Raw genomic sequence first — 57,671 nt, 5'->3', positions numbered from 1 at the left:
TCGGCTTGTGCTTGCCGTGCTTGGGGTTGCCGACTCGGGACACGTTTGCCTCGATCTTCGGAGAAATGCCGATTGAAGACATGCGAGTAGCGCCTTTCGACGGAGGGGATGGGCGCCGACTGCCGTATTTGCAGAAGGGCTGCTGGCTCGAGGCTCGACTGAGACGAGTATTTCGATCGAGGTGTCTCAGTGGAACGGGTGCAACTCTCTCGATACAGAGTCCATACAACGGACAAATCCCCTACCTGCTCCGATAGAGTGCGTCGCTATGAACTCGAAGGCGGAAGCCGGTACGCACAATCAGGTCGACCCCGCCCGGATCGAGTCGCGTGGTCAGTTTGCTGAGACGCTCACTGCACTGCGGAACGCAGCCGGACTGACGGTCCGCGAAGCCGTAGAGCGTTCGGGTGGTTTGCACGGAACCGTCAGCGGATGGTTTGCCGGCCAACACCTGCCGACGCCGGCGAGTACCCCGATGTTTTTTGCGCTCCTCGAGGCCTGCGGCGTCGATTCCGAGGATGAGCGAGAGCGCTGGATCAGTGCGGTGCAACGAGTGAGACAGCTGACGGCCAGACGACGCGGCGACGCCACCGTTCCGTATCGAGGTCTCGAGTCGTTCCGGCAGGAGGACGCCGAGTGGTTCTTCGGTCGAGACGAACTCACTGCCAACTTGGTCGAACGGGTGGCGTCGGCGATACGAGGTGAAGGTCGCCGTCAGTTCATGGTGATCGGTGCTTCCGGATCGGGTAAGTCGTCGTTGCTGCGGGCCGGGCTCGCCCCCAAGGTTGCCGAGGGCGATTCACGGTTCGACGGCTGGCGGGTGGAAACCCTGCAGCCGGGTACAGGAGGAATCCCGTCGTCGATTTCCGACGAACCAACTGTCTTGATCCTCGACCAGTTCGAGGAACTGTGGACGCAGTGCGACGGTGATCGGCGCGAGGAAATACTGCGGACTCTCGCGGACCTCGGTGAGAACACCATCGCAGTCATCGGAATGCGCGCCGACTTCTACGGGCTCGCGGCGGAGGAACCACTTTTGGTGCCGCTGCTCGACGATTCGCCGATGGTGGTCGGGCCACTGACCGACGAACAATTGCGCGAGGTGATCGTCGAGCCGGCGGTCAAGGCCGGGATGACCGTGCAGAGCGAGTTGGTTCAGGTTCTGGTCGGCGAGCTGACACCACGCGGCTCGCGCACGGCGAGCGACCCCGGAGCTTTGCCTTTGCTGTCACACGCACTGTTGGGGACCTGGCAACGGTCGACGCGTAAAACTCTGACCGTCTCGGATTACTACGCCACCGACGGGATCGCCGGAGCCGTCCAGCAAAGCGCGGAGGAAGTGTACGGCGAGCTCACAGAGAGGCAGCAGCAGTTGGCGCGCAGGATCTTCCTGCGATTGGTCAACGTCGACGAAGTGACGCAGACGCGTCGGCGGGCACCGCGCACCGAACTCTTCCTCGGTGACGACGTCGACGACGTGAATACCGTCATCGACCGGTTCGCCTTACGCCGCCTTCTCACCGTCGACGAGGAGACCGTCGAGGTTTCGCACGAGGTCTTGCTGTCCGCGTGGAGTCGGCTTCGCGATTGGATCGACTCGGACCGCGCCGGCCTGGCGGTGCATCGCCGGTTCACCTACGCGGCGCAGGTATGGGAAGACAGTGGACGCGACCCCGGCGCGCTGCTCGGACCCGCACGTCTTCACCTGACGGAAGAATGGCTGAACTCGGGTGAACTCGGTCTCCCACTGGAACCGAGTCGGACCCGCGCCGCCGACCTCAATGCCACCGAGCGGGAGTACCTCGCCGCGAGTATCGAGCATCGTGATCAGCAGGAATTTGCCGATCGCCGACGTACACGCGTTCTGCGGCGACTCGTGACTGCGTTGGCAGCCGCGTCGGTGATCGCTCTGGTGTTGGCGGTGGTTGCGACCGTCGCCGGTATCGGAGCCAATCGTCAACGTGTCCAAGCAGATACCGCGCGAGACGAGGCGATGTCGCGTCAGGTGGCCACCGAGTCGATCAGGATGCGCGAGCGGGATCCGTCGCTGGCGTCGCAGCTTGCTCTGGCGGCATTTGCGGTCAACGAAACGACCGAAGCCCGCTCGGCATTGCTGGATGCGTCGGGCGTTCATTCGGCTACTCGCATCATCGGACCGCCCGGCGCGATGAAGGCCCGGATAAACCCAGCCGGAACTGTTGTGGCGGTGGGGGGTTCGGATGGGAAGGTCAGACTTTATCCGATGGTGGACGGTGTTGCCTCAGCCGTTCCGCAGGCGGAGTTTCTCGGAGTCTCGGAGGGCACGGCCCTCTTTGCCGTCGCCTACAGCCCGGACGGACGGCTCCTTGCGACCGGTGGTGCCGGCGGCGCTGCACTCTGGGATGTGTCGGACCCGAAGAATCCGGTCCGTGGAACACTTCCCGTCGACGGTGAACGCGTAGTGCAGGACATGGAGTTCAGCCCAGACGGAACCAAGCTGGTCGCCGGTACCTCGACGCCCGACGTTCTGCGATGGAACATCGACACCTCCACGAATGCCGTTGCTTTGCCTGCTCTTCCGCATCCAGCTGACGGCATTGTCACCGCGACGTTCAGCCCCGACGGACGTTTCCTCGTGGCGGGCGGGCGTCAAGCGACTCTGCGCGTGTGGGACGTCGCGAAGTGGGGTGAGGAATCGGCGCCGATCTTCGCGACCGAGCCCAACGGCACCACCGTCCACTACCTCGGCGTCGCCTTCAGTCCGGACGGACGCGAGCTCGCGGCGGGAACCACTGGCAGGGAGGTGGTTCGGTGGGACATGAGCGATCCGGCGCGCCCCACTCCCCTGCCGGCACTGACGGGATTTTCCAGCTACGTCAACGAACTCAACTACGGCAAAGACGGAACACGTCTTGCCGCAGGAAGTTCCGACAACTCCGTGCGCGTGTGGGACCCCCGAACCGGGGCATTGATCGAAACACTTCCGGACAGTGGGGCGGTGACCACCGTCGACTACAGCGATGACGGCCGCAATCTGGTCACCGGGGGACTCAACGGTGTGACTCGCGTGTGGGCTCTTCCGGGTCCGGTCTGGGCGGGAGCTCGGGACACGATCTTCACCAGTCCCTTTGCCGCGGACGGCTCGCGTCTGGTGGCCGGCGTCGGTGCCAGGGGTGGCGCGATGTTGGCGTGGAACACCGAGGATCTCGATCGCCCCGCGGTGATGCCGGAGTTGAAACCGCAAGGGGACGACTCTTTCAGCGGTGCGTCGGCGGTGTCGGCAGACGGGAACCTGGCTGTGAGCGGCACCGGCGGCGGCGGTGCATATCTTTGGGACCTGAGTGATCCGGCGTCGCCACGTATCTACGGCGAGCCTGCGGTATATGTGAAGGGCATCGTGGCGGTTGTCGCGCTGAATCCCGCCGGAGATCTGCTGGCGGTGTCCTCGCAGGACGACAACAGTATTGCGTTGGTCGACGTTTCCGACCCGTCGGCTCCGAAACTGTTGTCGTCGACCGATGTCGGCTCCTACCCGCAGATGATGGCCTTTCAGCCAGGTACCGACATCTTGGCGATCGCGAACGCCAAGAACGAAGTGGATCTGTGGGACGTGTCGAACGCAGCGTCGCCCCGGGTGGCGGCGACGGTGGGTGGATTCGAAAGCTACGCATTAGCAGTGTCTTTCAGCGCCGACGGAACGCTGTTGGCCGCTGGAAGTGCGGATCACGGTGTCGCCGTGTGGGACGTACGCACACCGTCGGCACCCGAGGAACTCGCTCGTCTCGTCGGCCCCGAGGGCGCAATCTATTCGATCTCGTTCAACCGCGCCGGTGATCGGCTCGCTGCCGGTGTCGGCGACGGAACCGTCTGGCTCTGGGACATCGAGACTCCCTCGCAGGCAACACGATTTGCGACGCTGTCCGCCTACCCGGGTCGCGTCAACGACGCTCAGTTCGCCGGCGAGAGTGACATGATCGCGGGTAGCGGGTCGGACAAGACCGTTCGCTTGTGGGGAATCGACCCCGACGGCGTCGTTGATCGATTGTGCCGCACCGCAGGATCTCCCATCACGGAAGCCGAATGGGAGCGGTACCTGCCCGGTGTTCCCTATCAGGATCCGTGTGCCGGCTGACGTGGGTCAGTTCATCCAGAACTCGAGCGCCGGTTCCCGACCCAGCTCGCCTCCGCTGCCGGTGATCACCAGTCCGGCGGAGGTGAGCTTGTACGTCACGTCCTTGTTGGTGACGGTGAATCCGTTGCCGGTGGGCGTCGGATCGTCGAGTTCGATGGTGGCGCCGTCGCTCAGCCGTTGACCCTTGTAGTAGTAACGCCCGACTCCGGTTTCGCAGATGACGATTCGTGATCCGGTCGTGACGGCGATGGCGACGGCAGGATTGGTGGAGTTGCAACTGGGGCCGCCGGAGATGAAGCCCTGACGGTTGGTGCCCGAGACGGTCGGCGCTGGTCCGATCGAGGTTGTGACGCGTGGGGGCGTCGTCGTTTTCGGCGCTGTGGTGGGTGCACTCGGCGCCCGAGTCGTGGTCGTGGAGTACGAGTACGGCGTCGTATAGGTGAGACTCCGCGAACTCGCTTCATTGGCGGCGTTGCCGAAAGCGGCGGCGAGCAGCCCGAAGAACGCGATCCACACGATCACGGCCAGGATGCCGAGTGCGGTGAAGATGTAGCCGATGATCAGTCCGGCAAGGGCGAGTCCGTCGCCTTCTTCGCCGGTCCGTTTGATCTGGCCGCGAGCGATGTGCCCGAAGACGATCCCCAACGGCGCGATGAGGAACGCGAAGACGAGGGCGAGTACCGCGAGTGTGTTCGTCGGGCGCCTGCCGTACGGATCGGGCTGCCCGTACGGAGCCGGTTGCCAATTCTGATTGCCCTGGTACCCGTACCCACCCTGATCGCTCATGAGGTGAATCTTGGCATGGACTTCGTCGAAGAGTGCAGGTGATGGCTAGTTTCGGGTACGTGTCTCGAGCTGAGGTGCGATGGTCGGCCAGTCGTCGTCGGTCATCGCGAACAGCGCTGTTGTACGCCAGCTGCCGTCGACACGGCGCCGGTGCTTGCGCAGCAGGCCCTCGAACTGAGCGCCGAGCTTTGCGATCGCTGCCCTGGACTGTTCGTTGAACTCGTCCGTGTGCCACTCGACGCGTACGGCTTCGAGCTGGTCGAAGGCGTGACGAAGCAGGAGCAGCTTCGATTCGGGATTGATCCCGGTTCCCTGAACCGATCGCGACAACCACGTGTACCCGATTGCAAGACTGCGGTTTACCGGGTCGATCTGGTACATGGACGTGGTGCCGACCACGGCGTTCGTCGCGATGTTCACCTGCGCAAAGGCGATCCGATTAGGGTCGTCGGTTGCTGCAGCGATGTACTTCTGTGCCTGTTCCCGATCGGTGATGGGCGATGCGGTCCAACGAAAGATCGCCGGGTCGTCGGCAGCAGCGAGCAGAGCGTCGGTGTGCGCGACGCCCAGGGGTTCGAGTCGGACACGATCACCGGTCAGCGTCGGTGATTCGAACCATGATGCAGTCATCAGGCGTGCTCCCGTGAGTGAGTCGGAAGGTTGTTGTCGGAGTTGGCAATCTGATCGGTCCCACCGGCAAGCGGATACCGCAACGGGACTCGCAGGAACAAGAAGAAGAACACGGCGAGCAGGATGACGTGGCCCCACACGCTCGCCTGGACGACGGCCTCGTACTTGCTCGGATCGAGATTCATGTCCAGTTGGTAGAAGTACCGGAAGATGCCGATACCCAACGCTGCGTCGGCGATCAGATAGGCGACGATCCAGAACCACCGGATCTTGAACAGTACGAGGAAAGGCAGGATCCACAGTGTGTACTGCGGTGAATTGACCTTGTGCAGCAACACGAATCCGCACAGCATCGCGGCACTGACTGCAATCCACGGAAAGTAGCCGTCGCGGACGTAGCGGCGCCAACCCAGATACATCGCGAGCGCGAACGACAACAGGATCATCACCGGAGACAGGATGCTCACCAGTGCGTCGTAGTCGGCGTTGAGTTCGCGAACTCCGAAACCGTAGAAGGGGCGCAAACCCCAGAACCACACCGAGTTGGTGGTGATGTCCGCGCTTCGCTTCTCCTGGAAGCTGAACGACGCGCGCCAGCCTTCGTAGGAAATGAGGGCGAACGGCAGGTTGACGAGGACGACGGTGACGATCGCCGCGCCCGCCGTCATCAGCGCTCCACGAACGTCGTAGCGCTTGCCTTCGGTGCCGCGTAGAAGCACGTAGGCCATGAGCGGCAGCACGAACATTCCCGGGTACAGCTTCAAACAGAAACCGATCGCCAGGATGACGGCCGCCAGAACCGCGCGAGTTCGCAGCGGGATCCGCTCGAACGTCATCAGGAAGATCGCGCCGACGCTGGTGGCCACCACCGGGAGCTCCCAGTTGTGGAATGCGTACAGAACCAGGGGCGGAGTCGCCGACCACACGAGCGCGTACGCGCCGCTCATCTTGCCGAGCATCCACGCCGTGAGCAGTCCGAAAGGAGCCAGGATCAGGGCCGAGTGCAGAAGGAAATCGGTGTCGGTGTGTGAGCCGATACCGCCCAGCCACATCAGAATTCCGCTGAGCACCGGGTATTCGACGGTTCCGCCGGTCAGGAATCCTTCGGGCGTTATCCCTCCGGTGACGAAGGGGAACAGATGCTGATCGATACCTCGTCCGAGCCAGAGCAACTGAATGTCGGAGTAGCAGACGTCGATGTTCTTGTTGACGTCGAAGTTCAGGCTTCGTCCGTCGGGCGCGAACGGTGCACCGCCGCATCTGGCCTTGTTGAAATAGCCCAGCGCCATCGTCAGCCCGCACAATCCGACGACCAACGCCAGGATCGACGCCGGGGTCTTGCGGTCTGTTCGCATGATTCTCACCCTAGGGGGCGCAGTGGCTCGCGGGGTGATGCGTCTGCACCACGCGTCGCGCATCGACCTGGCGGTCTTCCCGGAGGGCCGGGACGATTTCCCTGGTCAAGGCCCCTCGTGTAACCTACGAGGGTTGCTGACGCAACGACCCTCCTGCCACGGATAGTCCGTGGCCGTTTTCACTTAGTCCACAGGAGGTGATGAGGTCTTATGCGTCATTACGAATTGATGGTCATCCTTGACCCCAGCCTGGACGAGCGCACTGTCGCTCCTTCACTGGATACGTTCCTCAATGTTGTGCGCCAGCACGGCGGCACGATCGACAAGGTCGATGTCTGGGGTAAGCGTCGTCTCGCCTACGAGATCCTGAAGCATGCTGAAGGTATCTACGCGGTGATCGACATCAACGCCACTCCCGCCACCGTCGCTGAGCTCGATCGTCAGCTCGGTCTGAACGAGTCGGTTCTGCGCACGAAGGTTCTGCGCCACAACAAGTAATTACTGTCGGTAGCGAGCTCTACTCTCGCGCCCAACGGTCTTACATCAATGCAGGAGGAACCACATGGCTGGCGACACCATCATCACCGTCATCGGAAACCTGACGGCTGATCCTGAACTTCGTTTCACCCCGGCGGGTGCCGCGGTTGCAAACTTCACGGTTGCTTCCACGCCCCGCACCTTCGACCGTAATTCCAATGAATGGAAAGACGGCGATGCGCTGTTCATGCGTTGCAACATCTGGCGCGAAGCAGCCGAGAACGTCGCGGAGAGCTTGACCCGTGGTTCACGAGTAATCGTGAGCGGCCGGCTCAAGCAGCGTTCGTACGAAACTCGCGAGGGCGAAAAGCGAACTGTCGTCGAGCTCGAAGTCGATGAAATCGGTCCTTCACTGAAGTACGCCACGGCAAAGGTCAACAAGGCCAACCGTGGTGGCGGCGGTGGAGGCGGCAACTTCGGCGGTTCCTCCGGCGGATCGGGTGGCGGACGTCCGAGCGCTGCACCTTCGGGTGGAGACGATCCTTGGGGCAGTGCGCCTCAGGCTTCGGGCTCCTTCGGTGGTGCGGGCAGCGACGAACCGCCCTTCTGATCCGTACCTGATCAGGAACATCCAGAAAAGAGCAAAGACATGCCGAAGCCGCCCTTGCGCGACAAGGTTATGAAGAAGAAGGTCTGCACCTTCTGCAAAGAGAAGAACACGCAGATCAACTACAAGGACACGACGTTGCTTCGTAAGTACGTCAGCGATCGCGGAAAGATCCGTGCTCGCCGTGTCACCGGCAATTGCGTCCAGCACCAGCGCGACGTTGCCATTGCCGTCAAGAACTCACGTGAGGTAGCACTGCTGCCTTACGCCACCGTGGCTCGCTAAGGAAAGGGAGGAAAGAACATGAAGCTCATCCTCACCGCTGACGTGGACAACCTCGGTGCGCCTGGCGACACCGTGGAGGTCAAGGACGGCTACGGCCGTAACTACCTGCTCCCCCGCGGACTGGCAATCGTCGCCACCCGTGGCGCCGAGAAGCAGGTCGAGGGCATCCGTCGTGCACAGGAAGCGCGCGCTGTGCGCGGCCTGGATCACGCCAAGGAGCTCAAGGCAGCTATCGAGGGCCTCGAGTCCGTAACGCTGACGGTCAAGACCGCCGGTGGCTCGGGCAAGCTCTTCGGTTCGGTTACCGTCGCTGACGTCGCTGCTGCGATCAAGGCTGCCGGTGGACCGGTTGTCGACAAGCGCTCCATCGTGTTGCCGAAGGCTCACATCAAGAACACGGGCAAGCACGCCGTGGTCGTGAACCTGCACCCCGATGTGGTTGCCAAGTTCAACCTGAACGTCGTCGGCGCATAGTCGACTGTTCGTCTCGCCGGGCCCCGCACACTTCGGTGTGCGGGGCCCGACGTTTTGTTTCGGGGTGCGGTGTGCCGCCTGTCAGCGTCCCGAATCGGACCTGGGGATAACTCTCACACTGTGATGTTCGACTTGGTGATCAGTGACGAATCGGGCGAGGCAACACGCCCGACACGCCGACGCGCCGACTGTGGAAAAACTATTTTCATCAACAGGCCTGTGAAATTGTGGATAGCCATCTACCTGGTCTTTTGTAGTTACTGAGCAAAGTAGTCCCCAAATGCTCCACAGGCGGTGCACACCGTGGGGCGGGAGTTTCCACAAAGCATCCACAGGTTTATCCACAGTCCGGTTTGTATGCGGACCTACTAGTCCCTAACGTCATCTCGGCGTCTATCTACAGCCCGGCCGAATGCGGCTAGGGGATGTCGGTGGGGGCAGGTACAAATGATGAGGGCGCTGCGGTTTCTGGCAGTGTCGTCGAGTGTTTTACGGGAAGGTCTCGCTTGTGGCTGTTGTAGATGATCGAGGACCTTCCGACTTCTCGGGGCCGGACTACCCGGGCCCTCCCGAGGCCGAGCCTGACCAGGAGTTCGGACGCCAGCCACCTCAGGACATGACTGCCGAGCAGTCGGTGCTCGGCGGCATGCTGCTGAGCAAGGACGCCATCGCTGACGTCCTCGAGGTACTGCGTCCGGGTGACTTCTACCGGCCCGCCCACCAGTCCGTCTACGACGTGATCCTGGACCTCTACAGCCGTGGCGAGCCCGCCGACCCGGTGACGGTCTCCGCCGAGCTCGACCGTCGAGGTGAGCTCCGCCGTATCGGTGGTGCTGCCTACCTGGTGACGCTGACCCAGACAGTGCCCACAGCCGCCAACGCCGCCTTCTATGCCGAGATCGTGGCCGAGAAGTCCGTGCTGCGTCGTCTGGTCGACGCCGGTACTCGCATCGTCCAGTACGGCTACGCCGGCACCGAGGGTCAGGACGTGGCCGAGGTTGTCGACCGCGCGCAGGCCGAGATCTTCGAGGTCACCGAGCGTCGAACCACCGAGGACTTCGTACCCCTCACCGAGCTCCTCCAGCCCACGATGGACGAGATCGACTCCATCGCCAGCCGCGGTGGAATTTCCCTCGGTGTGCCCACCGGATTCAAGGATCTCGACGAGATCACCAACGGCCTTCACGCTGGTCAGATGATTATCGTCGCGGCCCGTCCTGGTGTGGGCAAGGCGCTTGCCCTCGATACTCCCCTCGCGACGCCCAGTGGCTGGACCACGATGGGTGACGTTGCTGTCGGCGATCTGTTGATCGACAACCACGGCAAGCCGACGCGGGTTGTTGCCGCTACCGACGTGATGGTTGACCGTCCTTGCTACGAGGTCGAGTTTTCCGATGGAACAGTGTTGGTGGCCGACGAGCAGCATCAGTGGTTGACGGAGACGCGTGCTTCGCGCCGTTCAGCGCAGAACACCAAGACAGGTTACAACCGCTATAAGAATCAAAAGACATTCGCCGAGGTCCGAACCACGGCGGAGATCGCATCGACGGTGCGATGCGCAACGGCGGATGACCGCGTTAATCACTCTGTCGTGAATGCCAAGCCGCTCGACCTACCAACGCAGGATCTCCTTGTCCCGCCCTACACACTTGGCGCTTGGCTAGGTGACGGTTCTACTGCCTGCGCACAATTCACCACTGCTGATCCTGAGATCATCATGTTGATCGAGGCCGAAGGCCTGGTTGCAGTTCCGTCCAAGTCGGCGCATTTGCGCTACAGCCTTAAATTAGCCCCGGAAGATCCCGTCGCTCCGCGCGATTGCGTTGTGTGCGGAAAGAGCTTCGTGCCGTTCACCAGTCAGGTGCGAACATGCGGTCAATCATGCGGCGGCAAAGCACGTTTCATGTCTGACCCTGTACCTGCGCCAACCTGTTCACACTGTGGTGGACCTTCGATCGGGCTGCGACTGTGCCAGAAGTGCCGCAATGAGTACGGCACGGTTCAAGGACGCCTACGTACGATCGGTGTTCTGGGCAACAAGCACATCCCTGTCCAGTATCTCCGTGGGTCCGAGGCGCAGCGTCGTGCGGTTCTTGCGGGGCTTCTCGACACTGATGGAACTGTGACTGCCGGTGGCTCCGTTCAGTTTTCGGTAACCAACGAGCGCCTCGTCCGCGATGCCCAGGAATTAGTGGTCAGTCTTGGCTATCGCTGCCAAATGAGCACAAAGCGAGTCAACGGTCGCACCGAGGCTTCGTCGACTGCATTCACCTTGACCTTCTCGACTGATGACGAAGTGTTCGGTCTTACGCGGAAAGCGATGCTGCACAAGGAGCGTCGAGCGAGTAAAAGCACTGCGCGCAGCGGATCGCGCTACATTGTCGATGTTCGACCAATTGCGAGTGTTCCGGTTCGCTGCGTCGAGGTCGACAACGCCGACCACATGTACCTGGCCGGTCATTCGATGGTCCCGACGCACAATTCCACGCTCGGAATGGATTTCCTGCGTTCCTGTTCCATCACGCACGGCATGGCCAGCGTCATGTTCTCGTTGGAAATGAGCAAAACCGAGATCGTCATGCGTCTGCTGTCCGCAGAGGCAAAGATCAAGCTCGGCGACATGCGCTCCGGAAAGATGACCGACGACGACTGGACCAAGCTCGCGCGTCGTATGAGTGAGATCAGTGAGGCGCCGCTATTCATCGATGACTCCCCCAACCTCACCATGATGGAAATTCGCGCAAAAGCGCGGCGGCTCAAGCAGAAACACGACATTCGCCTGATCGTCATCGACTACCTCCAGCTGATGAGCTCGGGTAAAAAGGTCGAGTCCCGTCAGCAGGAAGTTTCCGAATTCTCCCGTAGCCTAAAGCTTTTGGCGAAGGAGCTCGAAGTTCCGGTTGTCGCGATCTGTCAGCTCAACCGTGGTCCCGAGCAGCGAACCGACAAGCGTCCGCAGGTCGCCGACCTTCGTGAGTCCGGTTCACTCGAGCAGGACGCCGACATGGTGATTCTGCTGTACCGCCCCGACGCGACCGAGCGAGACGATCCCCGTGGCGGTGAAGCCGACCTGATTCTGGGTAAGCACCGTAACGGCCCGACCGCGACAATCACTGTGGCGCACCAGCTTCATCTCTCGAAGTTCGTCGATATGGCGCGGGGATAGCTGCTGCCGGTGCTGCTTCTCTTCGTCTGTAGATTCCGGATCTAAATGAGGGATTCCGGGCCTATATGTTCCGTATTTGCCTGTATCGGCGTCGGCTTTCTCGTCCGGGCCCGCTTTGGCCTCGCCTCGACCAGGGAACTATCTTGAAGCTGCCGGAGAACATCTGCCAGTCCTGCTCGGATTTTCGAATGTTCGTCGCGGCGCTATTGACTTGTCGTCGCAACCCAGCGTCGACGAGGGCGAGAACGTAATTGGAGAATCATCAGCCGCCGAATCTGTTGTAGGACAAGCGGGCAGCCTCACAGTTCTCAGCGTGCAGGAGACGTGGTGGAGGGCCCATATTCGGTTATCGATCGCCACGCTTCGTGGTGCACATCGGAGTGGGTCTCCGGATATCGAGGGAGCCTCATGGGCTCACGAGGAGTGGATCAATGATGCTCTCGAAGCTGAGAGGCGTCACACTGGACGAGAGTGGCCCGATTCGATGACAATCGCGCGGACTGTTATCACTAGTTACTCGACAGATTTCGTGTGATTCTGACTGAGTCCACTGATCCCCGTGATCCGTGAATTTCGTCGTTCTGGCCATCGAGCTTGCAGTGGGTTCTGTCGGTGAGTCGACAGAGCCGAAGTGCTGCAATCTTTTCGCCGGCGAGTGCAAGTTGGATGATTTCTTCGGGGTCGCCTGCAGTGGATGATGCGAGTGTGAGTGAGAGGCTCGGTCGTTGCAGATCGCTGCGACCGATGTCGGGGAGGTGGCGTTCTTTACAACGGCTACGGATCCCTCACCCTGATCGCTTCCGTCTAACCGCCCCCCGTCGGGTCCATGCACTCCACTACCCGCCCCCAACGACGCGATCCTCGACGGCGGCTGGACGCCACCAGCTGTGCGCCGCGCCGACTGAGCTAGACGCTTCGCGTATTCCGGCACGGAGTGCTCAGAAGGAATCGGAGCCGTCGTTCAGAAATAGTGCTGCGAGACGGCGCGCCAATATTCCCGCTGCCGGCTACTCCGAATGGGTGAAAAACGAAGCAAGGAAGAAGATTCCTCTACCGGATTAGGGTCATCCTTGTCGTTGCGATGTGTCAAGGGACAGTAGGAACTGCCCAGGGGCGGTCGTGAGACCTGCCCGCTGACGGTCACGAGAACTGCCCGGTGGTGGCCATGGGATCTGCCCAGTGGGCTTGCGGCCACCACCGACCAGAGCACTCAGCTCAAGGGACTCACCCCTCGGCCGGCGAGTGCCTGGGTAAGTCGCACGGAGTCTCCGCTGGTCTGGCACACGTGGGCGTGGTGCAGTAGCCGGTCGACGGTGGCGGTCGCCAGCGTCTTGGGCATCAGCTCGTCGAACCCGGACGGGTGCAGGTTCGAGCTGATCGCGACCGACCGCTTCTCGTAGGCGGCGTCGACGAGCCGGTAGAGCCCCTCGGCGGCATCCTGGGCGACCGGCAACAGGCCGATGTCGTCGACGACAACGAGATCGGCGCGCAGCACACGGGCGATGGCCTTGGACACCGTGTCGTCGGCACGATGGCGGCGCAGCAGGACCCCGAGGTCTTCCAGGGTGAACCAGGCGACCTTCAACCCGGCCTCGACGGCTTGGTGACCGAGTGCCTCCAGTAGGAACGTCTTCCCGGTCCCCGACGGCCCGCACACGACGAGGTTTTCCCGACGGTGGACCCATTCCAGGGTGCGGAGTGCCTGCTGGGTCGGTGCCGGGATCGAGGATGCCTCGGGCTGCCACGCATCGAACGTCTTCCCGGTCGGGAACCCCGCAGCCGCCCTGCGGGTGGCCAGTGCGGAGCGTTCCCTTCCGGCGACCTCCTCGGCGAACAGAGCCTTGAGCACCTCGGCGGGCTCCCAGCGTTGGGCCTTCGCGGTCGCGACGACCTCCGGTGCGTGGCGACGGATGTGGGGCAGCCGAAGCCGCCGCAAGAGGTCCTCCAACTCGGCCGGCAACGGCGGCGCGGACGCCATCGATGGTGTGGTGGTCTTGGTCGTCATCGGGTCACCTCGTTCCCCTCGCGGCTGTCGTGCTGGCTGTCGTGCTGGCCGAGACGTGCCCATCCGGCGGTGCCCTGGGTCAGCGACCGTTCTTCGCCGGCACGGTGCTCGCCAACAGCGGGTTGCCGGGCGTGGTGGTCGAGGATCGAGGACAGATCGGCCTCGGCGAACCGGCCGTGGACGGCGGCGTGGCCGAGTGCCCAGTCGACCTCGACGGGGTCGAACAGCTTGGCCAGGCTGAGGGCTTCGGCCATCTTGACCCTCATCCGCGGCGTGCCCGCCGCAGCGGCCTCGACCAGCCACAGGCGGGCGCCCTCGCCCAGGTCGAGGAACTCGGCTTCCGCTGGGTTCTTCGCTCGCGGCTGCCGGTTCAACGGACCTTCCGGCTGCGGTGGGAAGTGCTCGTCGTTGATCCTCGGCGTGCCCGGCGTCGCGCGCGCGTGGCGGGCGACCTCGGCGGGTCCGTCCTCGCCGACGTGAACGATGACGACCTCCTCGCCGTCGCCGAGTCCTTGGGCACGAACCCACACCGTGGCGCCGAGCAGGGTGTGTGGCACCGAGTACTGGCCGGACTCGAACATCACCATCGGCGTGTTGCCCGGCACTACCCGGGTGGTGCCGAACGCGACTGTGTGCGGCTGTGTCGGGACCGGGTGTAGCCGTGTCCGCTCTTCGGCCAACATCTCGACCGGTGGCCGCTTCGTGGTCCGGTGAGCCCGGGTGTTGACCTTCTGACAGAACGCCTCACACGCCTCCTCGAGCTCGCTAAACGACGCGTACTCCTCACGCAGGTTGGTGTCCTTGGGCACCAGGTCGGCCTTGCTGATCTTCACCGACGACTCGGTGCCGCCCTTGGACGCCGGATCCGCCGGCACACAGGTGTGGACCACGACCGAGTAGTGCTCGGCGAAGGTGACGAGCTGTCCGTTGCGGACCGGGATCCCGGCGATGTGCTCGGTCGTGACGGTCTTCTCGTTGTCGGTCAGCACGTAGGTCGGCACCCCACCCAACCGGCGGAAGGTCTGGTCCAGCGCGGCGAACACGGACGGCATGGTCTTATCGCGCAGCGCGATCACGACCCGGAACCGCGACCACGCCAGCCACGCCACGAACAGAACCGTCTTGACGCCGTCGACGACAGGTCCGTCGCCGTAGTCGTACTGCAGCCACATCCCCGGCTCGGTGACCCAGGGCCGGTGGACCCGCACATGTCCTGACCGGTATGACTTCTTCACCGATGCGACCGCACGACGGGTGGTGCGCTCCGAACCCTTGTAGCCCATCGCGAGCAGCTTCTCGTGCGCTCTGTCGGCACGGACCTTGCCCTTGGACCGCTCGACCCACTCCTCGACCTTGGGCAGGTACTCATCGATCAACTGCGGCCGAGTCACGGCCTTGTCCAGCTCACCCCCGGCAGCACGGCGGTCCACGTAGTGCTTGACCGTGTGGTGCGAGCATCCGGCCAGCTCGCCGGCATCACGCAACGACCCTGTCAGGTCGTAGGCATCCAGGATTTCCATGATCTCCTCGGCAGACTTCAAGTTGTCCCTCCTCAGGGCGACGGGCGCTTCAGCACCGCCGATCGCACCTGAGGAGGGGCCTCAACCGTCGGAGCCGGTGAGGCAGACGACGTCGTGTCGGGCAGATCCCATGACCGCCACCGGGCAGGTTTCATGTCCGCCAGCGGGCAGTTTCGTGGCCGTCTCCGGGCAGAATTTCATGGCCGCCGACAGCGATGTCAGGAGAGGGCGAACAGGGCCTTGTGAAAGTCGTTTGACCAGCGTGGTTCCGTACCTGCTGACCGCGATCACGGTCACGGTACCGACAACAGCCCCGACGAGGAGACCCACGGCGACGTCGTGCGGATAGTGGGCACCTACGTAGACGCGGGAGAAACCCATGATCACCGCCGCCGCGGTAGTGACGAGCCCTAGGCGTCGATCTACCAGGAAGAATGCGGCCGCCATCGCGGCTGCGACCGCAGCGTGATTGCTGGGAAAGCTGTAGTCGTCGATTGGCGGGCAGGGTTCGAGCAGAAATGTTCCTGGAAGTGCATAACAGGGACGTTGTTCCGAGACCAACCATTTGATGCCGTCATTAACCAGGTAGGCGCTCACGGCGGCGATCGGGACACCAATCGCCGCGGCCATCACAGATGGCGCGGACCGCCGGCCGATCCACCATGCGGTAAGGATGAGGACTGCGAACAACACCATGCCCGCACTCGAGTAGTCCACCATCGGGGTGTTGAGCCAGGGTGTATCCCGTGCGAACGTGGTCACGTCGGAGTACCAGGCGTCATCGATCCTAGATTCGCTGAGAGCGGCAATGTGACTGATCATCTCGTGTTTCGTCTTTCCCTCGACTACTGATGCTTGTGCGTATCAATCGGTGTGGGTGCACGCCACGGCGTGGTGACGGCACCGACGAGGAAGGTAATCACCGCGAGGGCGCCGAATCCTGTTGTGAGCGTGGCTGCTGCGGCCACCCCGGCAACGAGTAGCGGTCCTCCGGCATCGCCCAGTTCACGCCCGAGTTCGGCGGCTCCCATCGTCTGCCCCATCCGTTCCTCGGGGGTTGAGGACGCCAACGTCGCGAAAGCCAGTGGGGTGATGATTCCGGTGCCGATTCCGATCGCGACACCGGCAACGAGGACACCTGCCAATCCGGGGATCATCGCGCACGCAAGACCTACGGCGGTCAGCGTCAACCCTGCTGCGACGCCCACGGGTCCCGAGATCCTGCCCGCGTCGAAGGCTCGTCCGGCCTGTGGCTGGGTAATCGCGGCGCACAACGCGAGTACAGAGACCGCGGCTCCAGTCGCTACCGGTCCGAGACCTGCGGCGGCGCCGGAGACCGGGAGGAATCCGACTCCGACCGACAATGCGGATGTCGCAGCGGCGAGTGCAGCGGTCGGGCGCAGAAATCGTCGGTCGCTCAACCGTCGTGCGAGGTCGACAACCGTCTGCCGTGACCGAGGGAGCGGCGGTAGTCCTGGTACGACCGTGTACGCCCAGATCGCGACGACCACGGCGAGGACGGCCATCACGGCAAACAACAAGCCGAGGCCGCCGGCCCACATCACCGCACCACCAAGTAGCGGCCCGAGGGTATAGCCGAGACTTTTGTAGAACCCGTAGGTTCCGAATGCGCTGCCGCGCCGTTCTCTCGGTGTCAGCCGGGCGACCAGCGAACTGGCAGCGGGTGAGAATGCCGATGCTGCGGCGCCTTGGCCGAGGCGAGCGAGCCACAGCCAGTTCGTGTCGGCGACGAGGACGAACAGCGCTGATGCTGCAGCGAAGCCGATCAACCCGCCGAGCAGGACAGGTTTCGCCCCGACCTTGTCGGCAAGCGTCCCGAACACCGGCTTGAGGAGTACTTCGGCGCCGTCGTAGAGGGCGAGCAGAAGACCGAGGTAGAGCAGCGAGTTCGCCATGTCGTCGAGGTCGAAGGCGAGGTTCGCCGCGACCGCGTGAGCACCGAAGGCGGTGGTGAACCCGGCTGCGTACAGCGGCCACATCCGCCAACGCTCGACCCCAGGATCCGTCTTTGCGGTGCTCATGGCCGATCGCCCTCGTCGCTGGAGGGGCCGTGCAGTGCGGCGATCATACGTTCGGAGTAGTCCTCGAACCGCTGCGTGCACTGCCGCAACGCCGCTGTCGCCTGCTCGGAGTTGCTGGCGCCGAATACATCTCGCGCTTTCAAGTCTCGATGCCATCGCCGCAACCGGTCCAGGCTCTGGTCTTCTTCTTCGAGTTCGGCCAGGGTGAATTTGCGGATCCGGATTTCCTTGTCGAGTTCTGTTTCGTATTTCGTGCAGTTGGAGAGGAATTCGGCCCAATCGTCCTCGCGTGCTTCCGTGAACATCGCCTCGAATCGGGCACTGTCCGCTGCCGTGGCACCGGCAGCATCAAGGAAGATGATCACCCCGTGTGCCCGTTCGACCAGGGCGGCGGCTTTGTCGATGCCGACCGCGAATGCTGCGACGTTCGGAACAGCCCACACGCCTTGGCCGATCGACAACGCACCGATCTTGCGTAGTTCGCGCCACACTGCGACTCGGTGGCGTGACGGTTCGGCGGGGATCTTGATCAGAACGATCCGCCAGGTGGTGGTCGCTTCTCTTGTCTCCACCAGGAAAATGTATCAGTCGTTACATTTCACGTGTAGTCAAGCGTTACTTCGGGCGAGCGTTCGCACGGATTGACCGGGTAGGCCCCGGCGGCCGGGGTGACAAACTTCATCGGTGACCAATGCTGGGCATCGAGTCTTTCCGGAAACGCCGCAGGACTTTTTTGTTTCACATCGGACCTGTCGACTGTGGCCCACCATGAGTTCGGCCAGGCGTTCGTGCGTGACCTCTCACGATTGGTGAACGGGCGTGTGCGATTTGTGATGTCCTGTGCGGGTACGCGCCCCTATTCATGTTTATGTGCATTTTCGTCCCGCGTTGTATCCGGCGCTGTGTAGGTGCGGGAAGAATCGTCGCGTGGTGCGTATGCGGTCTCCCGACAGCAGGTCACAACTCTCGTAACGCGGTCAGTGGTGCCCGGCGAGCGAGGTGACTGGTCGTTGCTGCGACGACGACGACCACCACGACGAGTGTGGAGCCGACGGCGGCGAGATACGTCCAGGGCACCGTGAGCGATGTCGGCGGCGGGTCGAATACGCCGGTGAGCACTGTGACGAGCATTTCCGAGAGCACCCAGCCGGTCAGACTGCCGGCGAGCAGACCGCCCACAATGAGGACACCTGCCTCGGCAACGACGAACGACCGCAGCTGTCGGGCACTGCCGCCCAACGCACTCGCAATCGCGAAACCACGTCGTCGCTCGGCCAGCCCCAGCGCCAGTACCAGTGCCCCAGCGGCGGCAGCGAGGACGAAGCCGTAGCCGAGCTCGATTCGCGTCAGACCGGCGAGGTTCACTGAAGTGAGGCTGGATCCGACTTCGCCTCGTGTGGTGGTGATGTCGGTGACCGTCGCGCTGGTCCCGATGACCGCTCGGATGCGTTCGGCGACCGCGGCGGTGCCGGTGCCTCCCGTGTCGATCAGGAAGGCGCCGACCGCATCGCTGCCCGTCTGTACGGCGACGTATGCCGCGTTGGCGACGAAGAAGCTGTCCTTGGGGGCGGTGGGGAACTCGGCGACCACTCCCACGTAGTGGAACGGAACGGTGGCCAGTTGGTGGGTGCGCTCGTCCTGCAGGCGCAGGTTGACGGTGTCGCCGGGGGAGAGTTGGAAGTCCTTGACAGTTTCGGCACTGACCAGAATCGAATCCGGTTGCGCGCGAAGCTGATTCATGAGTTCGGTGGCGGTACCGCCGCGGAAATAGCTGTCGCGCACCGTGGTGACGCTGGTGATGCTGGACGGGTCGACCCCGTAGAGGTCCTGCAGGTCGGCGCCGATGTACGCGAAGCGATGCTGGATCGGTTCGACCGCCGCGACGCCCGGGACGGCCGACAACGTGGTCCCGGCAGCAGGGGGCACCGGGTTGCCGGGCGACTCGGTGACGGTGACATCGGCACCGTTCGTGAGCTGCGCGTCCGCTTCGGCTTGGGCTCGGTAGGTGGCATTGAATGTCGCGGTGGAGAACGCGAATGCCAGTGCCAGTGCAAGCAGCACGATTCCTCGAGCGAGTGGACGCCGTTGGCGGGAAACGGAATTGGCCACGGTCTGCGACAGGGATCCGGCGTACGGACGCAGGATGGTCCTGATGATGCGGCGTCCGCGACCGAGAATCAGGTCGGAGAGCCGCCAGATCAGCAGTGCGGCACCCGCCCAGAGCAGGGCGGGCGCGGCGAAGGCCCAGTAGGACACCGAAATGGTGGGCACGCCCTCTGGTGCGAGAACCAGTTCGTAGCCGTTTCGGCTGGTCAGCCAGAACAGCACACCGGACGCGACGAGCAACGCTATATCCACCTTGAACCGGACCCACAGGGGAGGGCCGATGGCGGTGACGGTGGCCCGACCGGCGGTAACGTTCATCCGGCGCAGGTCTCGCCAGGCCGGCGCCAGCACCGCGGACGCTGCCACCGCCAGTCCTGTGGCCGCTGCCGCTGCGGCCCATCCGACGGCACCGGCGGTGGTGGCGCCGAACCGTGCGGATCCGAACGTGGCCCAGCCGGCGAGGCCCGCGACGATCAGTCCCACGACGCTCCCGCCCACACCGACCACGACCGCTTCGACCGCGGCCAGCCGGACCAGCTGGCTCCGGCAGGCGCCGCGGGCACGAAGCAGCGACTGCTCCTGCCGGCGGCGCACCTGCCCGGTCGCAACGACAGTGGCGGTCAACAGGCCCGCCAGCACCGCGGCGGGCAACCCGAGGAACAAGAACAGCACCTGCGCGTAGGCGGCATCCGAGCGGGCGGCGCCCAGACTCGCACCGAGGTTGTCCCCGACCAACGCCGTGCCAGCGCTGCGGGCCTCGAGATTGTGAGCCGAGGCGGTCACCACACGGTAGGCGGACGCCGGATCGCTCGGCAGCGAGTGATCGAGTGCGGCATGTATTTCGGTGGTGACGAGGTCGGGACGTGCGGCGGCCAGCGGGTCGAACAGGGTGTGCCATCGAGCCTGGTCGATCAAGATCACGTTGTCCGGCGGCGCGACCGGTTGCGCCGCCGGCGGTGCGCCGATGGTCTGGAACAGCGAGTTCGCCTGCGGTAGCTCCACGACTGCGTCCACCATCACCGGTACCGGGGCAAGACCGGCCCGTCCGATCTCGACGGTGTCACCGGGCGTGACGTGCAGGTTCGCGGCGGTCTGCTGAGCGAGGAGGACCCCGCTGTCCGTGCCGGTCAGAGTGCGCAGTGCGCCGGGGAAGTTGGTGCTGTATCCGTCGGGTAGCCCCAGGACGATGCCCGGTCCGGTGGTCGCTGCGGTGTCCGCGGCGGAGGAGACGAAGCCGCTCGAGTGGGCGAACCCGACCGGGACCGCGGTCCGCACTCCGTCGGTGGCGCGCACCAGGTCGAGGACGCCGCCTGGGGAGGCGGTGGGTTCGACCTGCACCTGCCAGTCGACGACGACACTGCGAGCGGCGCGATCGGTCATCGAGCTCTGCGCGGCGGCGAGGAAGATGCCGATGCCGGCGAGCGCGGCGACGGAGGCGGCGACCCCAACGGCCGTCGCGGTCAGTCGAGCGCTTCGCCGACGCAGCAGTCCTCGTGTCCAATTCCCGATCATGGTGTGTCGCCGCCGATATCGATCGCCCCGGCCGCCACGCCGGCTCCGGGGCCGGTGACTGCGCTGCCGGTGTCGAGTCTGCCGTCGCACATCGTCCACCGGGTGGTCAGACGGTCCGCGACAGCCGGGTCGTGGGTGGCGATGATCACGGCCGCGTCGATCGCGTCAGCGGTGTCGAGGAGCACGGCGATGGTTCTGGCCGCGGTGTCGTGGTCGAGTTGGCCGGTGGGTTCGTCAGCAAGGATCAGCTTGGGGCGTGCTGCGAGGACCCGGGCGATCGCGGCCCTCTGGGCCTGTCCACCGGAAAGTTCGTCCGGCAGCCTGTCGGCGAGCTCGCCGATCTGCAGGAGGGTGATGGCGATACCGGCGTGCTGCATCGCCTGGTCCGCGGACTTACCTGCGAACAGCAGTGGCAGAGCGACGTTTTCGGTCACGTCCAGGGCAGGCAGCAGGCTCGGCCCCTGGAACACCACCCCGACCTTCGCGGCCCGGCCCCGGCGGATGTCGCGTAGCGCCGGCCATCGCACGGTGCCGGTGGTGGGCGTGTCGAGACCGGCGATCAGATGCAGCAGTGTGGTCTTTCCGGATCCGGAGGGGCCGACCAGCGCGACCCGAGCAGAGGTAGGCAGCGCGAAGCTCACCTCGGCTACTGCCGTCACCGCTGCCGCGCCGGTACCGTAGGTGCGGCCGAGCCCGACGCATTCGACCACGATGCGCGATGCGCTTGGATCGGGTGCGGCGCGCGAGCTGTGTCCGGTCAAGGGCGCACCCTCCCGTCTTCGAGGGTGATCACCCGGGTCGCTGCGGCAGCGACCGCGGCGCTGTGGCTGGCCACGACGATCGCGGTGCCGCCGCCGGCGGCCACGGTAAGCAGGTCGAGGACCGCGGATTCGGTGACGCTGTCGAGCTCGCCGGTGGGTTCGTCGGCGAGCAGGACGGTCGGTGCGTTGGCGAGCGCGACCGACAGTGCGGCGCGGGCCAGTTCGCCGCCGGAGAGTTGGCTCGGGTAGGCCGCGGCGCGGTCGGCAAGTCCCAGTTCTACAAGTAGGTTCACGGTGTTCACGCGGTCGCGGCGACGGACCAGGCCCCTCACAAGGGCGATGTTCTGTGTCAGAGTCAAGTGTTCGAGGAGATTTGCGTCCTGGAAGAGCATCCCGACATGACGGGCGCGTATTCGTGCCTGCACGGGCGCAGGTTGGTTGCTGATCCGCTGGCCGGCGATGCGCACACTTCCCCCGTCGGGATCGTCCATTCCAGCCAGACATGCGAGAAGGGTGGACTTTCCCGACCCGGACGGGCCGGCGACAACGATGAATTCTCCTCGCGAGGCGGTCACGGAAACCCCTTGCAGCGCCAAGGTTTCCTCGTCGCCGGCGCGGTAGAACCGATACAGCGACGACGCCTGCATGGCGGGTTCGGCGGCCATCACGACCACTGCAGCGAATCGGTCACGGCGCGCCACGGGTCGACGTTGTCGGCGCCGTGGGCGCCGGTCAGTGTCAGGACCACTTCGTGGCCGCCCCGCCAGAATTCGTAGCGCTCGACTGCCTCGCTGACGGACTTCCCGGTCACGGGGTCAGCTGTCGAGGTTGCCGTGTAGGTGATCAGAATGGCCTGCCCCGCGCCGCGCTGGACCGTGGACACCGCCCCGGGGATGTAGCCGGGGGTCGTGGCCGCGATCGGGGTGAGTTCCTCCGACGCCGCCGAGTCGACCGTGGGTGCATCGGCGCGGGCGGCGGTTTGGACTCTGATGGAGTTGAATTTGTCCGAGAAGACGGTGTCGGCGCCGACCGTGCTCCGTGACCAGCCCTCGGGAACGGATACGGTGAACAGATTGTCGGGTGAGGTGAAGGTCACGTACACCTGGTTGTCGGGGATGTCGCCGGCCGTGTTGCTCTCGGGAGCCGCACTGGGTACCGACGACGAGGCGCTCGGGACGGTGCCCGTCGTCGACGGGCTCTGTCCGCAACCGCCTGCCACTGCTGCGGCCAGGAGTCCCGTGATCAGGGTGACGCGGCTGCTGCGAAACCTCATGGTGACCTCCGCGATGCACTCGGGAACTGTTGATTTCGTGGACGATCGACGATCAAACGGTTGATGCACGTCGGTCCAGTGCTTTCGGTCCGGGGGATTCTGGTGCCGCCCCGTCCAGCGCCGTGAGCAGGAATTCGGAGGACCACGGCGCGCAGGTGGTTCTCGGCCGGTGCCGCACGGAGCCGGACCTGACAATCGACGAGTCGGTTTATGAGTTCGGGCATGAGATCACCTGGTCGATTCCGGCCGACGTCCGTGGCCGATCCCTTGATTCCACTGTGCGGCATCCGGACTTACCAGGCAAGGACGGTCGGCGATTGTCCTGCGGAGGAGATCGTCGGTGGGGACGGAGGCGGCCGGCAGATGCCTGACCGCGAAGACCGCGGCAACCAATGACGCGGCAGTAGCGACCGCTGCGCCGAGCAGCACGCCTGCGATCACATCGGTCAGCCAGCACCCGTTGAGGTAGAGCCCGGTCCCCGCGACAAGAGCCACCACGAACACGGCCGCGGCCCCTACACCAACGCGGGTAGAAGTGGTCCGCACACGCGCGCCATCGACAACCCACAGCGCCCCGGCAAGGGCAACGATCCCGGTCACGTGCCCCGACGGATACGACCAATCCACCCAGGTGACGAGTTCGGCAGCCTCCGCCGGCCGCGGGCGTCCGACGATCATCTTCGTGACGGTGCTTGTTGCCGCCGCGGCCACCACCGTGCCCACGATCAGCACTCCCGGCGCCCACGAGCGCCGACGCCACGACACCAGAGCAGCGGTTACCACTGCAATGACCGCGAGCCCGACCGGGCTGGCGACCTCGGTGATCACCACCGCCACCGACGTCGCTGCGCCGAACCGATGCGCGGCATACCAATCGAGCGTTGCAGCGTCCGCCCCGGTCAACCAACCCGCCGCGCTGACCTGCACCGTCACGAGGGCGAACATCGCCACCAACGCCGCGAACCGCGTTGCACCCCAACCGTGTGCTGCCGAGAGCGCGTCAGCGCCGCGGGCGCGGGCTTTCCGGCCCGCGATCGCTGCACCGACGTACGCCGCGACCGAGATCGAGATCGTCCAGAGCGCGACCTCCGCGGTCGCTGACTCGGTCCGAATCTCCGTCACGAGCACACGCACCGTGTCGAGGGTTCCAGACATATGGCCAGTTTTCGCCGTGGTAGCTGTGAAAACGTTGAGAGCCCCCTGATCGGCGTCCCATAGGGCTCTGGTGGACCTGCACACGTCGACGCAGTCACGAGGCGAGTCGCGTTGATCGAGGATCCACCCGACTGGCAGAGCGATGCGCTGCGCTGCAGTCTGGTGCGAACTCCCGGCGTTCACGTTGTCGAGCTCGGACACGAGCGAGAACAAGGCCGTTCGCGGCGCACCTACCGAATGCGCGTGACGTGTAGCGACCGAACCCTCGTGATCTCGGTGCGCGGACCGACCTGCGGAGGCAGGATGCTTACTCCCCCTGAAATAGTCGTGCACCCGCCCTCAGGAACGCCTCCCAGAAGTCCAGGCCGAGCACCACCAGAGCGCCGACTGCAGCTGCGGCGAGTACCACATCGACGGAGCGTTTACCCGCCCGCTCCCAATACACGTCACGAAGGTGCAGCCACAAGGCGAACTCGTCCAACGTCAGCGCTGCACCGATACCGAACAGTGCAGCAACGACCGGCCGATTCCCGTAGCCGGCGGCGAACGCGAGATACCCGGTCACCAGGAGCAGCACGATGCCGGGCACCAGGTGGTGGACATGAGTTCCCGCGACCCGGACATCCCGAAAAAGACTGCCACCGCGCCGCACAGCGTGCGTGATCATCCGGACACCGACGAATGCGATCAGGAAAGACACCAATACGACGAACGCTCCCACCTTGCCTTCGTCCACGATGTGGGCGTTGAAGACTTCCGAGACTTCTTCGACGAAACGGGCGAAATCGGCCAACCTGTCTACCCCCATTTTTCCTGGCCTCGCGCGTGCCCTGCCGAATCGAAGGGTAGCGCGGCCCGGACGTTGACGAGGCTCACTTCGTCAACGACAGAGACTCCGACAACACGACGATGGCGCGGCTATCGCCAATGCGGCGGCGTCGAACGAATCGTCCGTGCACTGCTCGCCGGCCGGATCCGTTGCAACCGCGCCAATTAGTTCTGCGGAGATGTGGCCCAAGGGATCCGAAACTCACCGGCAGCGACGGATCCGCGGATACCGACCTCCGGGGAGTGGCCGGGCGGCACCGGCTCGCTGGAATGCATACAGTCACAACACGACGACCGAGAACAAGGCCACGATGGGTCGAGGCGCGATCCTGCGCTGCCTGACTTCGATCTGTCGCTCGTTTCCGCCGGGGGCGATGGAGTCGCCATTCGTGCCCGACTGGAAATGGGAGGCATTCCCCATCGTGAAGTGAAGCCGCAGCACCATGTGATGGCCGATTCGAACTGCCCACCGCCCATAAGGGGAGAGCTAGGGGCGATGTTTGGCGGATCAGCCGGAGCCTGTCTTGCTCGGCACTAGGGGGTGATCGCCCGGATTCCACCTCGGGGGTAGTTCGTGGTTGTGGCACCATTTCCGGCGCGCACGAATTCATCACGGGCAGAACATATGTCACGACTTTCATGGACGAGATGCGGACGAGATGACTACAACGCGAGGCAGGAGATGTTCGTCGTCGGCCTGAAGGCGTTGTGAATTCTGTTGCGACCCTTATGTGGTACCCCGAGTTGGCGATTCGAGTCCCTTAGGTATCGGCCCTTAGGTGTAAGCACGGAGAGAACTGCGAGAAATTCAGTCCCGGGGGACGATGTGGGAACACATCGTTCTGAGGATCGTTGACGCGATGACATCGAACCAGAACAACAATTGGCAATTTGCGAAAGCCGTTCTCCGAAAGCCGTTTACAATCGGTGCGATCGCACCCAGTTCGGCACTGATCGCGACGGAACTGGCAGCGGTGGTACCGATTGACTGTGCTCCAGTTGTCGTCGAGTTGGGTCCAGGCACGGGTTCGGTCTCCGATGCCATCGCCGCGCGGTTGCCCACGGGTGGTCGTCATATCGCGGTGGAGGTGGATGGCGATTTGGTGGCACATCTGCGGCGCACGAGGCCGCGGGTCGAGACGATCTGGGGTGACGCCTGTGATCTGACCGGCCTGTTGGACGCCGCTGGAGTGGATCGTGTGGACGCGATTGTCTGCGCCCTCCCGTGGTCGCTCATCGATGTAGGAAAGCAGCGGGCGATTCTCGATCAGATCGCGGAGGTCCTGACACGGGAGGGACGTGTGAGCGTCCTGGCCTATCCACACGCACATTGGCTGCCGAGAGCCCATGATTTCCGAATTGCGTTGCACGGAACATTCTCCGAGGTCGTGCGTGGTCCTGTTGTGTGGCGCAATGCGCCGCCTGCGCTGGTGTACCGATGCGGGCGGCCGATGACTCGTGCGATTTCCCTCTGACTTTTTGGCCGGGCTTTCTCCAGTCTGGCTGTTGGTGGTCAGTGGAGTCCTGATCACCGCGGAAGTGGGCACTCTGATCGGTGTGGTCCTTCCCGGCATGACCGCGGTCCTTGCCCTCGGCTATCTCGGCAGCTCGGGCGCCGTTCACCCGGTCTCGGCGTGTGTCGTGGCGATCGCCTGCGAGATCGGTGGAGGCCATTTTGCCTACGCCAGAGGTCGATGCGCCCGCAGCACCCGAAGGTCCGGAAACAATCGTCACCGGGTCAAATCTGTTGTGGGCAAACATTTCAGCCGATTCAGCTCCCGGTCACGGTCGATCGAACTACGGGCGCTGGCCCTGATGGAGAGGCGAGGCGCCTTGGCGATCGTGCTGTGTCAGTGGTTCGCCGGCGTCCGCACCATGACACCACGGCTGGTGGGATCGGCGGGGATGAGCTATCGGAGGTTTGCCCTCGCGCAGGTTCCGTCAGCGGTGCTGTGGGTGTGCACGTGGATGTCGGTCGGTGCGGTGGCCGGAGCGACCTACGAGCGCGTAGCTACCAGGGTGAGTGTGGTCGGTCTGGTGGTGTTGGCGGTGGTTCTTCTAGCTGTGTCGGTGTGGGCGACCGTACTTCGGCGCCGGTTCCCCACGGCGTCGAGTGGGGACGTCGCCGAGGTGGACAGCGCGGACAGACTCGACTGACAACGGGTGATCCGGTCACAGGCGGCCGGATGTGGCGAGATGGAGCCAGATCCGGCCGCTCGGGGAAGGGTTAGGGCGTGTCTGACAAAGCGTGGGTCCAGGCGATTGCGGCGTGGATGAGGACGGCAGCTCGGTAGACGATCGCGTGTTTGTCGTAGCGGGTGGCGAGGCCTCGCCATTGCTTTGGTGTGGCAGAACCGGCGTTCGATTACGTTGCGGTTCTTGTGATCGGCGGCGTCGAGGACGACAGGCCTGCCGCCTCGCGGGCCGCGACGTTCGCGGTGCCCCTGCTGGTCTCTGGGTTCAGGGATGACGGCCTTGATGCCGCGCTCGCGCAGTTGCGTCCGGGTCGCGCGGGACGAGTACGCTTTGTCTCCGCGGACCGCATCCGGTCTCGTCCGCGGTCGCCCGATCTGCCGTCCGACGCGCAACTGCTCCGGAAGCGGCAACAGCATCGGAGAATCCCCGGCCTGGCCGGGAGTGATCAGCGTGATCAGAGGCAGCCCGTTGCCGTCGACGAGCTGATGGATCTTGGTCGACAACCCACCCCGCGAGCGGCCGATCCCGTGATCAGGCGGCTCGACCGCTGGATTCGTGTAGTTCGACCCATCCCCCTGTGGGGCGGATCGTGTTCGTCGCATGCTGATGCGCGCGAGTGATCGTCGAGTCCACCGACAGCGATCAATCGATCAGCCCCTCCGCGTCCGCCTGCGCGGTGAGCGTCGTCAGCACCTTGTCCCAGGTGCCCTCGACAGCCATCCGGTGATGCCAGGTCCACACCGTCTGCCACGGCCCGAACGACTCGGGAAGATCACGCCACGCGATCACGCGCCGATAGCGGTAGATGATCCCTCGAACCATCAACCGCGCATCCGAGAACTTCCTGCCCGGACGTCCCGTCGGCTTCGGGGGCATCCCTCGATCAACGTATCTCTGCAACAGCGTCGAGATAGGCGCGAGGTGTCGTCACGCGATTGCCCTTTCACTCCCAAGGCACGTGGGTGCCGGTGCTGGTGGCACCCCCGGGCCAGTTCCCGGATTGCAGGGCCGCTCGGGGGGCTCACATGACGTTGCTGGAGAAGTCGTTGCTGCCGGGTGTGGTCTTCGCGGGGTACGTGGCACGACCTTCGCGACGCAGCCGCCGCATCCTGCGGCCGAGCAGGAAGAAGACCAACGTGAACACGGCCAGGCCGCTGGCGGGGATCGCGACCGCCAGGAGCAGGCCTGCGTGTGCACTCACGGGGACCATCCTGCCTGTCGAATGCCCGCACCGGCTGCTGAGCGGCGGTGATGTTTCCAGATCGTCTGCCCACGGCCCGAATTCGGCAGGCACGGCACACCGACCCGGTACCGGTAGACGATGCCCCGACGACCCGGCGGTTGTTGCGGAACGGACGTCCACCCTGTTCGCTGACAGACGGCAGCAGGAGCTCGATGAACGCCTACTGGGCGTCGGACAGGTACTCGGTACGTGACACGCGGGCCTCGCCACCCGCTGCCGATCTCGACCGCCAACCCGAACCCGGTCTTCTTCTGCGGCAGGGAATGGCGATATCGCTTGTCGAAAGGCCGATGTTCGCGATGCCTTGCACCTGGCAAGGTTGCTCCGCCATCTCTTCGATCGCCGTAGTTGTCCTGTCTGACACAGCGATGACGCGTATGGACCTCCCCGAACCTACGGCTTCCGAGATGATCGTCCCTCAACATCCCCCTGGATCGCTGCCACCGAAGACGCCGACCTGGGTAATGGGTGCATCGAACACCGTCACGGAAACCGTTGGTGCATCCGCGCCGCCCCGCCAGTACCAACTGTGCATCCCCGCCGATTGCTTCGCGCCACACGGCATCATTCCGTCGATATCCTCCTCCAGGGGCAGGTGCGCTTCCATCCATCGCACCGCCTCGTCGAAGCTCATTCCAGGAAGGTCGAAGCTGATCGATTCGGCACCCATGTGCGTTGGATTGGTGGCGACTCCTGGCACCAAGATCCCGTATATGCCCGAGTCCTGCGTCTCGGGGGTCGCCAGGCGCGATGAGGGAGCGCTCGAGGTTGACGGCGCGGGGATCGTGGGTGCATCGCTCGATCCGCATCCGACCACCAGTGATGCACAGACCAAGACGAGTGCCGAGGCATAGGCCTTGTTCATCTCCACATCAAATCAGACCAGAAGCACGAAAACCGTTGTTTCGGACAGGCTGTGACGTGGTGAGCTGTCGGCTTGGCTCACCACTCGTCTCACCTCATCCGAAGGACGATGGTGCCTGGCAGGTGGTGCAGGTGTGATCACTGATCTCACCTCGCACGAAGCCCGAAGCAGGTGGTGCGCCAACCCTCTGAAATTGGGTGCACCACCCGCCAGCGGCTCATCCTCAGTGAGTTCGACGAACCATTGCCGACGCTACGCAGCTGCTTCTGAAGGAACGCTGAATGCCGGGGTGGGCGCGCAGTTCGATGGCACGGCACTTGGGTGAGGTCTCCGGTCCGGTCTGATGTCTTCTCCGTGCGTGATCCGTGGCGGTGCGAGGTCGGCGGAGATGGCTTCGTGGGCCCCTCGACGGCGCATGCGGTGGGGAGATCTTCAGCGAGGCTTCAGGTTGCCGGGCGCAGGATGAAAGGAGGCATCGGGGCAGTGAGGAACGGTGATGGTTGTCCTGTGTACGAGAGAGCGGTCGGGTGGAGCTACGCGACCGCGCGCGGGTCGGATCCGCCGGGCCGCGAGGATGACGGGCATCGTTTTCGCAGTGACGCTCGCGCTGATGTCGATGTCCTACGGCAGGGCGTTGCTCTCGCCCGGATATGCAACATGGACGGACAAGACGTCGACCTGGATCAGAGACAACGGCGGCGGACACCTTCTCGATGCCTACGAGAATTGGCGATATGCAAAGCCGCCGAGCGACAGTCAACCCGACTTGCATCAGTACGTTGTCCCAGTCGGGATCGCGGGTGGCTCCGATACGACGGCAATTCACCTACCGGTGCTTCCGTCGGAGCCTGGGCAAAGCGCACCGGTGTGGACCCCGGGGCGTGCAGACGTCCACGGGGTCGCCAGGTCGTACACGTCGGTGTTTCAACCCGATCCTGAACATCGCAGCGTCGTGGCCGGCGTTGCGATCGTTGCATATGCCGCGGTGAGCGCACATCTTGTGCCCGGCACGAGCCAACCCGGTGGTGATGCCCCGGGCGATGCGCACGTGCCAGCCACTGACATCCCGAGTTTGGTGGCCGTGTTCAACTCGGGATTCAAGATGAACGATATCGATGGCGGTTTCTACCTCGACGGGACCGAGTATCGGCCACTGCGTGATGGGCAGGCGTCCGCCGTTGTAGACAGTGCCGGCCATCTGAGAGTTGAACAATGGGGGCGTGACGACGCAATGGGACCCTCGATCAGCGCGGTTCGTCAAAATCTCGCGCTGATCGTCGATCACGGTGCGGCGGTGGAGGGTTTGGATGTCAACAGTGACAATCGGTGGGGCTCGGCACAGAATCAGCTGCAGTACACCCAGCGCTCGGCCCTCGGAACCACTGCGTCCGGTGATCTGATCTACATCGCCGGTGGCGCGATGAACTTGTCGACCCTTGCCCGCGCACTGGTGGACGCCGGCGCCGTCACCGGTATGGAACTCGACATCCATTCCGGGATGACGATGTACTCGTCGTGGGCGCCCGACATGTCGGGTGTGTTGGCTCCGACCACCCTGATGCCTGATATTCAACAAGACCCGAATCGGTATCTGGCGCCGGACCGTCGCGACTTTTTCTACATCACGCTGTCGGAGCCGACTCCGCAACAGTCTTCGGTCTTTTCGCCGGCGGTTCCTTCGATGACGACTGCGGCGAAGTTCGACGGGTCGTGAATGCCACCGGCGATACGTACCACGGACTCCGACGGCGAATTCAGCTCGGCGACGTACACGCGGTGCACCACGGCTTGCTGTCGACAGCGGGCTTCCGTCACCTCGAGAGCGATACGTTCGTGAAAAAAACAGGCCGCGTTGTCGTCCGCAGAGGTCGATTTCAGTGCGGTTCGATGAGTGCAACAATGGCCCCGTCGGGGCGATCTACGCGTGCTTTTGGCGCGGTGGTGGGCTCGACCCTCACCGATCGCGGCGCCGATTCGCTCCCGGTGACGGTGAAAGCTGTTGTGTCAGTGAGGGAACAGCATGTAGTGGCGGTCTGTTACCTTCCATGTTTCGATAGCTGTCTCACTTGTGGTTGCCAGCTCGGCGGCGCTCGGTCGCGGGGAGGGTTCCCGGCTGTCAGCGCTCCGCGCGGCGAATTCACGTTGCGGCGTCATGTCGGTGTCATCTACTTCGCTTACAGTGGTCGCCGCGAAGGGCTATCGGAACTGCAGGAGTGGTCGTGTTGCTGGACGTATCGCTGATCGACGGGCCGGTTCGAATGCTGATTCTCGCACTGGGTGCGTTCGCGTTGGCGTGGCTGCTGAGCGGACGTGGACGACGGTGGTGGCTCGCTCGTGTGCCGCTGAGCTTGGGGATCGGCGTTGTTGCGGCGATCGGGTTGTCGGTGGCGGTGAACAAGATCTGGAAGCCGTTTCCGGACGCTCTTCCTGCTGTTGCATTGTTGTGGGTGGGGATCCTCTTCGCGGCCGGCTCGCTCGCACTGCTTCGCCGAACCTCGTGGGCGGTGAAAGGTCTCGCGATGGTCGCGGTCGGTGCGATAGCGGTCTGCGGCGTGGCGCAGGTCAATCAAGAGTTCGGAACATACCCGACCATGCGGGGTGTTCTCGGCGTCAGCCTTGCGGACGAAATCGACTTCGACCACGTCCCCGGCCGCACCGAAAACCTCGTCACTGTGAATGCCGGTGCATCGCTCGATGCAGTGTGGTCACCGCCTTCGGACATGCCCGAGAACGGTGTGGTCACTACCGTCGAGATTCCGGGAATCGTCTCGGGATTCCGCGCCCGCGACGCCTGGATCTATCTTCCGCCGGCATACTTGAGCACCCCACGGGCGCAATTGCCGGTACTTGTCCTGGTGCCCGGCCAACCCGGAACTCCACGAGATTGGTTCGACGGTGGACGGTTGAACGAGGTGGCAGATGCCTACGCGCATGATCATTCCGGGTTGGCGCCTGTCGTCGTGGTGGCCGATTCTTTGGGCGATCAGTTCTCGCAACCTCTGTGCATGGACTCGCCGACGGCGAACGCCTTCACCTATCTCAGTGTCGACGTCCCCGTGTGGATCGAGACGAACTTGCAGGTCGATCCCGATCACGGGCACTGGGCAGTCGGAGGATTCTCCGCGGGCGGAACGTGTGCGCTTGTGCTGGGGGTGAACGCGCCTACGGTCTATCCGACTTTCGTGGACATCACCGGGGAGGATGAACCCAGCCTCGGCTCGCGTGAGCTGACCGTGGATCGCGTGTTCGACGGAAACGGTGACGCGTTCAGCAAATTCAACCCTCTCGATGTGCTCAACAGCGGAGACTTCAGGAGCAGTGCCGGCACAATCGTTGCGGGAGAGGAGGATCCGGATCTTCCCCAAGCTCGTCATGTGCTTGACGCGACTGCGGCTGCCGGTATGACGATTCGGTATCTCGAACTTCCCGGCGGGCACTCGTGGTACGTGTGGGGGCCAGGGCTGGAACAGTCCCTTCCGTGGCTGGCGACGCGTGTGGGTTTGACGGCCTGAACAATCGCGCGCCGCGAGAGAAGCCCGCCCGACCTTCGGCACCCGGGCGGGCTTCTGAGCAGGCGCGCATGCGTGTGAATGCGGAGCGCGACCGCCGTCGACAACGATGCCATTCTGCTCCTGAGAAAACCCTGAACGCCGTAGCCGTGCAACTGATCAGCACCATCTCTGGGAAGTTGCGCGCATTGATCGACAGCCCGTGAAATCAGCCGCTACGGACTATCCGGGTGTTCGCCGCACGACAAGGACAAGAGTCCTCATCGTGTGCGTATGAAACCATCAGTGACGCGTGCTAACCCCCGTCGGGACTGTCCTCGGGAGATCTCAAGCACCTCGGCTCCGCACTCACGCGGGAGACGTTGACGCGGAGCTTGTTTCACTGCGCTCTTGTGGACCGCCGACTGCGGGGTTACGCGTGTGCCGCATGTGGTCCTCTACTGAAGTTCGGTCAACAGTGCGGTGAGAGTTTGGGTTTCGTTTGCGGCATCGGGTGTGCTGGCCCGCACCGCTTTGAGGGCGCTGTCGATCCGGCCGTCGAGTGCGCCCCAAACGGTTGCGTCAAGGGGGCGCAGGGATGTTTCGTCGTCGTCCCATGCGGTTTCGAGGTCTTTGATCCGTGCAACCGCGCCGGTGTGGTCACCGGCTTGGACTTTCGTCAGTGTGTCCTGCGTGATGGTGCGGAAGGTGGCGATGTCTGTGGACGGGAAGCTGGCACTGGCCTGCCCTGGTGTGAGGGTCGCGCTCGCCGCGGCCGTGCCGGTTTCCTCTTCGCTCGCGAGGGCCTCGTGCGGCTGGGCGGAGGCCCACACGAGCAGTGCGCCGGCAGCGACGGCGACTCCGGCGTAATAGCCGAGCATGATCCGTTCGCGACCCCGAGGCGGTGTGCCGGCCGGCGGGCGTGGGATTTCGGGTTCGGTGACGAGGTCGCGGCGGGTAATCGTGAGGTAGACGACCGTGGCCACGATCGAGAGGAGGAAAATTGCGCTGGTGAGAGCCGTACCTGCACCGAGACCACGATCGGTGGACGAGGACGCCACCCAGTCGCCGAGGTTGGCGCCGAGCGGACGCGTCAGCACGTACGCGAGCCAGAAGGAGAGGACCGCGTTCGCGCCCAGCCGCCAGCCGATCACGATCAAGACGATCAACCCAGCAGGCAGCAGGACCGAGATGCCCGGCCCCCACCCGGTGATCTCGAGTGTCCAATCGCCCGCGGCGGTGCCGAGGGCGAACGTGACCAGAACGGCGAGCCAGTAGAACACTTCCCGCGGGAGCGAGACGATGCTGTGAATCGACAAGGTCCCTTCACGGGCGAACCAGACAGCGAAGACCACGGCCAGAGCCGCCGCGAAGACGCTCGTACTCACCGCAAGTGGCACACCCAGATCGTCGGTCAGGATGTCGGTGTAGAGCGTGCCGGCGACGCTGAGCACCACAACCGCCAGCCAGTAGACGAACGGCACGTAGCGGTTGAGGCGCAACTGCCACACCAGGACAACGGCAAGTACCACTGTGAAAATGAGTGCGGTCGCATTCAGTCCCAACCCCAGTGTCATGTTGATCCAGTCGGCGAAGCTCTCACCGACAGTCGTGCACAGGATCTTGATGATCCAGAACCAGACCGTGATCTCGGGGACCTTACTCAGCATCACTCGCTGAGTCGGGGCGGCTTCAGATCTCGTCGTCTCACTCACATCCCCGACCGTAGAGACACGATGCTGAAAACGCCCTGAGAGAGACCGAGCACCTGTTCGTGCCGACGGTCTTTCTCGGCAGGGAGGGCGTGATCGGCGTCCCATTCTCAGCGGCTCCACAGCTGCCGACTTCGATACTGATTGGGTGAAAGAAGTAGAACCACATCCGGTGTCCTCGGTGTCGGCGCACGGTGCCTCGGTCCGCGTGAACCTGGTCGGGAGGGCCCACGAATTGGTGTCCGGCGTACACCAAGGCGCGGCAGCCGCCATCGCTCTGATCGTGTTGGTCGGGGGAGTGGCACTGTTTTTGGGCGCCTCGCTCTGGCGGAGCCTGCCAGGAACTCACCGCTCGGCCGGAACGGCGCTCATCAGCCTGCAGAGCACCGGTTTGGCGGCGGCGTTCGTCGCGCTGGCCTATCAGGTAAAAGCGGGAGACTGGTTGACCAGCGCGGACCCGGCGGTCTTGGGGTGGTTCACCGAGCACCGCTCGGACTGGGTGACCGGGCCGGCCATCGCTGTTACCGACGCCGGCGGACCGGCGGGCACCATAGTCCTCGCGGTCGTGATCGGTGCGGTGCTGTCCAGGCGAGCCCGCTCGCCGATCCCCGCGCTGATTCTCATCGGGACCGTCGGTGCGGCCGCACTGGCTTCGACCGTGACGAAATCCGTTGTCGGGCGGTCACGTCCCCCGATCGCATCCCAGGTTCTGCTCGAGACTGACCATTCCTTTCCGTCCGGGCATGCGACAGGGGCAATGGCGTTGTTCATGACGGCCGCTCTCATGCTCGGGTATGCCTGGTCGCCGACCCGGCGCACGTTGTTGCTGGTGACGGTCGCAGCCGTGGCGGCAGTGGTGTCGGTAACTCGCCTGTACCTCGGTGAACACTGGCTCAGCGATGTGATCGGCGGCATGCTCCTCGGCGGCCTCGCCGCGGTGATCGGCGGTGCGATCTACACGATCTGGATGGCCCGCTCCCACGACCGGCGCACCGGAGCCTTGGACGCGACCGCCGCTGACCGGGGCCGCAACAACCCGACGACGATGGGACAACCGGCATGAGCGTGGCATTGGGACCTGGAATATTGGATGCGTCGACACTGCTGGGCACCCTCGGGCTGCTCGGCGTCCTCGGCGCCGTCGTCATCGAGACGGGCCTGCTCGTCGGCTTCTTCCTACCCGGCGACTCGTTGCTGTTCACTGCCGGAGTCTTCGCCGCGCAGCCGCATCCGTTCGCCCCGCTGTGGTTGCTGCTGCTCACCATCCCGATCGCTGCGATCGTCGGCGACCAACTCGGCTTCCTGATCGGAAGGAAGGCTGGGGCGGCAGTATTTCATCGTCCCAGTGCCAGACGGATCGGCCCGAAACAACTCGAACAGTCGAGGCGGTTCTTCGACCGCTACGGCCCGCGCACAATCCTGTTGGCCCGCTTCGTCCCCGTCGCCCGCACCATCGCGCCGGTCATGGCCGGCGCATCCGGGATGAAGTACCGTACCTTCGCCGTCTACAACGTCATCGGTGGCACCGTCTGGGGAATCGGGGTGCCGACACTGGGATACCTGCTCGGTGGAATCGGGTTCGTCCGCAGTCACATCGAAGTGATCCTGATCCTGATCGTGTTCCTCTCCGTCGCACCGCTGCTGATCAACGCTCTGCGGTCACGACAACAGAGAACAACCCCGCCGGCCCGCCGACCGGACAACGCCTCGACCGCAGACAGGGATCTGTGAACCCGTCCCAGAATTTGCGTTTCATGACCGCGCTGAACCGTCTGGTGTCCGCGGTTCGGACTGTTGTCATCGACGCCCCGGAGGGCCTGCGGTAGCGGATGATGAGCTCATGAGGTCGGTACCCGAATGGCTCAGACCTTCGATGTGGGGACTGGCAATCCGGTCCGCGCTCGCTGCCGCCGCCGTCGTGACCATCGCCTTGGCTGCAGGGGCGACGGCGCTGCTGTTCGTACTGGACCGGGCCCTGATCTCCACCCTCGACGACGCCGCGAGCACCCGAGCCCAGGACATCACCACCAGATTGCAGTTCGACCGGCCCGCCGACCTCGACAGTGAGCTGTTCGGCACCAATCAACGAATTACCCTCGTCCAAGTCATCGACCCGACAGGGCAGGTGGTGCGGACATCGGACCCCTACCCCGGCGCCCCGGCGACCGACGCGCGGCCACCTGCCGGAGGGTCGCCGGCACGAGGACTGTCCGGGCGGACTGACCATGGGACAGACCTACGGATCACCGCGCAGGGAGTCTCCAGCGGCGCAACCGATTACACCGTCATCGTCGCGGTGAGCGCAGAACCAGTGGAAGCCACAGTCGCCACCGTAGGCGGGCTCCTCGCCCTCGGCGGCCCGGTCATCGCCCTCGTCGCCGCAGTAGCGACCTACACACTGGTACGGCGATCGCTGCGATCGGTCGAACACATCCGCACTCAGGTCGCCGCCATTTCGAGTAGCGACCTCGGTGAACGGATTCCGGTGCCCACGCCCCGAGACGAGATCAGTGCGTTGGCCCGCACCATGAACGACATGCTCACCCGAATCGACGCCGGCCACACCGCGCAGCGCCGATTCGTCGCAGATGCATCCCACGAGCTACGCAACCCACTGGCCACCCTCACCCTTGCCTTGGAACTGGCTGACGCCCGCCCAGAACTGCTCGACGACGAACTCGTACGGGAAACCTTGCTGCCCGAGGTCACGCGCATGCATCTACTGGTCGACGACTTGCTGTTGCTCGCTCGCGCCGACGAGCACGGTCTACCCCTGCGGCTCTGCGAGGTGGATCTCGACGACGTGGTGGACGCAGAAGTCCGCCGCGTTCGCGGTGGGACCGAGAAGACGATCACGGCCGCGTTGAGCCCTGTACGGATTTGCGGTGACCGCACGCAGCTCGAGCATGTAGTGCGCAACCTCATCGACAATGCCGTCCGATTTGCTGCACAGACCGTGCACGCGCAAGTGATGCAGCGCGGAAACACCGCGCGGATCATCGTCTCCGACGACGGCCCGGGCGTCCCGCAGCCAGATCGTGACCGAGTCTTCGAACGGTTCGTGCGACTCGACAATTCCCGTGAACGCAACCTCGGCGGTTCCGGTCTCGGTTTGGCGATCGTCGCGGAAATCGTTTCCGCCCACCGAGGTTCGGTACGGATCGGCGACAGCGCGCAGGGTGGGTGTCAGGTCGTGGTCACGCTTGCGGCAAGTTCGGTGACCCCGGCCGAGTCGTTCTGATCCGAGGCCCGGCACCGCGAAAGTGTGTCGAGGGCGTGCGCACCGAGGGATGATTCTGTCTTCATGCTGGCTTCGCGACGTCGGATCGATCAGGCCGTCGATCGGACACCAGAGGTGGTGCCCGACGAGAACGAACCGGCACCCGGGCACGGCGCGCGAGACTACGCGCTGCGTCTTGCCGACGGTCAGAAGTTGTTGCCGTCCTCCGGACGCCTGATTCGTTCTTGTCTCAGGCCGGGTATGTCACGGCGGGGCCGACGACACGGATGCCGACGCGGTCCCCGGGGGTGAGAGCGGTGGCACCGAAGCGGCGAACCGTGACCCGTTCGGCGTCTGCTCCGCTTGCGGTGTCCAAGCGGATACCGAGCAGCATTTCCGATCCGAGGTATTCGATGTCGACTACCGTCCCGGCGATGCCAGCGCCGTCCGGGGTGAGTTCGATCTGCTCCGGCCGCACCATGATGCGGGCGTCGCCCTGGATGTCGGTCGAGGCCACAGCGATATCGCCGAGGGCAGAGTGGGCTGTGCCTTCCACGACCTGCGCCGACAGCACGACGGCGTCTCCGATGAACTGCGCGGTGGGGACATCGACGGGGGTGGAATAGATTTCGCGGGGGGTACCGATCTGCGCGAGGCGTCCGGCACTCATCACCGCCACACGATCAGCAAACGAGAGAGCCTCGGGCTGGTCGTGGGTGACGAGGATGGTGGTGATTCCGGCCTTCGCCAGGACATCTGCGACGATCCGCCGGGTAGTGGCCCGCAAGCCGGCGTCGAGCGCGGAGAACGGTTCGTCGAGCAGCATCAGTTCCGGTTCGCGGGCCAGTGCCCGCGCGAGCGCCACGCGCTGTTGCTGCCCACCGGAGAGCTGGTCGGGTCGACGGGTCGCATAGGAGCTATCGAGCGAAACCATCTCGAGCAATTCGGCGACCTTCGACGCGCTCCGATCACGGCGGGGCAGTCCGAACCCGATATTGGCGCCAACAGTGTTGTGCGGGAACAGCGCTCCGTCCTGGGCGACGTATCCCACCGACCGGCGGTGCGCGGGCGTCCACTTCCCGCCAGCGACGATACGGCCGGCAAGTGCGATAGTCCCGGCGTCCGGTCTCTCGAACCCGGCGATCAGGCGGAGCAACGTGGTCTTCCCGCAGCCTGACGGCCCGACAATAGCGGTGGTGGATCCGGCCTCGACGGCGAACGAGATCTGGCGGAGGACGGCCGCGGCGCCGAACCTCTTGTCGAGCCCTGCCACTTCGAGTGCGTTGGTCATAGTCCGGCTACCTTTTTCGACTGGGTGAAGAGTACGTAAGTCATGGGCAGCGACAGCACGATCATGATGAACGCATACGGTGCGGCGCCGGCGTAGTCGATCTCGCTGCTCAGCGACCAAAATTGCATGGACAGCGTGCGGGTGCCGGTCGGCGCCAGCAGGAGGGTGGCGGTCAGCTCGTTCACGATCCCCAAGAACACCAGCGCTCCACCCGCCGCCGTGGCTGGGGCCGCCAGCGGCAGCGTAACCCGGAAAAAGGCTGACAGTGGGGAGAGGCCGAGCGACTGCGCCGCCTCCTCCAGACCGATGGGCGCCTGCGCGAACCCCGTTCGCAGGTTCACCAGCGCGCGCGGCAAAAACAGCAGTGCGTAGGCCGCGATGACAACGGTGACCGTTTGGTAGAGCGGATGCAGGTAACGAATGGAGACGGTGACGAACGCCAGTGCCACCACGATTCCGGGAAGTGAGCTCGAGATGTACGTGCAGCCTTCCAGAAACCGGCTGAAACGCCCCCGGTGGCGAATCGAAATCCACGCGATCGGAAATGCGAGAACACACGTCACCACGGCGCCCGCGATGCCGAAGCCGACGGTTTGGACCAGCGCGGAGCCGACGGTATCGAGCTTCCAGACCGCCGCCCCGCCGATGACCAGCCAGCGTAGGACACTGATCACCGGGACGCCGACGGACAGAACGATCAGCACTCCGAGGAAGAGCAGGACGGCCAGCGAGTTCCCCCAGCCGAGTTCGGCGGGCACGGCGCGCCTGGCGGCTCCGGCGCCGATGCGGGCGTACCGCGCACTGCCCCGGACCACAGATTCGATCACCAGCAGCGTGAGGCAGAGCAGCACCAGCACACCAGCGAGCATGGTGGCCGCAGCTCCGTTGAACGTCGACTGGTATTGCTCGAAAATCGCGGTGGTGAACGTATCGAACCGGATGAAGACGAACGCACCGTACTCGGCGAGCAGGTGCAGCGAGACCAGCAACGCTCCGCCGGCGATGGCCAGCCGCAGCTGAGGCACCACGACGCGGAAGAACACTGCCCACGGCCCGGCACCAAGTGCACGCGCCGATTCTTCCACGGCCGGATCCAGCCGGCGAAGCGTCGCGGCCGTGGGGATGTACACGAGAGGGAAGTACGACAGGGTCGCGATGAGGACGCCCCCCTGCAAACCTCCCAGGGAGGGAACAGTGGTCACCCACGAGTAACTGTTCACGAACGCGGGAACGGCCAGGGGAGCTGCGAGGAGGACCGCCCAGACCTTCGCCCCGAACACCCGGGTGCGTTCGACGAGCCAGGCGGCGATTACACCGAGCACGATGCAGATCGGCACCGTGACCACGACCAGCAGCACCGTGTTGGCCAGCAATTCCCGGACCCGAGGTCGAAACAGCAACGCCGATGCGGTATCCCAACCCGTGTCGAAGCTTTCGACGATCACGTACCCGAGCGGGATGATCGATGCGGCCACAACGATGAGCGCGGCAACCGCCAAAGGGAGCGGCATCGGCGTTCGGGCGGTCAGGGGACGCACTGTGTGCGCGTGCCCCGACCGCCTCCGACCGATCAGTGCGAGATTCAGAGCAGGCCGGCTTCGGTCATCAGCTCGGTGACCTGCGGGCTGTTGAGCTTCGCAGGGTCGACCTGTGGGGCCTGGAGCTCGGCGAGGGGAACGAGCTTCGGGTTCGCCGCCACGCCGCTGCCCACCGTGTATTCGAACGATGTCCCGGTCTGCAGGACCTGTTGACCCTTTTGGCCGGAGACGAACTTGAGGAACTGTTGCGCCGCATCCTGTTTCGAGCTGGACTTCAGGACGCCACCACCGGAAACACTGACGAATGCACCGGGGTCCTCGTTCTTGAAGTAGTGGAGTGCGACGTTGTTGCTGTTCTCACCGGTCTTGGCCTGATCGCCGAACCAGTAGTAGTGGTAGATGAGACCGCCCGGGATCTCCCCCGCATTGACCGCCTTCATCACCGTGCTGTTGCCCTTGTAGGTGCGGACGTTGTCCTTCATTCCCGCCAGCCACTGCCGAGTGACATCCTCACCCTTGAGTTCGAGCAGTGCGCTGACGATCGCCTGGAAGTCGGCACCTGAGGGCGAAGCGGCCCACCGGTCCTTCCACGCGGGATCCTGCAGGTCGAGCAGCGACTTCGGCAGCTGCTCCTGTTTCAACATGTCCTTGTTGTATGCGAAGACGGTGGAACGGGCTGCGATGCCGGTCCACTTGCCACTCGACGGCCGGTACTGGCTCGGCACCTGATCGAGGACGTCCTGGTTGACGTCGGCGAACAGCCCGGCATTCTCGACGAGTGTCATAGCGGGGGAGTTCTCGGTGAGAAACACATCAGCCGGCGATCGGTCGCCTTCGGCCACGAGCTGGTTGCCGAGTTCGGTATCACTGCCGTTACGTAGCTCCACCTCGATTCCGGACTCCGCGGTGAAAGCATCGGCCCATTCCTGCGTCAGCGACTCGTGCTGCGCGTTGTACACGGTGATCTTGGTGGCTGCGCCCGGGTCCGTCCCGCCGTCCGAACCGGAATTCGAGCACCCCGAAATCGTCAGCACCGCTGCGGTGGCCAGTGCGACCCCCGACATCAGTCCGATTCGTATCCTCATCGATTGTCCTTCTTTACCGCAGCGGGACCTTTTCCAGCCGTCTCCAGGGGAATGATGGTACATACAGGATTGGCAAACCTAATGATCCGCTTCGTCGTTTGCCGCGTAGCGGCGGCGGGCGGGGGAGGGTCTCCCGGTGAGGTGGAAGGGGAAGATTCTGATGCGGAACCTGTGGTAGGCGGCGACGAAATCTATTACCCTTCTGTCACTGCAGCTTCGGAACATTCGTTGCAGGGGAACGGGTTCAGGCCGATCGCGGGTACGTGATCCGCTGCAGAGTGCGGTTGTCGCGGTGAAGTGCTCGCGTCTGTGACCGGGTTCTGGGCTGTGGCCAATATGTTCAGGCCATGTTTGATGGAAGTGAGTCGGGTTCGAATGACCGTGGCGCTGGAAGCGTCAGTTCGGTGTCAGATGAGTACCTGTCTTCTGAATATGCTCGTGCATGTCCGTTCCGGCGAAGGCGAGCAACACGCCGAGTGCAACCGCCAACGTGAGCACTGCCGCCGAGGTGATTCGAGGATGTTTCCGAGCCAGCGCCCCGCAGGCGACAAGCAGACCGACCAGGGCCGCCCAAATGGCGTGAACGTGGTCACCGAGTGTGCCGTCGACGACTGATGTGCGTTCTGGTGGCGTATCGGTGGGGAGGTCCCGCACCAGAAATTCGAGTTCGTGGCGAAATCGGCTGGCGTACAGCAGCTGTGAGCGTTCGTCCACCTCGGGGAGGGTGAGCATGCCGGCAGAAGCGGCGGTATGGAGGGCGGCGGCTGTCCGCTCGCGGTCGGCGTCCGAAGCTCGAATTCCGGGTGCGATAGGTGCGGACTGTGGGTCGGTGGTTCCCATGAAGTCTCCTGTGGTTGGCCGTGATCTGCACGCCACAGTGACCCGCCGCTGCTGAAGAAACACTGAAAGAGATCGCCAGCGCGGAGAAACGAGGTATTCGGTTCCGGCGGAATTCAGCGGTGTGCGTGAGTTACTGCGAATCGCGGCGGGGGACAGATTGACGGGCTCAGCGTGATTCACACACACGTTCCCATCGGATGCCGTTGCGGCCGTGTTCGGTCACGACGACGGGTACGGTGCTCATGGTCGGGTGGTGGGCGGACCGGCGACGGACGCGATAGTGGCCGCATTCTTAAACCCGAGATCCACCATGTCGCAACGAATCAGCAAATGTAATGCGGCGCAATTCAGAAGAACTGAGGACCAGATGACCCCCGAACAGACCCCAGCCGAGGAGTACCGCGAACTCGCCGGCCGCTTCACCGAACTCGTCGAAGGAGTACCCGATCAGGCAGCCTGGAACAGGGCCGCACCGGTCGAGGATTGGAACGCCCGCGACATTGTTCGCCACCTCGTCGAATGGTTTCCACCGTTCCTTCATGAAGGCGCCGGCATCACATTGCCCTCCGGTCCGGACGTCGATGACGACCCGGCAGCCGCGTGGCGCATCTTCAACGACGGTGTCCAAGCCGTTCTCGACGATCCGACTGCCGGGGACAAAGTCTTCTCCCACCCGAACACCGGTCAGGCACCCCTACCTCAGGCTGTGGCGCAGTTCTTCACCGCCGACGTGTTCATGCACAGCTGGGACCTGGCGCGCGCTACCGGTCAGGACGAGACCCTCGACCCTGAACGCTGCGCCATGATGCTCACGGGTATGGAGTCCTGGGATGAGGTGCTGCGGTCCAGCGGCCAGTACGGGCCACGGGTAAATGTGCCTGACGACTCCGACGTTCAGACTCGATTTCTGGCCTTCATCGGACGCGACCCACGACCGTGAGGCAACCCAGCGACTGGGGACGCCGGCCACCCGGATCATGTTGCTCTGCAACAGGAACCTTACGAAGCTTCGACCGCCGTGAACTCTCCCAGGAACAACGACCCGCGCGTGCTCGAACCTCTCCGCTGACGTCCCAGGCCGTGGTGACGTCCGGGGCGGAGCTTAAGGATCAGGATCCGGAGGGTGGTCAAGCGTCGCTGAACGCGTAGAGCAGCCCGCCGAGCATCTGAAATTGAACGCGTTGCATTGTGTGGGCGGCAGGGTCTTCGATTGTCGATCGAGGTCGTTGGTTTACCCGCAGCGATCGGCGCGGGACACATCGACTGATGTTGGGCGACAGCGAGAAAGCTCACCTTCCACGTTCGGCGATTCGTGGACGCGGCGGAACTGTACTGGGCAGATCCTCTGAAGCGGGTCGTCATGATCGTGGTCGTCGTTCTGGTGGCCTCGATCGGTGTGGCCTATCTGTGGTTCGCGTCCAAGTATCATTCGGTGACCTGGCCACTGCATACACCCGAGCGGATGAGAATGCACGGGCGCGACTACCAGCGCAACCTCTTCCCCCCGCTGGACGAAGTTCCGGAACCGGATCGGCAGTCGGAGATCAACACGATGATGCCCTTCGGCTATCCGGTCATCGGATACACCGGCTGCGAGACCAGCACCGTCATTTATCTGCCTTAGCGAGATGGCGAGTACTACGGCTACTCGCTGCAGGGAGGCCCCTGAGCCGCCGACCTGCCGTCGTCCGTCACTGGAGCGGACGCGTTACAAGGACCACGATTAGTGCGGCGAAGCCCACAGCGATGGCGACAGCATTCGTCATCGGTGGCAACAGCTTCCATTCATCCCAGGCACCGCTCCTTCGTGCGAATGCCAGCACCATCCGGACAATGCTCACGATGATGGCGACGCCGGTGAGGACGGGGACCACACTGAGCGCGAGGACGTGGCTCGTCGTTTCATCGAGCGCCCGCTGACACAAGGGTTCAAGCGGAGGAACGCGCCGCGGACCATAGGTGCTGTCCTCATCCGCCCAACGGGCGTGTGTGAAGTCGGGCTCGGCGACACTTCCGCACGGGTACGCCGCATCGCTGACGAGGCGAACGGTGACAGCGACAGGCTCGTGGAGTGCTTGGATCGGCCCCACGATGGAGGATCCGAGCAGTACGAGAAGTGTGATAAGCAGCAGGAATTCCGAGCCGAGCGAACGCATGTCCCGGGTAGAGGTCATGGCTGGCCATCGTGCCAGAAGCGAGCAACGATGCGGTTGATATTGTCGGCGGGGTGGTGCGATCTGTGGTCGCACGTTGGTTCCGCGGAGTTGTTCTCAGGGCCCGCCTTGGAGCGTGTACGGGACGAAGGTTCCGTTCTCCCCTCGCACGAGGATGGTGACGGGCTGATTAGTGGTGATGAGTTGCCCCGGCCGAACTGCGGCGTACAGAAACCCTGACATTCCGTGCCTCGTTCGTGGCTCCGTCGCTAACGGTTTCATCACGTCGAGTCCGGGGAGGAGGGGCAGTGTTGACCGACTGCTGTTGAATAGTTCTCAGCTGTCGAAAAAGGTCATCTTTGCCCGGAATTTCAGCGACAACTGTCGCGGAATTTTTCGAATGCCGCAGGTTGATCTGACTAATAGATCCGGAATCTACACTGCCGCCATCGCCTGAAGGTGGGACGGATTTCAGATCTTGTGAGATCCTGCTACAAGCACCAATTCGATTCCACTAGTGCAAAATTCGGTTTTTCTACAGGTGGGGTAGTGCTGCAGTGAGGAAGACGGCGCCGAAGGCGATTCCGGCAATGCCGGTGAGGATCCCGACCACGCCGGCGGTGTTGTCGCCCAGATCGCGTCCGGGGGTGTCGGGTCGGCGCGCTGCCAGGGCGGTTCCGATGGCGGCGGCACCGAGGAGGATGCCGAGGCCGAACATCCAGAACGTCAGTATCGAGAGTGCACCGAGCATCAGCGCCATGTCGCTGTATTCGTCGCTGGTGATCGGGCGGTTGTGATCCCACCAATCGGGTGGAGTGTGCGCGCGGGATTCGGTGTTGTCGGTGTTGTCGGATTGTTCGTGCGGGGGGATGGTGGATGCAGTCATGGCAGCTAAAGGGTTCTCGCGCTGATTCTTTCGTGTGGTGGATGTACCGGTGTGCGCCACGGGTGTGCAGTGGGAGATCGAAGCGATGGTGGGTGAGGCCCGAGAACCCATCGCGTGTCCTCGGGAGTCACCCCACAATCAAGCGGTGTTCGGGCCAGGCGGATCAGGCTTCGATCTGCACCTGTGTTGTCGATCCGGCGTTATCGGTTCGGGAGGGTGGTCCGGAGGAGACCTCGATCCTCCGCGGTTTCGCCTTCTCTGCGATCGGCAACGTCACCGTCAACACGCCGTTGTCGTACGAGGCCTCGATCTGTTCGGCGTCGATGTCGTCGCTGATGGACAGCTGCCGTTTGTATGTTCCAGCGAAACGCTCACTCGCCAGCCAGCTCACACCCTCTTCGGAGAGGGCGGTGCGGTGCGCGGTCAACGTCAGAGTCGAGCCGTCGATGCGGACGTCCACTGATCCTGGGTCGACGCCGGGAAGATCGGCGTGCAGGACGTACTGGTCCTCGACCTTGTAGAGGTCCATCGGCATGAACCGTGGACTGCGTCCGTTGCCGGTTCCCGCGGCGAGTACGGACTTGGTGATCGCGTCGATGTCGGTGAAAGGATCGAAACGAAGCACAGCAACACACCTCCCATGTCGTGAAAAGAAAAGTCACCGCCACTGTGGCGGTTGACCGAACTTACTGTGCGAGAACATGATAACCACACGAATTAGCACTCTGCAACCGAGAGTGCCAGAAGCTTTGGGGAAGTGTTCCGGTCCCTGAAGATCGCTGCTTTGCCTGGTCCCGACAAAAGCGGTGGCCGCCTTCGGCCTCGATTCGAAGCGGGCGGCGCGGTACGGCACTTCGTCAGTAGCGGCGGTGCGGCAACGGATCCGCCGGAGCCCCGACTCTGCGTGTGCGAGTCGGGGCGTATGACCGACGTCGGCATTGAGCACACAACACCGATGACCCACTATCCGTGCGAAGTCGACGTTCATGTCGTCCGCACATCTTCAACCATAAACAGTGCGATCGGTATAAATCATGTTCAGTCGCCTTCGATGCCAAGAAGTGACATGGCCGTTTGCATGGCAAGGTGAACATCTTGGTCGTCACGCTAGCGGCGCAGTAGCCGCGGTGCCTGGAAAGGTGACCCGTGCCTGGTATTTGGTTTGCAGACGTCTGTTCCGAATGCTTTTGCAAAATAGGTCTTTTCCCGATGTTTCCGGGTGGATCGGGCATCGAACATCGCGGGTGCTCGTTCGTCGGAGTCGCTGCGAACGATGTCGGTGTTCGTGCACACACCGAACCGGCTGTAAGGGAGAACACTTCGGCTACCGTCAAAGCTTGCTCATCACAATGGAACTGGGACTTTCGACCCTGTCGTCTACAAGCAGTGCGCAATAACCTTCGTCGGGTCGGGGGCACCCGTTCCGTTCGAGGGGGCAAACAATCGGGCGGGTGTTCGTCAAGGCAAGGCCATATCACCCTCACTGGTCTCCTTGCCGGGCCTTGAGCTGTGCGCGCCCAGAAGTGCTCAGGGCCCGCCCGATGCGGGGATCGAGAAAGTGAAGACGAAAGGTTCTCAGATGAGCCGAAGGAGCGATCGGCGATCGACAAGTTCTGCTCGCCGCCTGGTCACGCGGACTACCGGTGTCAGAGGTTCGGCGTGTAAGCCGAACTCGCTCACGGCAGAAGATCTGAGGGCTGTAATCGAGTCCCTCACTGGAGTTCTCGCTGCTCGAGGATCGAGCGCGGAAACCGCACCTCTCGCCGGAAATCCTCCGTCGTCGACGCCAACTGACAGGCAGTTCTGAATCGCACCGGTATTTTCGCAGCCGGACGGCATATTCGAACTCAGACGCGCTGTCAGCCGGGACGGGTGGTAATCACAGAAGTAGGTGGAAGATGTCGAAGGCGACTGTCCATTGGGCTGTGCCGGGGTTCTTGCGGTCCGGTTCGACCGTGGCGAAGGTTTGCGCCAGCGCTACGCTCAACCCTCCTGCGATCAGCGGCAGTCGTTGCTCTGTCTCCTCTGAGAGGGCCACGTCCAAGGGCGGGCGGGCCGTGAGCTGATCGAGCAGCGGTTGAAGTTCGATCTCCTCGTCGAGTTTTTCGAACCGGTGGATGCTCTCCTGTAATCCCTTGGTGATCGGCAGGTCCCACGGTTCGATCACGTCGCGCAAGTTTGCTTTCGCGGAGGCTTTCCCGATCAGGATCACGTCGTAGATCTTGTCGTCGATGAAATCGGTATAGCGCTTGAGATCGTTCCGGTCGACCTGCAGTCCGGCCGCTGCCCTGAAGAACCGCTGGAATTTCACGGTGCCCATTACTGGCATGTCGTCAGCTCCTTTCGAAGTATTCATGGATTTGGCGTACGGCCATCGCTCCTTCACCGACGGCGGATGCGACTCGTTTCACCGAACCGCGGCGGATGTCGCCCGCCGCGAACAGGCCGGGCAGGCTGGTTTCGAGCGTCCTGGACAGGCCGCCGTTGATTGGCAGGCTGCCGTCCGCTCGTGCGTGGATCGCGTCCACACCGGTGAGGACGAAGCCGTGGTCGTCGAGTGCGATCGCGTCGGCAAGCCACCCGGTGTGCGGTACCGCCCCGATGAAGACGAACAGGGCGCGCACGCGAATCGTGTCCTGGTCGCCGGTGCGATTGTCCTCGACTGCAATTGCTTCGAGGTATTTCTCGCCGTGGACCGCACGAATCTCGGTGTGCCGGTGCACGGTGACCCGCGGATGGTGTTCGATCTGGTCGACCAGGTATCGGGACATGCTCTTCCCGAGGTCATCGCCGCGGATGAGCAGGTGCACCTGTGAGACGTGCTCGGCGAGGAAGACGGCGGCCTGGCCGGCGGAGTTGCCGCCACCGACGATGGCTATCGGGTCGGTGCCGCATATCCGTGCTTCCTGATGCGTTGCGGCGTAGTACACGCTTGTTCCTTCCAGCGCCTCGATCCCCTGAACGGCCAACTTGCGGTACCGCGCCCCGGCGGCGAGCACAACGGCCCGGGCGTGCACCGACCCGCCGTCCGCCAGTCGGAGCACATGGTTCCCGGCCTCGGATCCCAAACCGGTCACTTCTGCCGACACCAGGATGCGGGCGCCGAACTTCCCGGCCTGGAGCACGGCTCGTTCGGCCAATTCGGAGCCGGAGACCCCGGCGGGGAATCCCAGATAATTCTCGATCCGGGATGAGGTACTGGCTTGGCCGCCCGCAGCGATCCGCTCCAACGTCACCGTGTTCAACCCGTCCGAGGCGCCGTACACCGATGCGGCCAGGCCGGCCGGTCCGGCACCCACGACGACGAGGTTGTAGACGTCCTTGGCTGCGTCCGCGACGGGTGCCGGGACAGGAAGCCCGACGACGCGTGCGAGTTCGGCATTCGTCGGATTGCGCAGCACCTTCTCGCCGTGCCAGATCACGACGGGTGTGTCCTCGGGTGCGACGTTCAGGCTGCGTAGCAGCTGCTCCACTCGTTCGTCCTGTTCCAAGTCGAACCACTTGTGGGGCAGACGGTTTCGCATCGCGAACTCACGAAGTCGCAACGTATCCGGGGAGAAGCAGGAGCCGATTATCCGGAATCCGGAGCCGAGCCCGATCAGCAAGTGCCGACGCACAAGGTAGGCGCGCAGGATCAAATCGCTGAGCACGGGATCGTGGGCAATCAGCTCGCATACCTGCTCGGCCGGGACGACGAGTATCTCGCCGTCCTCGATCGCTTCGGCGGTGAAGAACGCCACCTGACCTTCCAGGAGTCCGAGCTCGCCCAGGAAACGCCCAGGACCGTGCACGCGCAGTATCCGGCGCTCGCCATCCGCGTCGCCTTCGTCGACGACTGCGATCTTTCCGGAAAGGACGACGACGAAATCGTTGTCAGGCGCGCCTTCTCGGATCAGCACCTCGCCGGCGTGAACCGGTCGACGCGAGCCACCGACCTCGAGCTTTGCGACCTGGTCGTCCGTCAGCCGCGGGAAGGCGCCCTCCTCGTCCGGGGTCTCGTCGTCGACCGGCGGGCTGTACCCGATGGGTGAGGCGCCCTCAGACGAAGTTCTGGTCGACATAACACCACCGCCAATCCTCGCCGGGCTCCATCGACTGGACGATCGGATGCCCGATGGCGTGAGCGTGAGCACTCGCGTGCCTGCCCGGCGAAGAGTCGCAGCAACCGACGTGTCCGCACGTCAGGCACAGCCTCAGATGCACCCACGGGGTGCCGAGGCGAAGACATTCCTCGCAGCCCTGCGGGGTACGGGGCACCACGGCCCGGATCGCGGTTACATGTGGGTCCGCATGGACAGGACTCATGGCTTCGCCTCCTCGCCGGCATTTTCCGAGAGCGCCTGATCGAGCCACGTGCGCAGCTGGGGGACCGGAGCTGCGCCCGACTGGCGAGCGAGAACCTCACCCCGGTCCATCACCAGCAGAGTCGGCACGGCGCGGACGGTGAATCGTTCAGCCGTCCGGGGTGCAGCATCGACGTCGACCTTGACCAGCTTGATCTGGCCGGCGTGTTCTCTGGCGAGCTGCTCGAGCGCGGGGCTGACCATGCGACACGGGCCGCACCACGTCGCCCACAGATCCACGAGCACAGGCACCGAGGATTTTTCGACGATCTCCGCGAAGTCACCGTCTCCCGCCGCGGCGATCCAGGGCAGCGGCTCGTGGCAGTTGCCGCAGCGAGGTTTTCCTTCCCCTGCTGCCGGGATGTTGTTGGTCTTGCCGCAGTTCGGGCACTTCACCTTTTCGGATCCCATGACCAGTTACCTCTTCTCAGGCCGCCGCGAAGGCGGGTTCGGCATACGCGACGGCAAGCTCGCCGCCGTCCACCGTGACGCTGATGGTGCCGTCCGGTTTGATCTCGCCGCGCAACAGTGCACGGCCGATCTTGGTTTCGACCTCGTGTGCGATGTATCGGCGCAGCGGCCGCGCACCGTAGACAGGGTCGAACCCGTGTTCGGCGATCAGTCGGCGTGCCTCCGGCGTGATTTCCAGGTGTATCTGTCTCTCCGACAACCTTTTTCGAAGGTCGGTGAGTTGCAGTTCCACTATGTACTCGATCTGGGGCAGGGTGAGTGGGGAGAACAGCACGATGTCGTCGACCCGGTTGAGGAATTCGGGGCGGAAATGCCCGCGCAGTTCCGCCATCACCCGTTCCCTGGCGTCCGGCTTGATTTCGCCGTCGGCTGTGACCCCGTCGAGGAGATGCTGGGATCCGATGTTGGAGGTCATGATGATCACCGTGTTCCGGAAATCGACTTGCCTCCCTTGAGAATCGGTGATCCGGCCGTCGTCGAGCACCTGCAGCAGGGTATTGAAGACGTCGGCGTGGGCCTTCTCGATCTCGTCGAAGAGCACCACGGAGTACGGCTTACGCCGCACCGCCTCGGTGAGCTGGCCACCTTCGTCGTACCCGACGTATCCGGGAGGTGCACCGATGAGCCGACTCACCGTGTGCCGTTCCTGGTACTCGCTCATATCGAGGCGCACCATGTTGTCTTCACTGTCGAATAGGGCGCTGGCCAATGTCTTTGCAAGCTCGGTCTTTCCGACGCCCGTCGGGCCCAGGAAAATGAACGAACCGATCGGTCGACGAGGATCACGGATACCGGACCTCGCCCGGATCACAGCGTCCGCGACCAGTTGCACCGCCTCGTCCTGACCGACGACCCGCTCGTGCAGGATCTCGTCGAGCTTCAACAACTTCTCCCGCTCACCTTCTTGCAGCCGGGCGACCGGGATACCCGTCCATGCGGCCACGATCTCTGCGATCTCGTCTTCGGTGACCACTTCACGCAGCAACGGATTTCGGCCTTGTCTGGTGGCCAGTTGCTCCTCCGCCGCCTCGAGCCGGCGTTCGAGCTCGGTGATCTCGCCGTATCGCAACTCGGCTGCCCGATTGAGGTCGTAGTTGCGTTCGGCGGCCTCGGCCTCGACGCGCAACCGTTCCAAATCTCCTCGCAGTTCTTGCACCCGCCGGATCGCCTGCCGCTCCGCCTCCCATTGAGCGTGCCGGGCGTCTGCCTCGGCCCGCAGGTCGGCCAGCTCCTTGCGCAATTCTTCGAGGCGCGCTTTGCTGGCCGCGTCCGTTTCCTTGGACAGTGCGGCCTCTTCGATCTCCAGACGGGTCACCTTCCGGGTGAGCTCGTCGAGTTCGGCAGGCATCGAATCGATTTCGGTGCGGAGCCGAGCGCATGCCTCGTCTACGAGATCGATCGCCTTGTCCGGAAGGAAGCGGTCGGTGATGTACCGGTGCGAGAGGGTCACGGCGGCCACCAATGCACCGTCTTGAATTTTCACGCCATGGAACACCTCGAGGCGTTCTCGAAGTCCGCGCAGAATCGAGATCGCATCCTCGGCACTGGGCTCGTCGACGAGAACGGTCTGGAATCGACGCTCCAGTGCCGCATCGGATTCGATGTGCTTGCGATACTCGTCGAGAGTGGTGGCACCGATCATGTGCAGTTCGCCGCGTGCGAGCATCGGTTTGAGCATGTTGCCGGCATCGAGAGACCCCTCGCCGCCGACCGAGCCTGCTCCGACCACGGTATGCAACTCGTCGACGAACAACAGGATGCGCCCCTCGGCAGCCTTCACCTCGGACAGCACGGCCTGCAGTCGCTCCTCGAACTCGCCGCGGTACTTCGCACCGGCCACCAGAGAACCCATGTCGAGCGAGAAGATCGTCTTGTCGCGTAGGCCCTCGGGCACGTCGCCGCGGACGATCCGCTGGGCGAGACCCTCGACAATCGCAGTCTTACCTACACCGGGGTCGCCGATCAGCACCGGGTTGTTCTTCGTTTTCCGGCTCAAGATCTGAGTTACCCTGCGTATCTCGGCATCCCGGCCGATGACCGGATCGAGTTTGCCTGCCCGTCCCTCGGAGACGAGGTCGCGCCCGTACTTCTCCAATGCCTCGTACGCCCCCTCCGGGGTTGCCGACGTGACACGCTGATTGCCGCGCACCTTCGTCAGCGCTGTGAGGAAGGCGTCCCGTGTGACCCCGTGACTGGCGAGGACCCGCCCGGCCGCGCTGGCCGATCCTTCCTCGGAGAGGGCCATCACAAGATGCTCCACCGACACGTAGGAATCCTTGAGTCTCTTCGCCTCCCGCTCTGCGGCATCGAGCAGCTTGGCCAGACGCTGGGTGATCATCACCTGACCGGGGGTCGCGCCGGGGCCGCTGACCTTCGGCCTACGCGACAGTTCACGATCCAGATCGGATCGAAGTGCTTCGACATTCGCGCCGGCCTGTTCGAGCAGTCGGGGCACCAACCCATCCTGCTGATCGACCAATGCGAGCAGCAGGTGCTCTCCGTCGACTTCGGTGTGGCCCATTCTGGTCGCAACATTCTGGGCTTCCTGCAAGGCTTCTCGTGACTTTTCGGTCAAGCTGCCGGTGTCCATGAGGATGTCCTCCTTCTGCGGGCCGCTGTTTCGAGTCTTTCGATTCGATCCAGCAGATCGAGCACGAGCCCGATTGCCGAGTAGTTGAGACCCAGACCCGTCCGCAGTCGTTGGATGCGTGCGGCGTGGGTCACTTCGGATGGGTCGAACGACATCTCTCCGCCGGCGTAGCGGTGGGCGTCGAGCAGTCCGAGAGCCACGAGTTTTCGTGCCAGATCCGGGTGCAGGCCAGTACGTTCGGCGAAGGCGTCCGGCGACAATCCGGTACGGCGAACCAATACGTACTGAGTGATCGGCGTTGAGGTGCTCATGTCTCTTTCCTCGGATTGAAGTTCGATTCGGCGCCCAACTGCTCGAACAGTTCGCGTTCACGTGCTGTCGGTTTCGGCGGAACCATCACCTTGATTTCGGCGTAGAGGTTGCCGTTGGCACCGCGCGGATTCGGCATTCCCTCTCCGCGCAGGCGCAGCTTCCTACCAGTCGAAGAGCCAGGCACCACTTTGACTTTCGCCTCTCCGCCCGGTGTGGGAACGACGACTGTCGACCCGAGAACCGCCTCCCATGGCGATACGGGCAGATCGACGTAGATGTCCCGACCCTGCACGCGGAACCGTGAATGCGGTTTGATCCGCACCACGAGGTACAGATCCCCAGGCGGCGCGTCACCGTTGCCTCGGCCTCCTTGCCCGGCCAACCGGATTCGCTGGCCGTCCAGGACGCCGGCTGGAATGTCGACGTCATACTGCCGTCCGTCCAGTCTGAGAGTGCGTTTTCCGCCCTGATAGGCCTCTTCCAGAGCCAGTTCCAGTTCGGCCTCCTGATCGGCGCCGGGAATCGGTCCGAACCCACCGCCTCCGCCGAACATCTGCCCGAAGAGGTCTTCGAAGTCGACGGCACCCTCACCACCGACACCGTGGCCGAAGTGCACCCGTCTCCCGCCACCGCCGTACCCGGCGGCGTTTGCCCGCACCCGTTCGTCGTAATCCGCGGGTACATGCCGGAAGTCGTCACCGAATCGGTCATAGCGTTTCCGGGTGTCCGGGTCGGACAACACCTGATAGGCCTCGTTGACCTCCTTGAACCTGTCCTCCGCAGTGGGATCCTTGTTCACATCGGGGTGGTACTTGCGGGCCAGCTTGCGGTACGCCTGCTGAATTTCGTCGGTGCCGGCGCCCTTCGGTACGCCGAGTACTTCGTAGTAGTCACGGGCCATCGGTTCTCACCCCTCTGGGCGGCTGACGACCACCGCGGCGGGCCGCAACTGTCGCCCGTCCTCTCCATAACCCGGGCGCAAGACCTCGACCACGGTCCCGGACGGAAGGTCGGGTCGGGTTACCACACTGACCACTTCGTGGAGTTCCGGGGAGAACGGCACACCGGCCTCGTCGTGGCGCTCGAAGCCGAGTCGTGAGAGCACCTGTACCGCCTGGTCCCGGATCGCCTTCACACCTTCGACGACGGCCTGCGGATCGCTGCCTGCGTGTGCAAGCGCAAGCTCCAAGTTGTCCAGTATCGGCAGCCACGCCGCCGAAACCTTCGCTACTTCCGCGGCGCGTTCACGGTCCAGATCTTTGGCGTATCGCTTGCGCAGGTTGTCCAGATCTGCGACGGCCCTGCGCCAACGGTCCTCGAGTTGAGACAGCTCGTCTGCCGTCTCGGCGCGATCGGACTCGGTCTTGCTTTGATCCGTGTCGGCGCTGTTGGTAGTCGACTCAGTCGTCGAATGATCTGCAGACATTTCCATCGTGCGCCTCAGCTTCGATCGAATTCGGCGTCGATCACGTCGCCGTCATCCGACGACGCAGCATCAGCGCCGCCTGCTTGGCCGTCGTCCGACTGGTCCGGCACAAGTCCGTAGAGCAGCTGTTGCAGCTCCGAGGTGAGTGGCTGAACCTCTTCGGGTGAAGCGCCGTCCTGCACGGCCTTTCGGGCGTCGGCAACCAGCATCTCGGCCCGCGCCTTCTCATGCGGCGGGGCACTGTCACCGAGTTCGGCGAGTCGCCGCTCCACTTGATACGCAACCGAATCGAGCCCGTTGCGCGCGTCGACCGCCTTGCGCAGCGCCTCGTCCTCACCCCGGTTCCGTTCGGCCTCCGCCAACATGCGCTCGACCTCACCCTGATCCAGGTTGCCCTGTTCACTGATCGTGATGCTCTGTTCCTTGCCGGTATCCTTGTCGCGAGCGGTGACGTTCAGGATGCCGTTGGCGTCGATGTCGAAAATGACTTCCACCTGGGCCTCGCCACGTGGCGCGGGGCGGATGTCTTCCAGCCGGAACCGGCCCAGCACCCGGTTGTCGGCCGCACGTTCGCGTTCGCCCTGCAACACCACGACGTCCACGGCGGACTGATTGTCTTCCGCCGTGGAGAACACTTCGCTGCGCCGTGCCGGGATCGTCGTGTTCCGCTCGATGATCTTCGTCATCACCCCGCCCTGCGTCTCGACGCCGAGGGACAGTGGGGTGACATCGAGTAACAACACATCGGAAACCTCGCCTTTGAGCACGCCTGCCTGGACTGCGGCTCCGAGGGCAACGACCTCGTCCGGGTTGACGCCCATGTGGGGGTCCTTGCCGCCGGTCAGCCGGCGAACCAGCGCCTGTACAGCCGGGATACGTGTCGAACCGCCGACCAGTATCACTTCGTCGATGTCGTTGGCGGCGACCTTGGCGTCACTCATGGCCTGCTTCACCGGGCCGAGGCACCGTTCCACCAGATCGGCAGTCAAATCATCGAACTTCGATCGCATGATCGTAGTGGTGAGATGTTTGGGACCATTCGCGTCAGCGGTGACGAAAGGCAGGTTTACCTGGGCCTGGGTCACCGAGGACAGCTCAACCTTTGCCTTCTCCGCGGCTTCGAACAGTCGTTGCAACGCCTGCGCATCCTTACGCAGATCGATGTTCTCCGCGCGCTGGAATTCGTCGGCGAGGTAGTCCACCACGCGTCGATCGAAGTCGTCGCCGCCCAAGTGGGAGTCGCCGGCCGTGGAACGAACCTCGACTACCCCCTCTCCGACGTCCAGCAGGCTCACATCGAAGGTTCCGCCGCCGAGGTCGAAGACCAGTACGGTTTCGTGGGTCTGTTTGTCCATGCCGTACGCGAGTGCCGCAGCGGTCGGTTCGTTGATAATCCGCAAAACCTCGAGGCCTGCGATACGGCCGGCGTCCTTGGTGGCGTTTCGTTGCGCGTCGTTGAAGTAGGCAGGAACAGTGATGACCGCTTCCTTCACCTTCTCACCGAGGAACTTGCTCGCGTCGTCGACGAGCTTGCGCAGCACGAGAGCGCTGATCTCCTCTGGTGCGTATTTCTTGCCGCGCACGTCGAAGCGGGCCTCACCGTTGTCACCCGCTACGACGTCGAAGCTGACCGCTTTGGCTTCCTCGGAGATCTCGTCGTAGTGACGTCCGATGAAGCGTTTCGCCGAGTAGATCGTGCCCTTCGGATTCAAGATCGCCTGCCGTCGGGCAAGCTGGCCCACCAGACGCTCACCGTTCTCGGTGAACGCCACCACCGAAGGCGTCGTCCGTGCTCCCTCCACATTGGAGATCACCACCGGCTCGCCGCCTTGCCAGCTTGCGATGACCGAGTTGGTTGTGCCCAAGTCGATGCCTACAGCAGTTGTCATGACTCAATTCCTTTCGATCGGCCCGGCCGTTGAGCAAGTGCGATTCCGCCCGCAACTTCGCTCGATGTCGGCAAGGACTTCGTAGTTCCCTGGTTTTGGCGAGTGGATTGGGTGAAGTCACGGAGACCGAGCAGGGCGCCGATAACGGCGCCCGACACCAATCCGTGGATGGCGGGCGTGAGGCTTGACAGCAGCCGAGGATTTCCGCGACTGCGCTTTGACATCGCTGAGTTTTGACATCACGCCCCTCAGCGTTGATGTTGTGGGGTTCGCCGGGCGTGTGCGTACTGACAGGGCCCGATCGCCGGTCAACCGGTTGAGCTCACGAACCACCCAGCCATGATGAGTCTTTTCGTCCACCTAAAGGGCGTCAACAACATTCGCCTGATGGGCGGTGTGAAACGGGGCAGCGGTGACCACGCCTGCCCTTGGTCGAAGATGCCCGCCGGAACCCGATCGAAGCGGCCATCGCATGAAACTCCGAGTATCGGCTTCGACACGAAAACTCGAGTGTCGGCCGCTACTGCGGTACGTCCACACTACCGCGGCGCATGCAAAAGGAGAACTCCCTTTGCGAAAGATCGTCACAGTCAGTGAACAGCAGCTCCGTTGAACCCGGACGAGATTCATTGTAGTTCTATCGAATCTCCTTGTGACAGAAAGGTAATGAGCCACCGCTGGCCGGTTCCAATTGGTTGCGAGTAGGTGGCGCACACCCGCGTGCTGCACGGTTCAACGTCCCGTTCTGTGGCTGGTCAACAGACCGCTCAGGCGGAATTTATTGCAAATCAACATTTTTCGGACACCGATATCGCTGGACTTGCGTAATTATCGTCTATTCCTTGCGGCATCATTCGGCCGAGGGCTCGGTTTGCCCCTGACACGGCGCGCGGATGTGCACGTCCGCTCGTCGTTATGTTTGTCTCGGTCCTGGCCGCGTCAAGGATGCGGGACGACTTCGGTCCAGTCGCAGTCGCGGGGCCGCGACTAGCTTTAAAGCAACGTCGGAATGTTCGACGTTGCCCTGTCG

The 57,671-nt window shown here is 63.7% G+C and carries 50 protein-coding genes and 1 pseudogene (1 of these 51 cut by a window edge); 15 read left to right on the top strand and 36 right to left on the bottom strand.

All coding sequences use genetic code 11. The features are described from left to right. Window positions 1–82, bottom strand: the 5' end (the start) of a protein-coding gene (locus M0639_RS28710) for a helix-turn-helix transcriptional regulator (protein ID WP_019746055.1). 218 nt of this gene lie to the left of the window's left edge; the window shows 82 of its 300 coding nt (coding positions 1–82); the start codon lies at window positions 80–82; its stop codon lies off the left edge, out of view. A 186-nt stretch (window positions 83–268) separates the two neighbouring features. On the opposite strand from M0639_RS28710, the gene M0639_RS28705 reads away from it, so the two are divergent. Further along, window positions 269–4,111 carry an nSTAND1 domain-containing NTPase gene (locus M0639_RS28705; RefSeq protein WP_064073504.1) on the top strand — a complete coding sequence of 1,281 codons (3,843 nt, stop codon included), beginning with the start codon at window positions 269–271 and terminating at the stop codon, window positions 4,109–4,111. A 6-nt stretch (window positions 4,112–4,117) separates the two neighbouring features. On the opposite strand, the gene M0639_RS28700 is transcribed toward M0639_RS28705, so the two are convergent. Genes M0639_RS28700 through M0639_RS28690 form a run of 3 tightly spaced genes read right to left on the bottom strand, consistent with a single transcriptional unit; the run spans window position 4,118 to window position 6,882 of the window. Then, window positions 4,118–4,897 (bottom strand): DUF4190 domain-containing protein, encoded by a 780-nt coding sequence (locus M0639_RS28700; protein ID WP_030537127.1) that lies wholly within the window; start codon window positions 4,895–4,897, stop codon window positions 4,118–4,120. Window positions 4,898–4,942: 45 nt separating this feature from the next. Next, window positions 4,943–5,527, bottom strand: coding sequence for a GNAT family N-acetyltransferase (locus M0639_RS28695; protein WP_042922028.1), 585 nt, complete (start codon window positions 5,525–5,527; stop codon window positions 4,943–4,945). Then, window positions 5,527–6,882, bottom strand: a complete 1,356-nt coding sequence (locus M0639_RS28690) for a glycosyltransferase family 87 protein (RefSeq protein ID WP_007735530.1) — start codon at window positions 6,880–6,882, stop codon at window positions 5,527–5,529. Before M0639_RS28690 ends, M0639_RS28695 begins: the two co-directional genes overlap by 1 nt. Window positions 6,883–7,092: 210 nt before the next feature. Here M0639_RS28690 and rpsF point away from each other — a divergent pair, with 210 nt between their 5' ends. From rpsF to dnaB, 5 genes are all read left to right on the top strand, one after another. Next, window positions 7,093–7,380 (top strand): 30S ribosomal protein S6, encoded by a 288-nt coding sequence (rpsF, locus tag M0639_RS28685; RefSeq protein ID WP_003941237.1) that lies wholly within the window; start codon window positions 7,093–7,095, stop codon window positions 7,378–7,380. Window positions 7,381–7,444: 64 nt separating this feature from the next. Beyond that, entirely contained in the window at window positions 7,445–7,969 is a 525-nt protein-coding gene (locus M0639_RS28680; RefSeq protein ID WP_003941248.1) for a single-stranded DNA-binding protein, read from the top strand. Window positions 7,970–8,008: 39 nt separating this feature from the next. Next, on the top strand, window positions 8,009–8,251 hold the full coding sequence (rpsR, locus tag M0639_RS28675; protein WP_003941245.1) for a 30S ribosomal protein S18: 243 nt from the start codon (window positions 8,009–8,011) through the stop codon (window positions 8,249–8,251). Window positions 8,252–8,269: 18 nt separating this feature from the next. Continuing rightward, window positions 8,270–8,725, top strand: a complete 456-nt coding sequence (rplI, locus tag M0639_RS28670; RefSeq protein ID WP_007735531.1) for a 50S ribosomal protein L9 — start codon at window positions 8,270–8,272, stop codon at window positions 8,723–8,725. 508 nt (window positions 8,726–9,233) lie between these two features. Continuing rightward, window positions 9,234–11,891 carry a replicative DNA helicase gene (gene dnaB / locus M0639_RS28665; RefSeq protein WP_064073505.1) on the top strand — a complete coding sequence of 886 codons (2,658 nt, stop codon included), beginning with the start codon at window positions 9,234–9,236 and terminating at the stop codon, window positions 11,889–11,891. Between the two features lie 1,210 nt (window positions 11,892–13,101). Here dnaB and istB read toward each other — a convergent pair. The 11 genes from istB to M0639_RS28610 form a co-directional block, all read right to left on the bottom strand. Then, window positions 13,102–13,896 carry an IS21-like element helper ATPase IstB gene (gene istB, locus M0639_RS28660; protein ID WP_183591811.1) on the bottom strand — a complete coding sequence of 265 codons (795 nt, stop codon included), beginning with the start codon at window positions 13,894–13,896 and terminating at the stop codon, window positions 13,102–13,104. Further along, on the bottom strand, window positions 13,893–15,437 hold the full coding sequence (gene istA / locus M0639_RS28655; protein WP_064075337.1) for an IS21 family transposase: 1,545 nt from the start codon (window positions 15,435–15,437) through the stop codon (window positions 13,893–13,895). The genes istB and istA overlap by 4 nt, the downstream gene beginning before the upstream one ends. Before the next feature lie 60 nt (window positions 15,438–15,497). Then, the gene (locus tag M0639_RS28650; protein WP_248671217.1) at window positions 15,498–16,178 is read right to left on the bottom strand and encodes a phosphatase PAP2 family protein; all 681 of its coding nucleotides are present in this window, start codon (window positions 16,176–16,178) and stop codon (window positions 15,498–15,500) included. Between the two features lie 83 nt (window positions 16,179–16,261). Next, on the bottom strand, window positions 16,262–17,458 hold the full coding sequence (locus tag M0639_RS28645; protein ID WP_231915164.1) for an MFS transporter: 1,197 nt from the start codon (window positions 17,456–17,458) through the stop codon (window positions 16,262–16,264). After that, window positions 17,455–18,030, bottom strand: coding sequence for a Chromate resistance protein ChrB (locus M0639_RS28640; protein ID WP_064074354.1), 576 nt, complete (start codon window positions 18,028–18,030; stop codon window positions 17,455–17,457). Before M0639_RS28640 ends, M0639_RS28645 begins: the two co-directional genes overlap by 4 nt. Window positions 18,031–18,415: 385 nt before the next feature. Next, window positions 18,416–21,076: an FtsX-like permease family protein gene (locus M0639_RS28635; protein ID WP_064074355.1), complete on the bottom strand. Its 2,661-nt coding sequence runs from the start codon at window positions 21,074–21,076 to the stop codon at window positions 18,416–18,418. Further along, the gene (locus M0639_RS28630) at window positions 21,073–21,837 is read right to left on the bottom strand and encodes an ABC transporter ATP-binding protein (RefSeq protein ID WP_064074356.1); all 765 of its coding nucleotides are present in this window, start codon (window positions 21,835–21,837) and stop codon (window positions 21,073–21,075) included. The genes M0639_RS28635 and M0639_RS28630 overlap by 4 nt, the downstream gene beginning before the upstream one ends. Continuing rightward, entirely contained in the window at window positions 21,834–22,538 is a 705-nt protein-coding gene (locus M0639_RS28625) for an ATP-binding cassette domain-containing protein (protein WP_306669955.1), read from the bottom strand. Before M0639_RS28625 ends, M0639_RS28630 begins: the two co-directional genes overlap by 4 nt. Next, window positions 22,502–23,110 carry a hypothetical protein gene (locus tag M0639_RS28620; protein ID WP_064074407.1) on the bottom strand — a complete coding sequence of 203 codons (609 nt, stop codon included), beginning with the start codon at window positions 23,108–23,110 and terminating at the stop codon, window positions 22,502–22,504. Before M0639_RS28620 ends, M0639_RS28625 begins: the two co-directional genes overlap by 37 nt. Window positions 23,111–23,338: 228 nt before the next feature. Further along, the gene (locus M0639_RS28615; RefSeq protein WP_139799837.1) at window positions 23,339–24,265 is read right to left on the bottom strand and encodes a phosphatase PAP2 family protein; all 927 of its coding nucleotides are present in this window, start codon (window positions 24,263–24,265) and stop codon (window positions 23,339–23,341) included. A 307-nt stretch (window positions 24,266–24,572) separates the two neighbouring features. Continuing rightward, a complete protein-coding gene (locus M0639_RS28610; protein WP_064074358.1) occupies window positions 24,573–25,073 on the bottom strand; it encodes a hypothetical protein in 501 nt (166 codons plus the stop codon). Window positions 25,074–25,953: 880 nt separating this feature from the next. Here M0639_RS28610 and M0639_RS28605 point away from each other — a divergent pair. Continuing rightward, window positions 25,954–26,568, top strand: a complete 615-nt coding sequence (locus tag M0639_RS28605) for a class I SAM-dependent methyltransferase (RefSeq protein WP_064074409.1) — start codon at window positions 25,954–25,956, stop codon at window positions 26,566–26,568. Window positions 26,569–26,602: 34 nt separating this feature from the next. Further along, window positions 26,603–27,250, top strand: coding sequence for a DedA family protein (locus M0639_RS28600; protein WP_064074359.1), 648 nt, complete (start codon window positions 26,603–26,605; stop codon window positions 27,248–27,250). A 70-nt stretch (window positions 27,251–27,320) separates the two neighbouring features. Here the strand turns inward: M0639_RS28600 and M0639_RS35225 are convergent. The 3 genes and pseudogenes from M0639_RS35225 to M0639_RS28580 all read right to left on the bottom strand — a co-directional run bounded on the left by M0639_RS35225 (window position 27,321) and on the right by M0639_RS28580 (window position 29,397). Next, a pseudogene (locus M0639_RS35225) lies at window positions 27,321–28,165 on the bottom strand (IS5 family transposase). Between the two features lie 145 nt (window positions 28,166–28,310). Next, window positions 28,311–28,490 (bottom strand): hypothetical protein, encoded by a 180-nt coding sequence (locus M0639_RS28585; protein WP_054800747.1) that lies wholly within the window; start codon window positions 28,488–28,490, stop codon window positions 28,311–28,313. Between the two features lie 460 nt (window positions 28,491–28,950). Beyond that, entirely contained in the window at window positions 28,951–29,397 is a 447-nt protein-coding gene (locus tag M0639_RS28580) for a hypothetical protein (RefSeq protein WP_156525028.1), read from the bottom strand. A 595-nt stretch (window positions 29,398–29,992) separates the two neighbouring features. Here M0639_RS28580 and M0639_RS28575 point away from each other — a divergent pair. Both M0639_RS28575 and M0639_RS28570 read left to right on the top strand, forming a co-directional pair. After that, the gene (locus M0639_RS28575) at window positions 29,993–31,111 is read left to right on the top strand and encodes a phosphodiester glycosidase family protein (protein WP_197486165.1); all 1,119 of its coding nucleotides are present in this window, start codon (window positions 29,993–29,995) and stop codon (window positions 31,109–31,111) included. 505 nt (window positions 31,112–31,616) lie between these two features. After that, complete coding sequence (locus M0639_RS28570) at window positions 31,617–32,909, top strand: alpha/beta hydrolase (RefSeq protein ID WP_139799839.1); 1,293 nt, start codon at window positions 31,617–31,619, stop codon at window positions 32,907–32,909. Window positions 32,910–33,343: 434 nt separating this feature from the next. Here M0639_RS28570 and M0639_RS28565 read toward each other — a convergent pair whose 3' ends face one another. Beyond that, window positions 33,344–34,600 (bottom strand): COG4705 family protein, encoded by a 1,257-nt coding sequence (locus M0639_RS28565; protein WP_064074364.1) that lies wholly within the window; start codon window positions 34,598–34,600, stop codon window positions 33,344–33,346. 145 nt (window positions 34,601–34,745) lie between these two features. Between M0639_RS28565 and M0639_RS28560 the strand changes: the two genes are divergently transcribed. The 3 genes from M0639_RS28560 (at window position 34,746) to M0639_RS28550 (ending at window position 37,838) form a co-directional block, all read left to right on the top strand. Then, window positions 34,746–35,660: a phosphatase PAP2 family protein gene (locus tag M0639_RS28560; protein ID WP_231915167.1), complete on the top strand. Its 915-nt coding sequence runs from the start codon at window positions 34,746–34,748 to the stop codon at window positions 35,658–35,660. After that, on the top strand, window positions 35,657–36,328 hold the full coding sequence (locus M0639_RS28555) for a DedA family protein (RefSeq protein WP_064074365.1): 672 nt from the start codon (window positions 35,657–35,659) through the stop codon (window positions 36,326–36,328). The genes M0639_RS28560 and M0639_RS28555 overlap by 4 nt, the downstream gene beginning before the upstream one ends. 109 nt (window positions 36,329–36,437) lie before the next feature. Then, on the top strand, window positions 36,438–37,838 hold the full coding sequence (locus M0639_RS28550) for a sensor histidine kinase (RefSeq protein WP_064074366.1): 1,401 nt from the start codon (window positions 36,438–36,440) through the stop codon (window positions 37,836–37,838). A gap of 229 nt (window positions 37,839–38,067) precedes the next feature. On the opposite strand, the gene M0639_RS28545 is transcribed toward M0639_RS28550, so the two are convergent. From M0639_RS28545 to M0639_RS28530, 4 genes are all read right to left on the bottom strand, one after another. Continuing rightward, window positions 38,068–39,108 (bottom strand): ABC transporter ATP-binding protein, encoded by a 1,041-nt coding sequence (locus M0639_RS28545; protein ID WP_064074367.1) that lies wholly within the window; start codon window positions 39,106–39,108, stop codon window positions 38,068–38,070. Further along, window positions 39,105–40,619, bottom strand: a complete 1,515-nt coding sequence (locus M0639_RS28540) for an ABC transporter permease (protein ID WP_064074412.1) — start codon at window positions 40,617–40,619, stop codon at window positions 39,105–39,107. Before M0639_RS28540 ends, M0639_RS28545 begins: the two co-directional genes overlap by 4 nt. Before the next feature lie 71 nt (window positions 40,620–40,690). Further along, window positions 40,691–41,731, bottom strand: coding sequence for an iron ABC transporter substrate-binding protein (locus M0639_RS28535; protein WP_064074368.1), 1,041 nt, complete (start codon window positions 41,729–41,731; stop codon window positions 40,691–40,693). Window positions 41,732–42,127: 396 nt separating this feature from the next. Then, window positions 42,128–42,571, bottom strand: a complete 444-nt coding sequence (locus M0639_RS28530) for a DUF1707 SHOCT-like domain-containing protein (RefSeq protein ID WP_139799840.1) — start codon at window positions 42,569–42,571, stop codon at window positions 42,128–42,130. A gap of 367 nt (window positions 42,572–42,938) precedes the next feature. On the opposite strand from M0639_RS28530, the gene M0639_RS28525 reads away from it, so the two are divergent. Together M0639_RS28525 and M0639_RS28520 are read left to right on the top strand one after the other, a co-directional pair. Beyond that, window positions 42,939–43,511: a TIGR03086 family metal-binding protein gene (locus M0639_RS28525; RefSeq protein WP_064074370.1), complete on the top strand. Its 573-nt coding sequence runs from the start codon at window positions 42,939–42,941 to the stop codon at window positions 43,509–43,511. A gap of 372 nt (window positions 43,512–43,883) precedes the next feature. Next, window positions 43,884–44,195 carry a hypothetical protein gene (locus M0639_RS28520; protein WP_064074371.1) on the top strand — a complete coding sequence of 104 codons (312 nt, stop codon included), beginning with the start codon at window positions 43,884–43,886 and terminating at the stop codon, window positions 44,193–44,195. A gap of 67 nt (window positions 44,196–44,262) precedes the next feature. Here M0639_RS28520 and M0639_RS28515 read toward each other — a convergent pair whose 3' ends face one another. The 13 genes from M0639_RS28515 to dnaK all read right to left on the bottom strand — a co-directional run bounded on the left by M0639_RS28515 (window position 44,263) and on the right by dnaK (window position 56,641). Next, window positions 44,263–44,745, bottom strand: coding sequence for a hypothetical protein (locus M0639_RS28515; protein WP_064074372.1), 483 nt, complete (start codon window positions 44,743–44,745; stop codon window positions 44,263–44,265). Between the two features lie 96 nt (window positions 44,746–44,841). Continuing rightward, on the bottom strand, window positions 44,842–44,967 hold the full coding sequence (locus tag M0639_RS34990) for a hypothetical protein (protein WP_257217630.1): 126 nt from the start codon (window positions 44,965–44,967) through the stop codon (window positions 44,842–44,844). A gap of 292 nt (window positions 44,968–45,259) precedes the next feature. Beyond that, entirely contained in the window at window positions 45,260–45,721 is a 462-nt protein-coding gene (locus M0639_RS28510) for a hypothetical protein (RefSeq protein WP_050656567.1), read from the bottom strand. Between the two features lie 52 nt (window positions 45,722–45,773). Further along, entirely contained in the window at window positions 45,774–46,235 is a 462-nt protein-coding gene (locus M0639_RS28505) for an Hsp20/alpha crystallin family protein (RefSeq protein WP_042448063.1), read from the bottom strand. Window positions 46,236–47,489: 1,254 nt separating this feature from the next. After that, on the bottom strand, window positions 47,490–47,930 hold the full coding sequence (locus tag M0639_RS28500) for a DUF1931 family protein (protein ID WP_024487875.1): 441 nt from the start codon (window positions 47,928–47,930) through the stop codon (window positions 47,490–47,492). A 13-nt stretch (window positions 47,931–47,943) separates the two neighbouring features. Next, complete coding sequence (locus M0639_RS28495) at window positions 47,944–49,671, bottom strand: FAD-dependent oxidoreductase (protein WP_064074373.1); 1,728 nt, start codon at window positions 49,669–49,671, stop codon at window positions 47,944–47,946. Continuing rightward, entirely contained in the window at window positions 49,649–49,915 is a 267-nt protein-coding gene (locus M0639_RS28490) for a UBP-type zinc finger domain-containing protein (protein WP_007735548.1), read from the bottom strand. The genes M0639_RS28495 and M0639_RS28490 overlap by 23 nt, the downstream gene beginning before the upstream one ends. Further along, the gene (gene trxA, locus M0639_RS28485; protein ID WP_064074374.1) at window positions 49,912–50,364 is read right to left on the bottom strand and encodes a thioredoxin; all 453 of its coding nucleotides are present in this window, start codon (window positions 50,362–50,364) and stop codon (window positions 49,912–49,914) included. Before trxA ends, M0639_RS28490 begins: the two co-directional genes overlap by 4 nt. A gap of 16 nt (window positions 50,365–50,380) precedes the next feature. Then, window positions 50,381–53,014 carry an ATP-dependent chaperone ClpB gene (gene clpB / locus M0639_RS28480; protein WP_064074375.1) on the bottom strand — a complete coding sequence of 878 codons (2,634 nt, stop codon included), beginning with the start codon at window positions 53,012–53,014 and terminating at the stop codon, window positions 50,381–50,383. Further along, entirely contained in the window at window positions 52,996–53,325 is a 330-nt protein-coding gene (locus M0639_RS28475; RefSeq protein ID WP_020971358.1) for a chaperone modulator CbpM, read from the bottom strand. The genes clpB and M0639_RS28475 overlap by 19 nt, the downstream gene beginning before the upstream one ends. Next, window positions 53,322–54,227: a DnaJ C-terminal domain-containing protein gene (locus M0639_RS28470; protein ID WP_064074376.1), complete on the bottom strand. Its 906-nt coding sequence runs from the start codon at window positions 54,225–54,227 to the stop codon at window positions 53,322–53,324. Before M0639_RS28470 ends, M0639_RS28475 begins: the two co-directional genes overlap by 4 nt. Window positions 54,228–54,233: 6 nt before the next feature. Further along, window positions 54,234–54,758, bottom strand: coding sequence for a nucleotide exchange factor GrpE (locus M0639_RS28465; protein ID WP_064074377.1), 525 nt, complete (start codon window positions 54,756–54,758; stop codon window positions 54,234–54,236). Between the two features lie 8 nt (window positions 54,759–54,766). Next, window positions 54,767–56,641, bottom strand: coding sequence for a molecular chaperone DnaK (dnaK, locus tag M0639_RS28460; protein WP_064074378.1), 1,875 nt, complete (start codon window positions 56,639–56,641; stop codon window positions 54,767–54,769). Window positions 56,642–57,671: the final 1,030 nt, after the last annotated feature.

Origin of the sequence: Rhodococcus qingshengii JCM 15477, assembly GCF_023221595.1 — a bacterium.
Lineage (GTDB): Bacteria > Actinomycetota > Actinomycetes > Mycobacteriales > Mycobacteriaceae > Rhodococcus_F > Rhodococcus_F qingshengii.
This window is presented reverse-complemented; position numbering and strand designations above follow the sequence as displayed.

Coding starts and splice junctions, on each gene's coding strand:
- M0639_RS28550 (WP_064074366.1), top strand. CDS start 36,438: ATGAGGTCGGTACCCGAATGGCTCAGACCTTCGATGTGGGGACTGGCA.
- M0639_RS28475 (WP_020971358.1), bottom strand. CDS start 53,325: ATGAGCACCTCAACGCCGATCACTCAGTACGTATTGGTTCGCCGTACC.
- M0639_RS28500 (WP_024487875.1), bottom strand. CDS start 47,930: ATGGGCACCGTGAAATTCCAGCGGTTCTTCAGGGCAGCGGCCGGACTG.
- M0639_RS28545 (WP_064074367.1), bottom strand. CDS start 39,108: ATGACCAACGCACTCGAAGTGGCAGGGCTCGACAAGAGGTTCGGCGCC.
- M0639_RS28605 (WP_064074409.1), top strand. CDS start 25,954: ATGACATCGAACCAGAACAACAATTGGCAATTTGCGAAAGCCGTTCTC.
- M0639_RS28705 (WP_064073504.1), top strand. CDS start 269: ATGAACTCGAAGGCGGAAGCCGGTACGCACAATCAGGTCGACCCCGCC.
- istB (WP_183591811.1), bottom strand. CDS start 13,896: ATGACGACCAAGACCACCACACCATCGATGGCGTCCGCGCCGCCGTTG.
- M0639_RS28490 (WP_007735548.1), bottom strand. CDS start 49,915: ATGAGTCCTGTCCATGCGGACCCACATGTAACCGCGATCCGGGCCGTG.
- M0639_RS28615 (WP_139799837.1), bottom strand. CDS start 24,265: ATGTCTGGAACCCTCGACACGGTGCGTGTGCTCGTGACGGAGATTCGG.
- M0639_RS34990 (WP_257217630.1), bottom strand. CDS start 44,967: ATGTCAGGGTTTCTGTACGCCGCAGTTCGGCCGGGGCAACTCATCACC.
- M0639_RS28530 (WP_139799840.1), bottom strand. CDS start 42,571: ATGGGAACCACCGACCCACAGTCCGCACCTATCGCACCCGGAATTCGA.
- rpsR (WP_003941245.1), top strand. CDS start 8,009: ATGCCGAAGCCGCCCTTGCGCGACAAGGTTATGAAGAAGAAGGTCTGC.
- M0639_RS28580 (WP_156525028.1), bottom strand. CDS start 29,397: ATGAACAAGGCCTATGCCTCGGCACTCGTCTTGGTCTGTGCATCACTG.
- M0639_RS28700 (WP_030537127.1), bottom strand. CDS start 4,897: ATGAGCGATCAGGGTGGGTACGGGTACCAGGGCAATCAGAATTGGCAA.
- trxA (WP_064074374.1), bottom strand. CDS start 50,364: ATGGGATCCGAAAAGGTGAAGTGCCCGAACTGCGGCAAGACCAACAAC.
- M0639_RS28690 (WP_007735530.1), bottom strand. CDS start 6,882: ATGCGAACAGACCGCAAGACCCCGGCGTCGATCCTGGCGTTGGTCGTC.
- rplI (WP_007735531.1), top strand. CDS start 8,270: ATGAAGCTCATCCTCACCGCTGACGTGGACAACCTCGGTGCGCCTGGC.
- M0639_RS28495 (WP_064074373.1), bottom strand. CDS start 49,671: ATGTCGACCAGAACTTCGTCTGAGGGCGCCTCACCCATCGGGTACAGC.
- rpsF (WP_003941237.1), top strand. CDS start 7,093: ATGCGTCATTACGAATTGATGGTCATCCTTGACCCCAGCCTGGACGAG.
- M0639_RS28680 (WP_003941248.1), top strand. CDS start 7,445: ATGGCTGGCGACACCATCATCACCGTCATCGGAAACCTGACGGCTGAT.
- M0639_RS28515 (WP_064074372.1), bottom strand. CDS start 44,745: ATGACCTCTACCCGGGACATGCGTTCGCTCGGCTCGGAATTCCTGCTG.
- M0639_RS28645 (WP_231915164.1), bottom strand. CDS start 17,458: ATGAGCACCGCAAAGACGGATCCTGGGGTCGAGCGTTGGCGGATGTGG.
- M0639_RS28470 (WP_064074376.1), bottom strand. CDS start 54,227: ATGGCCCGTGACTACTACGAAGTACTCGGCGTACCGAAGGGCGCCGGC.
- M0639_RS28465 (WP_064074377.1), bottom strand. CDS start 54,758: ATGGAAATGTCTGCAGATCATTCGACGACTGAGTCGACTACCAACAGC.
- M0639_RS28535 (WP_064074368.1), bottom strand. CDS start 41,731: ATGAGGATACGAATCGGACTGATGTCGGGGGTCGCACTGGCCACCGCA.
- M0639_RS28555 (WP_064074365.1), top strand. CDS start 35,657: ATGAGCGTGGCATTGGGACCTGGAATATTGGATGCGTCGACACTGCTG.
- dnaK (WP_064074378.1), bottom strand. CDS start 56,641: ATGACAACTGCTGTAGGCATCGACTTGGGCACAACCAACTCGGTCATC.
- M0639_RS28620 (WP_064074407.1), bottom strand. CDS start 23,110: ATGAGGTTTCGCAGCAGCCGCGTCACCCTGATCACGGGACTCCTGGCC.
- M0639_RS28635 (WP_064074355.1), bottom strand. CDS start 21,076: ATGATCGGGAATTGGACACGAGGACTGCTGCGTCGGCGAAGCGCTCGA.
- M0639_RS28610 (WP_064074358.1), bottom strand. CDS start 25,073: ATGGGGGTAGACAGGTTGGCCGATTTCGCCCGTTTCGTCGAAGAAGTC.
- M0639_RS28540 (WP_064074412.1), bottom strand. CDS start 40,619: ATGCCGCTCCCTTTGGCGGTTGCCGCGCTCATCGTTGTGGCCGCATCG.
- M0639_RS28695 (WP_042922028.1), bottom strand. CDS start 5,527: ATGACTGCATCATGGTTCGAATCACCGACGCTGACCGGTGATCGTGTC.
- M0639_RS28510 (WP_050656567.1), bottom strand. CDS start 45,721: ATGGGTTCTCGGGCCTCACCCACCATCGCTTCGATCTCCCACTGCACA.
- clpB (WP_064074375.1), bottom strand. CDS start 53,014: ATGGACACCGGCAGCTTGACCGAAAAGTCACGAGAAGCCTTGCAGGAA.
- M0639_RS28525 (WP_064074370.1), top strand. CDS start 42,939: ATGACCCCCGAACAGACCCCAGCCGAGGAGTACCGCGAACTCGCCGGC.